Origin of the sequence: Mycobacterium sp. UNC410CL29Cvi84 (assembly GCF_000686745.1) — a bacterium.
Lineage (GTDB): Bacteria > Actinomycetota > Actinomycetes > Mycobacteriales > Mycobacteriaceae > Mycobacterium > Mycobacterium mucogenicum_B.
This window is the reverse complement of record NZ_JMLM01000016.1, coordinates 57672-115129: the sequence shown is the minus strand read 5'-3', so window position 1 is coordinate 115129 and position 57458 is coordinate 57672. Positions and strand designations below refer to the sequence as shown.

At 68.2% G+C, this 57458-nt stretch carries 49 protein-coding genes and 1 pseudogene (2 of these 50 cut by a window edge); 27 read left to right on the top strand and 23 right to left on the bottom strand.

The window, feature by feature from the left end:
* On the bottom strand, window positions 1-1046 hold the 5' portion of the coding sequence (locus BR47_RS0121925) for an acyltransferase family protein (RefSeq protein WP_225433816.1). The gene continues 64 nt to the left of window position 1, outside the view; only the first 1046 of its 1110 coding nucleotides appear in the window; the start codon lies at window positions 1044-1046; the stop codon falls past the left edge of the window.
* Window positions 1047-1265: 219 nt separating this feature from the next.
* On the opposite strand from BR47_RS0121925, the gene pgfA reads away from it, so the two are divergent.
* Together pgfA and BR47_RS0121915 are read left to right on the top strand one after the other, a co-directional pair.
* Window positions 1266-2462 (top strand): cell envelope lipid trafficking protein PgfA, encoded by a 1197-nt coding sequence (pgfA, locus tag BR47_RS0121920; protein ID WP_029105686.1) that lies wholly within the window; start codon window positions 1266-1268, stop codon window positions 2460-2462.
* 17 nt (window positions 2463-2479) lie between these two features.
* Window positions 2480-4135: an MmpA family trehalose lipid delivery protein gene (locus BR47_RS0121915; protein WP_177127418.1), complete on the top strand. Its 1656-nt coding sequence runs from the start codon at window positions 2480-2482 to the stop codon at window positions 4133-4135.
* Here the strand turns inward: BR47_RS0121915 and BR47_RS0121910 are convergent.
* Together BR47_RS0121910 and BR47_RS0121905 are read right to left on the bottom strand one after the other, a co-directional pair.
* Entirely contained in the window at window positions 4101-5570 is a 1470-nt protein-coding gene (locus BR47_RS0121910; RefSeq protein ID WP_231506750.1) for a sugar transferase, read from the bottom strand. The genes BR47_RS0121915 and BR47_RS0121910 overlap by 35 nt on opposite strands.
* A gap of 316 nt (window positions 5571-5886) precedes the next feature.
* On the bottom strand, window positions 5887-7074 hold the full coding sequence (locus BR47_RS0121905; protein ID WP_051634936.1) for a glycosyltransferase family 4 protein: 1188 nt from the start codon (window positions 7072-7074) through the stop codon (window positions 5887-5889).
* Window positions 7075-7107: 33 nt separating this feature from the next.
* Between BR47_RS0121905 and BR47_RS0121900 the strand changes: the two genes are divergently transcribed.
* The 3 genes from BR47_RS0121900 to BR47_RS0121890 all read left to right on the top strand — a co-directional run bounded on the left by BR47_RS0121900 (window position 7108) and on the right by BR47_RS0121890 (window position 9816).
* Window positions 7108-7890 (top strand): class I SAM-dependent methyltransferase, encoded by a 783-nt coding sequence (locus tag BR47_RS0121900; RefSeq protein ID WP_177127416.1) that lies wholly within the window; start codon window positions 7108-7110, stop codon window positions 7888-7890.
* Window positions 7891-7945: 55 nt separating this feature from the next.
* Entirely contained in the window at window positions 7946-9418 is a 1473-nt protein-coding gene (locus BR47_RS0121895; protein WP_029120776.1) for an aldehyde dehydrogenase, read from the top strand.
* A gap of 176 nt (window positions 9419-9594) precedes the next feature.
* Window positions 9595-9816 carry a hypothetical protein gene (locus tag BR47_RS0121890; protein ID WP_020103447.1) on the top strand — a complete coding sequence of 74 codons (222 nt, stop codon included), beginning with the start codon at window positions 9595-9597 and terminating at the stop codon, window positions 9814-9816.
* A 92-nt stretch (window positions 9817-9908) separates the two neighbouring features.
* On the opposite strand, the gene BR47_RS0121885 is transcribed toward BR47_RS0121890, so the two are convergent.
* A complete protein-coding gene (locus BR47_RS0121885; RefSeq protein ID WP_029120775.1) occupies window positions 9909-10898 on the bottom strand; it encodes an amidohydrolase family protein in 990 nt (329 codons plus the stop codon).
* A 456-nt stretch (window positions 10899-11354) separates the two neighbouring features.
* On the opposite strand from BR47_RS0121885, the gene BR47_RS34065 reads away from it, so the two are divergent.
* The gene (locus BR47_RS34065; protein WP_286154349.1) at window positions 11355-11489 is read left to right on the top strand and encodes a hypothetical protein; all 135 of its coding nucleotides are present in this window, start codon (window positions 11355-11357) and stop codon (window positions 11487-11489) included.
* A gap of 56 nt (window positions 11490-11545) precedes the next feature.
* Window positions 11546-12121: a TetR/AcrR family transcriptional regulator gene (locus BR47_RS0121875; protein ID WP_051128586.1), complete on the top strand. Its 576-nt coding sequence runs from the start codon at window positions 11546-11548 to the stop codon at window positions 12119-12121.
* Here the strand turns inward: BR47_RS0121875 and BR47_RS0121870 are convergent.
* Window positions 12118-12645 (bottom strand): dihydrofolate reductase family protein, encoded by a 528-nt coding sequence (locus tag BR47_RS0121870; RefSeq protein ID WP_029120774.1) that lies wholly within the window; start codon window positions 12643-12645, stop codon window positions 12118-12120. The genes BR47_RS0121875 and BR47_RS0121870 overlap by 4 nt on opposite strands.
* A 58-nt stretch (window positions 12646-12703) precedes the next feature.
* Between BR47_RS0121870 and BR47_RS33850 the strand changes: the two are divergent.
* The 4 genes and pseudogenes from BR47_RS33850 to BR47_RS0121855 form a co-directional block, all read left to right on the top strand.
* Window positions 12704-13822, top strand: a pseudogene (locus tag BR47_RS33850) (acyl-CoA dehydrogenase family protein); the annotation flags it as partial.
* Window positions 13823-14080: 258 nt separating this feature from the next.
* Window positions 14081-14836, top strand: a complete 756-nt coding sequence (locus BR47_RS33845) for an acyl-CoA dehydrogenase family protein (RefSeq protein ID WP_231506754.1) — start codon at window positions 14081-14083, stop codon at window positions 14834-14836.
* 89 nt (window positions 14837-14925) lie between these two features.
* Window positions 14926-15411 carry a hypothetical protein gene (locus BR47_RS32220; RefSeq protein WP_020103441.1) on the top strand — a complete coding sequence of 162 codons (486 nt, stop codon included), beginning with the start codon at window positions 14926-14928 and terminating at the stop codon, window positions 15409-15411.
* 42 nt (window positions 15412-15453) lie between these two features.
* Window positions 15454-15915, top strand: a complete 462-nt coding sequence (locus BR47_RS0121855) for a hypothetical protein (RefSeq protein WP_029120773.1) — start codon at window positions 15454-15456, stop codon at window positions 15913-15915.
* A gap of 30 nt (window positions 15916-15945) precedes the next feature.
* On the opposite strand, the gene BR47_RS0121850 is transcribed toward BR47_RS0121855, so the two are convergent.
* Window positions 15946-16731, bottom strand: coding sequence for a crotonase/enoyl-CoA hydratase family protein (locus BR47_RS0121850; protein WP_177127417.1), 786 nt, complete (start codon window positions 16729-16731; stop codon window positions 15946-15948).
* A gap of 147 nt (window positions 16732-16878) precedes the next feature.
* Here BR47_RS0121850 and BR47_RS0121845 point away from each other — a divergent pair, with 147 nt between their 5' ends.
* The 4 genes from BR47_RS0121845 (at window position 16879) to BR47_RS32750 (ending at window position 21072) form a co-directional block, all read left to right on the top strand.
* Window positions 16879-17622 (top strand): lysophospholipid acyltransferase family protein, encoded by a 744-nt coding sequence (locus tag BR47_RS0121845; RefSeq protein ID WP_225433814.1) that lies wholly within the window; start codon window positions 16879-16881, stop codon window positions 17620-17622.
* Window positions 17623-17676: 54 nt separating this feature from the next.
* Entirely contained in the window at window positions 17677-19248 is a 1572-nt protein-coding gene (fadD12, locus tag BR47_RS0121840; RefSeq protein WP_231506753.1) for an acyl-CoA ligase FadD12, read from the top strand.
* Window positions 19238-20470, top strand: coding sequence for an alpha/beta hydrolase (locus BR47_RS0121835; RefSeq protein ID WP_029120770.1), 1233 nt, complete (start codon window positions 19238-19240; stop codon window positions 20468-20470). Before fadD12 ends, BR47_RS0121835 begins: the two co-directional genes overlap by 11 nt.
* 236 nt (window positions 20471-20706) lie before the next feature.
* The gene (locus BR47_RS32750) at window positions 20707-21072 is read left to right on the top strand and encodes a helix-turn-helix domain-containing protein (RefSeq protein WP_081831359.1); all 366 of its coding nucleotides are present in this window, start codon (window positions 20707-20709) and stop codon (window positions 21070-21072) included.
* Between the two features lie 20 nt (window positions 21073-21092).
* Here BR47_RS32750 and BR47_RS0121825 read toward each other — a convergent pair whose 3' ends face one another.
* Complete coding sequence (locus BR47_RS0121825; protein ID WP_029120769.1) at window positions 21093-22511, bottom strand: WS/DGAT/MGAT family O-acyltransferase; 1419 nt, start codon at window positions 22509-22511, stop codon at window positions 21093-21095.
* Window positions 22512-22558: 47 nt separating this feature from the next.
* Window positions 22559-23782 (bottom strand): alpha/beta hydrolase, encoded by a 1224-nt coding sequence (locus tag BR47_RS0121820; protein ID WP_029120768.1) that lies wholly within the window; start codon window positions 23780-23782, stop codon window positions 22559-22561.
* Window positions 23783-23926: 144 nt separating this feature from the next.
* Between BR47_RS0121820 and BR47_RS0121815 the strand changes: the two genes are divergently transcribed.
* Complete coding sequence (locus tag BR47_RS0121815; protein ID WP_029120767.1) at window positions 23927-26086, top strand: acyl-CoA dehydrogenase family protein; 2160 nt, start codon at window positions 23927-23929, stop codon at window positions 26084-26086.
* An 89-nt stretch (window positions 26087-26175) separates the two neighbouring features.
* On the top strand, window positions 26176-27396 hold the full coding sequence (locus BR47_RS34060) for a septum formation family protein (RefSeq protein WP_051634935.1): 1221 nt from the start codon (window positions 26176-26178) through the stop codon (window positions 27394-27396).
* A gap of 99 nt (window positions 27397-27495) precedes the next feature.
* Here the strand turns inward: BR47_RS34060 and BR47_RS0121805 are convergent, their stop codons facing one another.
* Entirely contained in the window at window positions 27496-28854 is a 1359-nt protein-coding gene (locus BR47_RS0121805; protein ID WP_020103430.1) for a WS/DGAT/MGAT family O-acyltransferase, read from the bottom strand.
* Between the two features lie 44 nt (window positions 28855-28898).
* On the bottom strand, window positions 28899-30386 hold the full coding sequence (locus tag BR47_RS0121800; protein ID WP_020103429.1) for an amino acid permease: 1488 nt from the start codon (window positions 30384-30386) through the stop codon (window positions 28899-28901).
* A 109-nt stretch (window positions 30387-30495) separates the two neighbouring features.
* Here BR47_RS0121800 and BR47_RS0121795 point away from each other — a divergent pair, with 109 nt between their 5' ends.
* A complete protein-coding gene (locus tag BR47_RS0121795; RefSeq protein WP_029120766.1) occupies window positions 30496-31413 on the top strand; it encodes an alpha/beta hydrolase in 918 nt (305 codons plus the stop codon).
* 272 nt (window positions 31414-31685) lie between these two features.
* Entirely contained in the window at window positions 31686-31955 is a 270-nt protein-coding gene (locus tag BR47_RS0121790; protein ID WP_020103427.1) for a hypothetical protein, read from the top strand.
* A 67-nt stretch (window positions 31956-32022) separates the two neighbouring features.
* Here the strand turns inward: BR47_RS0121790 and BR47_RS0121785 are convergent, their stop codons facing one another.
* From BR47_RS0121785 to BR47_RS0121770, 4 genes are read right to left on the bottom strand one after another with little or no spacing between them, the layout of a single operon-like run.
* Window positions 32023-33168, bottom strand: a complete 1146-nt coding sequence (locus BR47_RS0121785) for a 3-ketosteroid-9-alpha-monooxygenase, oxygenase component (protein ID WP_020103426.1) — start codon at window positions 33166-33168, stop codon at window positions 32023-32025.
* A gap of 43 nt (window positions 33169-33211) precedes the next feature.
* The gene (locus BR47_RS0121780) at window positions 33212-34774 is read right to left on the bottom strand and encodes an FAD-binding protein (protein ID WP_036427649.1); all 1563 of its coding nucleotides are present in this window, start codon (window positions 34772-34774) and stop codon (window positions 33212-33214) included.
* Window positions 34775-34785: 11 nt separating this feature from the next.
* Complete coding sequence (casI, locus tag BR47_RS0121775; RefSeq protein ID WP_029120764.1) at window positions 34786-36468, bottom strand: steroid-22-oyl-CoA synthetase; 1683 nt, start codon at window positions 36466-36468, stop codon at window positions 34786-34788.
* Window positions 36461-37021: a nuclear transport factor 2 family protein gene (locus BR47_RS0121770; RefSeq protein ID WP_020103423.1), complete on the bottom strand. Its 561-nt coding sequence runs from the start codon at window positions 37019-37021 to the stop codon at window positions 36461-36463. Before BR47_RS0121770 ends, casI begins: the two co-directional genes overlap by 8 nt.
* Before the next feature lie 205 nt (window positions 37022-37226).
* Between BR47_RS0121770 and BR47_RS0121765 the strand changes: the two genes are divergently transcribed.
* A complete protein-coding gene (locus BR47_RS0121765; RefSeq protein ID WP_020103422.1) occupies window positions 37227-37655 on the top strand; it encodes a PaaI family thioesterase in 429 nt (142 codons plus the stop codon).
* 6 nt (window positions 37656-37661) lie between these two features.
* Here BR47_RS0121765 and BR47_RS0121760 read toward each other — a convergent pair whose 3' ends face one another.
* Genes BR47_RS0121760 through fadD4 form a run of 3 tightly spaced genes read right to left on the bottom strand, consistent with a single transcriptional unit; the run spans window position 37662 to window position 41215 of the window.
* On the bottom strand, window positions 37662-38693 hold the full coding sequence (locus BR47_RS0121760; protein WP_020103421.1) for a PucR family transcriptional regulator: 1032 nt from the start codon (window positions 38691-38693) through the stop codon (window positions 37662-37664).
* Window positions 38694-38712: 19 nt separating this feature from the next.
* On the bottom strand, window positions 38713-39696 hold the full coding sequence (locus BR47_RS0121755) for a MaoC family dehydratase (protein WP_353582954.1): 984 nt from the start codon (window positions 39694-39696) through the stop codon (window positions 38713-38715).
* 1 nt (window position 39697) lies between these two features.
* Window positions 39698-41215 carry a fatty-acid--CoA ligase FadD4 gene (gene fadD4 / locus BR47_RS0121750; RefSeq protein WP_029120763.1) on the bottom strand — a complete coding sequence of 506 codons (1518 nt, stop codon included), beginning with the start codon at window positions 41213-41215 and terminating at the stop codon, window positions 39698-39700.
* A 267-nt stretch (window positions 41216-41482) separates the two neighbouring features.
* Between fadD4 and BR47_RS0121745 the strand changes: the two genes are divergently transcribed.
* Complete coding sequence (locus BR47_RS0121745; protein ID WP_029120762.1) at window positions 41483-43192, top strand: GMC family oxidoreductase; 1710 nt, start codon at window positions 41483-41485, stop codon at window positions 43190-43192.
* Here BR47_RS0121745 and BR47_RS31120 read toward each other — a convergent pair.
* From BR47_RS31120 to BR47_RS32215, 3 genes are all read right to left on the bottom strand, one after another.
* Window positions 43093-44346, bottom strand: coding sequence for a calcium:cation antiporter family protein (locus BR47_RS31120; RefSeq protein ID WP_051634934.1), 1254 nt, complete (start codon window positions 44344-44346; stop codon window positions 43093-43095). The two genes, BR47_RS0121745 and BR47_RS31120, sit on opposite strands and share 100 nt — an antisense overlap.
* A 518-nt stretch (window positions 44347-44864) precedes the next feature.
* A complete protein-coding gene (locus BR47_RS0121735) occupies window positions 44865-46694 on the bottom strand; it encodes a phosphoenolpyruvate carboxykinase (GTP) (RefSeq protein ID WP_029120761.1) in 1830 nt (609 codons plus the stop codon).
* Window positions 46695-46910: 216 nt separating this feature from the next.
* A complete protein-coding gene (locus tag BR47_RS32215) occupies window positions 46911-47906 on the bottom strand; it encodes a hypothetical protein (RefSeq protein WP_141772284.1) in 996 nt (331 codons plus the stop codon).
* Between the two features lie 133 nt (window positions 47907-48039).
* Between BR47_RS32215 and trmB the strand changes: the two genes are divergently transcribed.
* The 3 genes from trmB to mmpL3 all read left to right on the top strand — a co-directional run bounded on the left by trmB (window position 48040) and on the right by mmpL3 (window position 52623).
* The gene (trmB, locus tag BR47_RS0121725; protein WP_029105677.1) at window positions 48040-48843 is read left to right on the top strand and encodes a tRNA (guanosine(46)-N7)-methyltransferase TrmB; all 804 of its coding nucleotides are present in this window, start codon (window positions 48040-48042) and stop codon (window positions 48841-48843) included.
* Between the two features lie 14 nt (window positions 48844-48857).
* Window positions 48858-49538, top strand: a complete 681-nt coding sequence (locus BR47_RS0121720; protein WP_225433812.1) for an NYN domain-containing protein — start codon at window positions 48858-48860, stop codon at window positions 49536-49538.
* 97 nt (window positions 49539-49635) lie between these two features.
* On the top strand, window positions 49636-52623 hold the full coding sequence (mmpL3, locus tag BR47_RS0121715) for a trehalose monomycolate exporter MmpL3 (protein WP_029120759.1): 2988 nt from the start codon (window positions 49636-49638) through the stop codon (window positions 52621-52623).
* Here the strand turns inward: mmpL3 and BR47_RS31110 are convergent.
* Complete coding sequence (locus tag BR47_RS31110; RefSeq protein ID WP_036421339.1) at window positions 52583-53755, bottom strand: AI-2E family transporter; 1173 nt, start codon at window positions 53753-53755, stop codon at window positions 52583-52585. The two genes, mmpL3 and BR47_RS31110, sit on opposite strands and share 41 nt — an antisense overlap.
* A gap of 95 nt (window positions 53756-53850) precedes the next feature.
* On the opposite strand from BR47_RS31110, the gene BR47_RS0121705 reads away from it, so the two are divergent.
* Genes BR47_RS0121705 through BR47_RS0121695 form a run of 3 tightly spaced genes read left to right on the top strand, consistent with a single transcriptional unit; the run spans window position 53851 to window position 56531 of the window.
* A complete protein-coding gene (locus BR47_RS0121705) occupies window positions 53851-54972 on the top strand; it encodes a lysylphosphatidylglycerol synthase transmembrane domain-containing protein (protein ID WP_020103410.1) in 1122 nt (373 codons plus the stop codon).
* Window positions 54959-56170, top strand: a complete 1212-nt coding sequence (locus BR47_RS0121700) for a M23 family metallopeptidase (protein WP_029120758.1) — start codon at window positions 54959-54961, stop codon at window positions 56168-56170. Before BR47_RS0121705 ends, BR47_RS0121700 begins: the two co-directional genes overlap by 14 nt.
* Entirely contained in the window at window positions 56160-56531 is a 372-nt protein-coding gene (locus BR47_RS0121695; RefSeq protein WP_020103408.1) for a DUF3054 domain-containing protein, read from the top strand. Before BR47_RS0121700 ends, BR47_RS0121695 begins: the two co-directional genes overlap by 11 nt.
* Window positions 56532-56583: 52 nt before the next feature.
* On the opposite strand, the gene BR47_RS0121690 is transcribed toward BR47_RS0121695, so the two are convergent.
* Complete coding sequence (locus BR47_RS0121690; RefSeq protein ID WP_020103407.1) at window positions 56584-56952, bottom strand: heme-binding protein; 369 nt, start codon at window positions 56950-56952, stop codon at window positions 56584-56586.
* 127 nt (window positions 56953-57079) lie between these two features.
* On the bottom strand, window positions 57080-57458 hold the 3' portion of the coding sequence (locus BR47_RS31105; protein ID WP_020103406.1) for a hemophore. It continues 155 nt past the right edge of the window; the window shows 379 of its 534 coding nt (coding positions 156-534); its start codon lies off the right edge, out of view; it ends in the stop codon at window positions 57080-57082.

Below are 57458 nucleotides of genomic sequence, written 5' to 3'. Positions count from 1 at the left end.
CGGGATTCCCAGCGGCGCAACAGCTCGCGGCAGGGCGACTCGATCAGGCCATAGCTCACGGCCGCGATCGCGAACCCGAAAACCCAGGTCAGGATCAGCACGATCGGCATGTGGCCGTTGAACGGGAACTCGCCGATCACCGGGAACACCATGGCCAGCGCCGCGAGATGCCAGATGAACAGGCCGTAGGACCAGCGGCCCAGCGTCACCATCGTGGTGCTGCCGAGGATCCGGTGCGGCGTTCCGGGGGCGTCCAGCACCAGCGGCGCCAGCAGCGCCCCGGCGACCACGGCGCCCATCGCCGTCTTGACCACGACCTGGCTGACGGCGCCCGGCGCGAGTCCGATGTTGCCGGCCAGCGGTGTCGCCGCGATGACGAACGCCACTCCGGCGATGGCCGCCATCACCCAGCGGCGCCGGGCCAGCTGATGCATGCGGCCGACGGGCATGACCGTCAGCTCGGCCAGCAGCATGCCGGCGGCGAACCACGAGAACAGCGCCGGCAGCCAGTTCATCTGGTTGACGCCGAACGGCAGATGCCACGGCAGCGCGGGCCACGCGAAGCTCGCCACCGCCAGCGCCGCGATCGCGGGCACCCGCCAGTCCACCGGCAGCCGGCGGGCCAACAGTGCCAGCAGCGGCAGGACCAGATAGAAGCTGACCTCGACGGCCAGGCTCCACATCTGCGTCAGTCCAGCGGTCAGCGTCAGGGGCACATAGACCTGGGTGAGCGTGAGGTTGGCGAGCCACACCGTCAGGTCGGCGTGCGCCTCGGGCAGCAGCGCCAGGATCACCACGACGGCCACCAGATAGCCCGGCATGATGCGGACGATGCGCGAGCGCAGGTAATGGCCCGTCGGCGGCCGGTGCCGCAGACCCCGCGCGGCGGCGGCGTGCCCGCGCCACAGCAGGAAGCCCGACAACGCGAAGAACACGGCGACCGCCAGGTCGAAACGGGTGAACAACCGGCCGTACCAGCCACTGCTGTTGGCCGTCTGGAACGCCACGTGTGTGAGGACGACGCCCATGGCGGCACAGGCCCGCATGCCCTCGACAGCGGGCAGGAAACTGCGGGTGCCGCTCACCTCAGCACTGTCCGCGGTGTCGTGTCCCTGGTCGCCCACGACCCCAGTGTGCCGGGTGCCCGGTGTCGGCGGCGAATCTCACGGCGGCCCGCACCCGACTCTGAGGGTCAGCCTTAGGGCGGGCTGTTAGGGTCAGTCGGGTTGCTGTGTGGCTTGAGCAGACAAAGTAAGGAGCACGGGTTGAACCGCGCTGTGGGGTTGCGAATCGCGGCATGCGTCTTGATGGGGCTCGGCGCCGCCCTGCTGATCGCTGCCCTGCTGTTGACTACTTATACGTCGGGCAAAATCTCCAAGATCCCGCTCGACATCGACACCACGCTGGTGAGCAACGGCACCGGGACCGCGCTGGACCCCGCGTCGCTGCTGGGCGAGAAGTTCGTCGTCAACAAGAACGTTCCGCTGGTGCTGCAGCGGCAGGTGAGCGTCGAGAACCCGGCGAACGCCGACGTGGTGACGCTGCAGGTCGGCAGCACCGTGCGCCGCACCGACAAGCAGCAGGACAACGGTCTGCTGCTGGCACTCGTCGACACCGTGACGCTCAACCGCACCACCGCCGCCGCGGTGACGGGTGCGGCCGGCTCGGTGCAGAAGCCGCGCACCATCGAAGACCCGAACCCGCCGACCAACGTCGCGCTGCCGCACACCGGACTGAGCTACCGCTTCCCGTTCAGCACGGAGAAGAAGACCTACCAGGTGTTCGACCCGATCGCGCAGAAGGCGTACGACGCCAACTACGAGGGCGAAGAAGACGTCAACGGGCTGTCGGTCTACAAGTTCACGCAGAACGTCGGCTTCGACGCCGACGGCAAGCTGGTCGAGCCGATCAAGTACTCGTCGCTGTACGACAAGGACGAGGACGGTTCCGTGACCGCGCGCGCCGAGCTGTGGGGCGTGCCGTCGGCCGAGCCGACCGACCCGATCACCATGCAGCGCTACTACGCCGCGGCGCGCACCTTCTGGGTGGACCCGGTCTCGGGCACCATCGTCAAGGAGAAGGACCGCGGCTTCCACTACTACTCGCGTGACGCCCTCAAGCCCGAGGTGACGTTCGCCGATTACACCGTCACCTCCAACGAGCAGACGGTCGAGTCGCAGGTCGCCGCCGCCCACGACGAGCGCGACAAGCTCGCCCTATGGGACCGCATCCTGCCCATCACCTTCGGTGGCCTGGGTCTGGTGTTCCTGGTCGGTGGCGTGCTGCTCGCCGGATACAGCCTGCGGTCGCAGGCCGCACTGATCGATCCGGGCCTCGACGCCGCCGGGCACGGCTTCTTCGGCAGGCGCGACACCGACTCCGGGCCGATGCCCGCGGCCGAGGCCATGACCGAGAAGCTGCCCACCCAGCGGCCGACCGATCTGCCACCGGACCGGATCTGACCGCTTTTCGTCGTGCCCTGCCGGCGCTGTACGCGCTGGGGCTGACGCTCGCTGTCACCGCGCCGCTGCTGGCGCCCGGTTATCTGCTGCTGCGTGACGCGGTCTCGACGCCGCGGTCGTACCTGTCCGACGCCGCCCTGGGTTTGTCCGAGGCCGCACCCCGGGCCCTGCCGCAGGACTTCTTCCTGGCTGTCCTCTCGCCCGTCGTCGACGGTGGGGTGCTGGTCAAGGCGCTGACGATCCTCGGCTTGTGGTTCGCCGGCTGGGGTGCGGCGAAGCTGGCCGCCGCGGTGCTGGACGCCGGTCTCGGCGGGCAGCTGGTGGCCGTCACCGTCGCGGTGTGGAACCCCTACGTCGCCGAGCGACTGCTGCAAGGGCACTGGAGCCTGCTCGTCGGCTACGGCTGCCTGCCCTGGGTCGCCCTCTCCAGTGATTTGTGCACGATTTTCCGCGGTGAGCGCGAACAATCGTGCACAAAACCCTGGGGCCTGGTCTTCTGGATCGCGCTGGCCGGGCTGACGCCGACAGGCTTGCTGCTGGCGCTGGTCGTGGCGCTGGTGTGTTCGCGAACCTGGCGCGGCGTGTGGGTGACGCTGGCGGCGTCGGTCGGAGCCGCCCTGCCGTGGTTGGTGGCGACGGTGGTCGCGCGCTCGGTGCTGCCGGTGGCGAGCGCCGGCGTGCCGGCATTCGCGGCGCGGGCGGAGCCGGGACTCGGGACACTGGGCAGCCTGGCCGGGCTCGGCGGAATCTGGAATGCCGGGGCGGTACCGGTGTCCCGCACGACGCTGTGGGCCCTCGTCGGGACCGTGGCGCTGCTGGCGGTGGTGGCCTGCGGCGCGCGGAAGGCGTGGTCCGTGGCCGCGGCGCGGCCGCTGCTGGTGCTCGCCGTCGTCGCGGTGGTGGTGCCCACGCTGCTTGCGACCGATCCCGGGTCGGCGTTCCTCGACTGGCTGATCCGGACCGTCCCGAGCACCGGCGTGCTGCGCGACGGGCAGAAGTGGGTGGCGCTCGCGATGCCGGGCTATGCCCTCGCCGGTGCCGCCGCGGTGGCGGTGCTGCGGCGCTGGCTGCCAACGGCTTTCGCTGCTGCGGGGTGCTGCGTCGTGGCGCTGGCGGCATTGCCCGACCTGGCGTGGGGTGTCGGCGGCCAGTTGCGGTCGGTGCAGTACCCTGCCGGCTGGTATTCGGTTGCGGCGCAGATCAACTCGGACCCGCGGCCCGTCGCGGTCCTGCCGCCCGACGTCATCCGGGAGTTCCCGTGGGCCGGCCCGAACGCGGTGCTCGATCCGCTGCCGCGCTGGGTTTCCGCCGACGTGCTGGCAACCGGAGACCTGATGATCGGGGGCCGAAACGTGCCCGGTGAGGGCGTGCGGGCGCGACGGGTGCAGGACCTCCTGCTGCGGGGCGCCGACGTGCATCAGTTGGCCGCGGCCGGGGTGGGCTGGGTCGTGGTGGAGGGTTCGGCTCCGCCACTGTCGCTGCCGGTTACCTACCGGGACAACGACATTGCGTTGTACCGAGTGGGTGGAACGACGCCCGCGGCATCGGGACGCGCGCTGCTGATCGCCGCACACGTGGTGTGGTTGGGCATGCCGATCGGGGCCATGACCGCGATGGTGATCCAGCGGTGGCGGGGCCTCAGTACGCCCCGTCGCCGCGAGCCACCACACTGACGGTCTTCAGGATGATGCCGACGTCGGTCAGCATCGACCAGTTGTCGACGTACGAAAGATCAAGGCGCACAGCCTTGTCCCACGTGAGGTTCGACCGGCCACTGATCTGCCACAGCCCCGTCACGCCCGGTTTGACGAGCAGCTTGCGCCTGATGTCACCGTTGTAGGTCTCGACCTCACGGCGTAGCGGTGGCCGCGGGCCGACGACGCTCATGTCCTGCTTGAGCACGTTGATGAACTGCGGCAGCTCGTCGATGCTGTAGCGGCGCAACACCTTTCCGACCAGCGTCACCCGCGGGTCGTCGCGCATCTTGAACATGACGCCGCCGGCCATCTCATTTGACGGCAGCAGGTCTTCGAGGCGCTCCTCCGCGTCGACCACCATGCTGCGGAACTTGATCATCGTGAACGGCTCACCGTCCAACCCGATGCGTTCGGACCGGTAGAACACCGGGCCGCGACTCGTCACCTTGATGGCGATGGCCGCGAGCACCAGCAGGGGCGCCGTTCCGATCAGCGCCGCCAGCGCGAATCCGAAGTCGAACGCCTTCTTCAGGAAGCTCTTGGCGCCGTGGTACTGCGGCTTCTCCACGTGCAGCAGCGGCATGCCGGCCACCGGCCGCATCGCGAGTCGCGCACCGGCGACGTCGAGCAGGCCGGGCGACACCACCAGGTCGACGTCGGAGGCCTCGAGACGCCAGGTGAGCCGCTGGATTCCGGCGACACCGAAGTGCTCGGCGTCGGTCAGCGCCACGGTGTCGGCGGCGCAGCGGTCGCCGAGCGCACCGAGGGCGTCGTTCTCGTCGCCGAAGATCGGGATCACTCGGTCACCGATTCTGATCACGTCGCCGCGCGCGTCGGGGTCTCCCGGGATGCCGGCGCCGACCACCACATAACCGTCGCCGGGGTCGTTCATGAGTTCGGTCGCCAGGACCGCGATGGCATCCCGATCACCAATGGCGAGAACGGATGTCAGGCATTCGCCCGCCTGCCGGCGCGCACGAACCCGGCGCCGCCACAGCTTGCGTCCGATGAGCAGCCCGATCGTGCCCAACGGGAACGCCAGGGCCAGGTAACCGCGCGCGATCTCGAGCCGCGCCAGCAGCGCCACGATCGCGATGACCCCGAACGTCCAGAAGGATGCGGCGACGACGCGGCGATACTCTTCGATGCCACAGCCGAGGATCGACGCGGAACGGGCGTGATGGAGCGTCAGGACGCCCAGCCACAGGCACGCCAGCGCCAGTGAATACCCGGTATAGAGCATGGATGCCGACGGGCCGTAGCCCGCTCCGCCGAATCGGACCCACTGCGCGAACAGCATCGCGAGGACGATGGTCGCGGCGTCGGTGATCAGCACGCGACGCGCGTAATGCGGCTGCCAGACGGTGCGTGAACTCGCCAGCCGCGTGAGCCCGAACGTCGAAAGCGTCATTGGCAACTCCACATGCTCAACTCCTCAGACCCGGTGGTACTTCGATGGAGCGGAATATCCAATTACATTGAATGAGAACGGAGTTCGAACGCACTGCAGCACCGGGCCCAGTTGCCTGGATCCGCAAAATTCGAGGGACACCCGAAAGCCGAAACCCGGAGGCGGCCCTCATTGCTATTAAATTTGACTTGTCCGTCAGTTTATGCGGCCCGGCGGTGTCCAACAGCAAAACGGCAGATTTGGATCGCTGTCACGAAGAATTTTCGGAAGGGGCGTCGACGCCCGGCGGCAGCACCGTCGTGGCCCGGACGAGGGGTCAGACGATTCCGTTGACGAACTTGCCGTCCCGGACGGCCTCCGCAACGGTCAGCATCGCGGAAGCGCTTTGCGGCCACGAGAATTCGGCAGCCCGCACCTGCGCCTTGGTACCCAGCTGATCGCGCAGGACGGCGTCGGTCAGCAGGGTCTCGAGCGCGGTGACCAGACCGCGGTGGTCGTCGACCAACAGGCCCGTGACGCCGTCGACGATCGAGTCGGTCAGGCCGCCCGAGGACCGGTAGCCGACCGTGGGCACGCCGTGCTGGGCGGCCTCGATGACGGCCAGCGCCCAGCCTTCCTTGCGCGACGGCAACGCATGGACCCAAGCCTGTTGCAGCACTTCGTGTTTGGTGGCCTCATCGACGTGGCCGTGGAACGTGACCGCCGCGCTGATGCCGAGCCGACGGGCGTGCGCAACCAGCCGCTCGTCCCACCAGCCGCCACCGACGACGTCCAGGCGCAGTCCCGGCACCACCGGCGCGAGCAGCGCGACGGCGTCGAGCACGTCCTCGATCTGCTTGTGCGGCACCAACCGCGACAGCACCACGATGCGCGGCTCCGCCGCCCGGGGCAGCGACAGCGACGCCGCCGGCGCGAGGTCGACCCCGTTGCGGACGACGGCGATCCGCGAAGCGTCGACACCCAGGTCCACCAGGTCCCGGGCCGACGGCAGCGACACCGTCACGTACTGGTTGCCCCGATGCAGTCGGGGCGAGAGCCGCGACTCCACGAACCAGCCGAACCTGCTCATCAACCGTCCAGCTACCGGCCACTGATCGCGGTGGCAGTGATGCACCAGCACCATCGCCCGTCGGCCGTACGCCAGGCGCGCCAGAAACGGGATGCCGTTCTGCGAATCGATCACCACATCTGGCCGGACGCCCCGCAGCGGACCCAGCCCGACACGCGCCAGGACCATGGCCAGCCCCGCCCAGATGTAGACCGACAACCGGCCGCCGCCGCGACTGATCCGGATGCCGTCGACGACCTCGGTGCGCGACGCCCCGCGATAGCGCGCGGTCCGGAGCGTCACCCGAACCCCGGATTCGGCCAGCTGCGCGCCGATGCGCTGCAGATACGTCTCGCTACCGCCGCCCTGGGGATGGCCGGTGTCGCGCCAGCAGAGCAGCAGCACCGACCGGATCTCGTCAGGAGATCCAGCGGGCTGCTGGGGGTGGTCTGGCATCGAATGAAGGGTACCGGTCAGTAGGGTTGCGGAGTGAATCGCTGGGCCGCCAAACGACTGGTCATCACGCGTGAGCGGGCCACCCTCGCCCGCTCGATCCGCCTGCTCAGCGAGTTCCGTTTCGAGCAGAGCGACCCCGCCCGCTTCTATGGCGGCCTCGCCCGGGACACCGTCGCCCTGGTGGACGGCCTGTGGCGCGACCTCAACGGAGCCGCACCCGACGGCGCCACGGTGCTCGACGTCGGCGGCGGTCCCGGCTACTTCGCCACCGAATTCTCCAGCGCCGGAATGACATACATCGGCGTCGAACCCGACCCTCGGGAGATGCATGCCGGCCCGGCCGCCCAACCCGATGGCGCCGGCACCTTCGTGCGCGCCTCGGGCATGGCCCTGCCGTTCGCCGACGCCAGCGTCGACGTCTGCCTGTCGTCGAACGTCGCCGAGCACGTCCGCGAACCGTGGCTGATGGGCCGGGAGATGTTGCGGGTCACCCGGCCGGGCGGGCTGGTGATCCTGTCCTACACGGTGTGGCTGGGCCCCTTCGGTGGCCACGAGATGGGGCTGACGCACTACCTCGGCGGCCGGCGGGCCGCCGAGATGTATACCCGCAAACACGGCCACCGGCCGAAGAACGACTACGGATCGTCGTTGTTCGCGGTGTCTGCCGCAGCTGGGCTGGAGTGGGCGCGCAGCACGGGGGCGCTGGTCGCCGCATTCCCCCGCTACCACCCGCGATGGGCCTGGCGTGCGACTTCTGTACCGGTGTTACAGGAGTTCTTGACGAGCAACCTGGTGTTGGTGCTCCAGCCCAGCTGAATGACCTAATTGGAACATGTTCTCGTTTGGCCGAAAACTCGGTAGTGTGACGGCCATGACACAGAGCACGGCATTCAAAACCGAGTGGGATCAGCTGTTCATCGGCGGTCAGTGGACCGCACCCGCGACGTCGGACGTCATCGAGGTGCACTCCCCGGCCACCGGCGAGCTCGTCGGCAAGGTGCCGCTGGCCTCCAAGTCCGACGTGGATGCCGCCTGTGCCGCCGCACGTAAGGCATTCGACGAGGGCCCGTGGCCCAAGATGTCCCCGGCCGAGCGCGCCGCGGTGATCGCCGAGGCGTCGCGCATCATGACCGAGCGCGCCGACGAGCTGAAGTTCCTGCTCTCCGCCGAGACCGGCCAGCCGCCGAGCATCGTCGACATGATGCAGTACGGCGCGGCCATGTCGTCGTTCAACTACTACGCCGGGGCCGCAGACAAGTTCCAGTGGAGCGATATCCGCGACGGCATCTACGGCCAGACGCTGGTGACCCGCGAGCCCATCGGCGTCGTCGCCGCCGTCGCCGCGTGGAACGTGCCGTTCTTCCTGGCCGCCAACAAGCTGGGCCCGGCGCTGCTCGCCGGCTGCACCGTCGTGCTCAAGCCCGCCGCCGAGACGCCGCTGTCGGTGTTCGCCATGGCCCAGGCCTTCGCCGAGGCCGGCCTGCCCGAGGGCGTCCTGTCCGTCGTGCCGGGTGGCCCCGAGACCGGCCGCGCGCTGACCGCCAACCCCGAGATCGACAAGTTCACCTTCACCGGCAGCTCGGCCGTCGGCAAGGAGATCGGCAAGGTCGCCGCCGAGCGGCTCAAGCCCTGCACCCTGGAACTCGGCGGCAAGTCCGCGGCGATCATCCTCGAAGACGCCGACCTGGACTCCACCCTGCCGATGCTGCTGTTCTCGGGCCTGATGAACACCGGCCAGGCCTGCGTCGGACAGACCCGCATCCTGGCCCCGCGCTCGCGCTACGACGAGGTCGTCGAGAAGGTGGCCGCCGGCGCGGCCGCCATGCAGGTCGGCCTGCCCGACAACCCGGCCGCCATGATCGGCCCGCTGATCAGCGAGAAGCAGCGCGAGCGCGTCGAGAGCTACATCAAGAAGGGCGTCGAGGAAGGCGCCCGCATCGCCACCGGCGGCGGCCGTCCCGAAGGCCTGGACTCCGGTTGGTTCGTGCAGCCGACGGTGTTCGCCGATGTCGACAACTCGATGACCATCGCCCAGGAGGAGATCTTCGGCCCGGTGCTGGCGATCATCCCCTTCGACACCGAAGAGGACGCCATCCGGATCGCCAACGACTCCGCCTACGGCCTGGCCGGCAGCGTCTACACCACCGATATCCCGCGGGCCATGAAGATCGCCTCGCAGATTCGCACCGGTACCTACGCGGTCAACATGTACGCCTTCGATCCGGGCGCTCCGTTCGGCGGCTACAAGAACTCGGGCATCGGCCGCGAGAACGGCCCCGAGGGCATCGAGGCCTACTGCCAGGCCAAGAGCGTGCTCATGCCGTTCGGCTACACCCCGGAGTAAGCAGTACGGCCTTCGTCCGAATGGCCATCCGCGCCTTGTCCTTCGCCCCTCGGGGGACTCGGCCGGGTGGCCATTCGGCTTTTCAGCAAAGGTTTTTTATCTCAGGCAAACCCCAGCAATCGCTGATACCGTCACGCCCGTTCGAAGGTCGTTGGCAACAATCTAGGAGGAAACGCATGGCTGTCTCTGTGGATCTCGAGAAGTCGCTCGACAAGGCATACGAGGAGAAGCCGCTCAAGGACATCCTCGACGCATCGCCCGCCGCGCTGGCCGGGGTCAGTGACTCCGACGCCGAGCACCTCGCCGCGGCGTTCAACATCAAGACCGTGCGCCAGCTCGGTTCCAACAAGTACTTCGCCGTCGCTGCCGCGCTCGTCGCGCTGGAGAACGCCGGCTGAGTCCGGCAACCGTGCGTCAACGGGCGCCGGGTCTGCAAAGACCCGGCGCCCGTTGACGTTTCAGAGATGTTGACGGTGCGCTGCCGGGCGCTTCACCGAAGTATCTGCGCACACAGCCGGTCCCAGGTACCCGACGCAATGTCGTGTCGAGTCTGCTCAGAAAGGTCGGCCTCGTCGAGAAATGCGCGCGCGACGCCGCCGTCGGTGGGGACGTATGGGTAGTCGGCGGCGAACATGATGCGGTCGCTGCCGACCACGTCGAGTGCCCAACCCAGATACCGCTGACTGAATACACCTCCCGGTGTGAGGAAGGCGTTGTTCGTGACGTACTCGGTGATGCTGCGCTGAAGCCCGGCTGTCGCGGCGATGTTGTCTACGCGATCCAGGAAGAACGGCAACATTTCACCCCAGTGCCCCAGGATCACCTGCAAATTGGGGAACCGGTCGAAGACACCGGCCAACACGAGTCGCAGGAATTGCAGGCCGGCGTCGTAATGCCAACCGATGCCGTAGGTGGACAGGGCGAGATCGACCGGGTTTCCGAAGCCGCTGTAGTACGCCTGGCGAACCGCGGCCGGCGGGCTCTGCGGATGCAGGTACAGCGGCGCCTGCAGCGCTTCAGCGGCTTCGAAGACCGGCCAGAATCGCTGGTGATCAATCGGTTCGTCACGCACTCGGCTGAACACCAGTGCTCCGTGGAATCCGAGATGCCGGACTGCGCGTTCGAGTTCCGCTGCAGCGTCTTCCGGCCGTTGCGGAGCCAGGGTTGCAAATCCCTGTAGACGCGCAGGGTTGCACTTCACCGCTTCGGCGACTTGATCGTTGACCGCGATCTGCAGTGCGGCCGCCTCGGCCGGTTCCAGGTCGAACAAGCCGGGTGTCGTGAGCGACAGCACCTGGACGTCGACGCCCGCGCCGTCCATGATCGCCAGGCGCTCCTCATCGAGGAATGCCAGCCGGCGACCGATCTCGGGCGTGGGGGCCAAGTCCGCCATCGGGTCTCGCCACCGGGCGTCGACCCGGTCCCATGCCGCGACAACTTCCGCGGTCACGTAGTGCTCCTCCAGCGCAACAATCTTCATCTTTCCCTCACTGTCAGCCGACATATAGAAACGACGCACTGCGAACCGCGTCGGGTGGCGTGTGCGCCAGGCGCACCGAATTTGATGTCAGCCGCACGGACCCAGCCAAGTCCCGCGGTTCGCCCCCTTCGACGACGTTAGAACCTCAACCGAGGTTGAAGTCAAGGGTCGCCCGCAGCACCTCGATCTGGGCGAAGCGGACATGGTGCGGTCGAAGGCGTCGCGCCTCTCAGGCCGGCCCAGGTCCATCACCACAACATGCCCGTTCGAGGGTGACGGTCTGCGGATCGAGTTCGGTCGTCATGCGAGCAGTGAACTCCTGGTCACGCAATTATGTATGAGAACATAGTTTTGTAGACATTCGGTCGCTGTGGCCGCCCAATAGTGACCTGGAATACATTCTTTTGCCCGATGTGTTCGACGTTTTATGCTGAGTCCCATATCGAGGAGGGCGCCATGTGGGTGGTCGAGGTCAACGTGAAGGGTCATCGCTTCACGCACACCGTCCTGGGTGCCACCGAGCGGCTGCGTGAAGCAGCGCGGGGCATGCAGGATCGGATGACACAGCTGCGGAACCGGGTCACGCATTGACGTCAGCTGAGCCCGTCACCAAGACGGTCAACAAGCGGGGCGCCACCCGGGAACGAATGGTGCGCAGCGCCGCCGCTGTGCTGCGTGAACGCGGCGCCGCAGGCCTGACCATCGACGAGGTGCTGGTCCGCAGCGGTGCCCCGCGCGGCTCGGTCTACCACCACTTTCCCGAGGGCCGCAGCCAGCTGCTGATCGAGGCCCTGCAGTTCGCCGGTGACGCGATCGCCGCGCACATCGACGGTTCCGCCGCGTACGGCGGCATCGCCCTCGTCCGCGGATTCGTCACCTTCTGGGATCGCATCCTCGCCGACAGCGATTTCACCGCCGGGTGTCCGGTGGTCGCCGCCGCGGTCGGGTCGGGCGACGAAGCGCCGACCCTGACCCCCATCGCCGCCGAAATCTTCGACCGGTGGCGCACCGCGCTCGGACACGCCTTCACCGCCGAAGGCTTCAGCGACACCGACGCGTCAACCCTGGCCGTCACCTGCCTGGCCGCGCTCGAGGGTGCCGTGATCCTGAGCCGCTCGTCGCGCAGTGTCGAGCCGTTGCACGACGTCGCCAGACAGCTCGAATTCCTCATCAAGGCAAAGGCTTTCGTCAAGAACAACGGACTGCCGACCGCCGGCGATTAGCCCTCCGCGCGAGCCCAGCGCGCGCACACGAAGTCCCGGTTGACGGCGGATTCCACCAGCCGCCATTCCGAGCGCACCGGCAGCACGGGCGCGCCCTCGCCCAACGAGCACGGCGCGTACGACACCACCAGTTCGTCGACCAGGCCGGCCGTCACGAACTGCGCCGCAACGTCCCCACCTCCGACGATCCACACGTCGCGCTCACCCGCCGCCTCGACCAGCGTCGGATGCAGTTGCGCCACAGCACCGCTCACCGCCTGCACCGGATGACCGTCGACGACGATGCCCGGCCGGGACGTGAGCACCCACGTCGGTTGGGGGTACGGCCAGTCACCCGGCTCGTTCTCGACGATCCACTGGTACGTCGTCGAGCCCATGACCAGGGCACCCACGGACTTCTCGAACGCCTTGTAGCCGAACGGGCCGTCGACGTCGATGTCCCGCGACAGCAGCCAGTCCAGACTGCCGACGGAATCGACGATGAAGCCGTCCAAGCTCGATGCGGTGTAGTAGATGGTCGCCATCGCACCGAGTATGCCGTGACCCACCGACAATCCGGGGTGCCGCGATTACTGTTGCCGGATGGACGATTTCGACGCGCTCCGCGCCGACGACGGTGACCTGGCGGAACTGCGCGACGACCTGCGCCGGTTCCTGGCCGCGGATGCGGCGCAGTTCGGCTGGCAACCCGGCGTCGACTGCTGGCTGTCGAAGTGGGACGCCGACTTCAGCACACGACTGGCGGCAGCCGGCTTCGTCGGACTCACCATCCCCGTCGAGTACGGCGGCCGCGGACGCAGCCACATGCAGCGGTACGTCGTCACCGAGGAACTCCTGGCCCACGGCGCCCCGGTGGCCGCGCACTGGATCGCCGACCGGCAGGTGGCGCCCGCCCTCCTCACCTACGGCAGCGAGGAGCAGCGGCGCCGGCTCCTGCCCCGAATCGCCTCCGGTACTTTGTATTCCGCCATCGGCATGAGCGAGCACGAGGCCGGCTCCGACCTGGCCGCCGTCACCACCAAAGCCACCCGCACCGACGGCGGCTGGCTGCTCAATGGCAGCAAGGTCTGGACCAGCGGCGCGCATCTGGCACACCAGATCGTGGTGCTGGCCCGCACCAGTCCTCTGGACCCGAAACATCGGCACGCGGGGTTCAGCCAGTTCATCGTGCCCACCGACGCCCCGGGCGTCACCATCGAGCCCATCGTCCAGATGAACGGCGAGCACCACTTCAACGAGGTGCTGTTCGACGACGTCGCGCTCACCGACGCCGACCTGCTCGGCACCGTCGGCACCGGCTGGCATCAGGTGACCTCGGAACTGGGCTTCGAGCGCAGCGGGCCGGAACGCTTCCTGTCCACGGCCACACTGCTTTTCGCGCTCATCGAGGCACTGCGGGATGACCCCCGCGCCGATGTCGGTGACCTGATGGCGCGAATGATCTCGCTGCGCCAGCTCTCGATATCGGTCGCTCGGGCGCTGACGGCCGGCCGGGACGCCGCGGTGTCCGCCGCGCTGGTGAAAGACCTCGGTACCCGATTCGAACAGGATTCCGTCGAGATCGCCGCGGAGCTGCTGGACCGGTACGACGGCCCCGACCGTCCGCGGCTGCAGACGATGCTGGACACCGCCCGCGTGCACGCCCCGCTGTTCACGCTGCGCGGCGGCACCAACGAGGTGCTGCGCGGCATCGTCGCCAAGAACTGGACCAAACAGGCTGCTGCCGAACAATATTCGAATGAATATGCCGAATTGCGTGAACTGGCCGAGCAGATCGGCCGGACCGGCGCGCCCGCTCGGACATTGCCGCTGACGTTCGACGAGGCGCTTTGGCACACCGCCGAGGGTTCGGGACTGACCCGGCTGAGCAGCGACGCCGACGCCGGACCCGCCGCCGCGGCCGTCGTGCTGGGCACCCTGGCCCGCCATGCCGCCGCGGTGCCGATCGCCGAAACCGATATGCTGGCAACCTGGTTGGCCGCCGAAGCCGGCCTGACGGCACCGGAATCGGGACCGCTCACAGTGGCGGTGGACGGCGTCGCCACCTGGCCGCAATGCGGGCCCGTTGTGGTGGCCACGCGTGGACCGGAGGCCCTGTACGTCGCGCTGCGCGACGCACCGACACTCGTCGACGGCGGACACAACCTCGCCGGCGAACCCCGAGCCGCCGTCGAATTCGACACCGCGGCAGCCGATGTGGTCCAGCTGCCCCTCGCGGTCGCCGATGAGCTGACCATTCGCGGCGCCTGGTGCCGCTGCGTGCAGATCGTCGGAGCCTTCGACTCGGCCGCACAACTGACCGTCGCGCACACGGAAACTCGCGTGCAGTTCGGTCGCCCGCTCGCCGCGTTCCAGGCCGTGCAGCACTCGCTGGCCACGATGCTCGGGGAGATCGAACGCGCCAGGGCGGCAACCACTCTGGCGGTCACCGCCGCCGCCCAATACGGCTTCGGTGACGACCGCACCGCCTACGCCACGACGGAGGCCAAGGTCGCCGTCGGCCGCGCCGTCGCCCCGGTGACGACCATCGCCCATCAGCTGCACGGCGCCATCGGCACCACGGCGGAACATCCGCTGTGGCGCGCGACCATGCGCGCACGCAGTTGGGCCGACGAGTTCGGGAGCACCAGCTGGCATGCCCGGCGGCTGGCCGGCCGCGCGGCGACGACGGGCGCGTGGGATGTGACGGTGGGCCGCACTGGAAACCCGTTGTGACCTAAGTCAATATCCGTGCGGAAAGTGCGTTCCGTCCGGTTGTGACGGCCACCACTGCGTTACCGGCGGTCTCGGTAAAAACTCGACACATGTCCAAATCGAGTGGCGCTTTCGCCGCGTTGGCTCTCTGTGCTGCCCTGCCCGCCGCGACCATCGTCGCCGCGCCCGCCCAGGCCGCCGGCACGCACCGTCAGACTCTGATGTCGCGCACCTACACCTGCGACCGGCAGCCGATCAACTACATGAAGTTCCGCTTCCCGGCGGTGCCGACGGCCGAGATCACCTCCGACGGCCGCACCGCCACCGCCCACATCGAGATGCTCGACGGTGCGCGCAACGCGCAGTACACCGTCCGGGTGATCCCCGCTCCGCACGCCACCCTCGGCTGCCTGCCCGGTGATCCGAGCATCGCCACCGGCGCGCTGAGCACCGACGGCTTCGGCAACGGCAACTCCACCGTCCAGCTTTCCGTCGCCCCCGGCACCACCGGCGTCTGGGTCGCGGTCGATCTGCCCCAGCCGAATTCGCAGAGCCCGGCCGAGTTCTACAGCAGCGACTTCGTCGCCTCGGTCTGACCCCACTGGCCGACGTCAGCCGTCTCCCGGTAGAACAAACACATGCGCTACCGGGAGAACATGACGTCGCGGCGACTCATCGGCGGTCCGACCGCCGTGCTGGCAGCCGCCCTGCTGCTGGCCGGATGTGACAAGCAGCCGGCGCAGCCGACCACCTCGACGTCGAGCGCTCCGGCACAGACGTCCGCTTCCGCCCCGAGCACGCCCGCTGCGGAAGCGCCGCCGTCGCCCACCAGTCGTCAACTCGACGGCGGGACCTGCCTACAACTCACCGGCGCGGTGGTGAACCTGATGTCAGGCGCGTCCCCCGAGGACTCGAAGGCAGCCGGGGACACCATCAACGGCTTCCACCCGCCGGCCGATGTGCAGGCCGCCGTGACGCACTTCGTCAAGACCAACGGCCTGCACTCCAGCGATCCCGACCGCAGCCAGTACAGCCGCACGCTCAACAACTGGGTTGAGCAGCAGTGCCCGGTGCAGCAGCCGGAAAAGAAGCCCAAGTAGCAGCATCGGCTGAGCCGATGGCCGGCAGCCTCAGCTACCGGTCCACTGCGGCGCGCGCTTCTCGGCGAAGGCCACCGCGCCCTCGCGCGCGTCCTTCGACATGAAGACCGGCCCCAGGATGGCGGCCTGCTTGTCCCACTTCTCGGCGTCGGACCAGTCGGCCGACTCGACGATGATCCGCTTGGTGGCGGCGACCGCCAGCGGGCCGTTCGCGGTGATCCGCGCAGCCAGCGCGAGGGCGGCGTCCAGTGCGCCACCGGGCTCGGTCAGCTCGTTGACCAGGCCCAACTCGTGCGCACGTGGAGCGGTCAGGTTGTCGCCGGTGAGGGCGAGCTCCATCGCGATGGCGTACGGGATGCGCTGTGGCAGCCGCAGCAGTCCGCCGCCGCCGGCAACCAGGCCGCGCTTGACCTCGGGAATGCCGAAAGCCGACGCGTTCGAGGCGACGATCAGGTCTGTCGACAGGGCCAGCTCGGTGCCGCCGGCGAGCGCGTAGCCCTCGACGGCAGCGATCACCGGCTTGGCCGGCGGACGCTGGGTGAAGCCCAGGCCGCGGTCCGAGAGGACGTTCTCACCCTTGGCGAACGCCTTCAGATCCATGCCCGCGCAGAACGTGCCGCCGGCTCCGGTCAGGACGCCGACGGACAGTCCCGGGTCTTCATCCAGGCGGTCCGCGGCGGCGGCCAGACCCTTGCTGACCGCTGAGTTGACAGCGTTCTTGGCTTGGGGCCGATTGATGGTGATGATCAGTATGCGGTCGCGCTGTTCGACGAGGACAGCATCTTCGCTGGCGGCTTCTTCGGTCACGACGGTGATGCTAGCCACAGGGGATTGGCGTCCGGCGGTCAACCAGTGAATAATCGAAAATTAGAACATGTTCTAGTTTTTGCCGCAGTCAGAGGAGAAACCGTGGCCAAGCTGCCCGAAATCACCAAATTCGATCCGGAGCTGACCGAGAAGGTCATGGGGATTCTCCGACCGCTGCTGAAGGTCTATCACCGGTCCGAGGTCCGCGGATTGGAGAACATTCCCCTCGGTGGCGCACTGGTGGTGAGCAACCACTCCGGCGGCATGCTGCCCATGGACGTGCCGATCTTCTCGTCGCACTTCTACGACAAGTACGGCTACGACCGTCCCGTCTACACCCTCAGCCACGCCATGCTGATGGTCGGCCCGACCGCGGACTTCTTCAAGAAGACCGGCTACATCCTGGCCAGCCACGAGAACGCCGACGAGGCACTGCGCTCCGGCGGCCTCGTCGTCGTGTTCCCCGGCGGTGACTACGACGTCTACCGGCCGTCGACCGACGCCAACAAGATCGACTTCGACGGCCGCAAGGGTTACGTGAAGGCCGCCATCAACGCCGGCGTCCCGATCGTGCCGATGGTCGGCATCGGCGGCCAGGAGACCCAGCTGTTCCTGACGCGCGGAGAGAAGATCGCCAAGGCCCTCGGCCCCATCGCCCGCGCCGCGCGCGCCAAGGTGGTGCCGCTGTCCATCGGCCTGCCTTTCGGGTTGTCCGCCGTGCTGCCGTTGAACGTGCCGCTGCCGTCGAAGATCGTCATGCAGGTGCTGCCGCCCATCGACGTCGAGGCCGAGTTCGGTGCCGAGCCCGACATCGACGCGGTCGACGCACGCGTGCGCAAAGTCATGCAGGACGCTCTCGACGAACTCGCCGAAGAGCGTCGCTTCCCGGTACTAGGCTGACCGGCCGTGGGAATCACCGACAAGCTGGCCGCGACAGCCGGCCTGGTCAACACCATGGTCCGGGCCGGTGTCATCGCCCCACTCCGCCCCGACAAGTACGTCCGCATCGCCGGCGCCATGGCGCGCGAAAACATGAGCGTCACTTCAGGTTTCGCGAGCTCCGCGCAGCGCTGCGGCAACCGTCCCGGCCTCATCGACGAGCTGGGCACCCTGACCTTCAGTGAGCTCGACAAGCGTGGCGACGCGTTCGCCGCCGCCCTGCAGACCCTGCCCTCGGCCAAGGTCGTCGGCATCATGGCCCGCAACCACCGCGGCTTCGTCGACTCCCTGATCGCGGCCAACCGCATCGGTGCAGATGTATTGCTGCTCAACACTTCCTTCGCCGGTCCAGCGATGGCCGAGGTCGTGGACCGCGAGAACGTCGACGTAATCATCTACGACGAAGAGTTCACGGCGACGGTCGATCGTGCGCTCGAGGGCCGGACCGGCACCACGCGAATCGTGGCGTGGACCGATACCGACGACCACCCGCTGACCGTCGAGTCGCTGATCATCGACCATCTGGGGCTGCAGCCGCGACGCACCGGCGAGAAAAGCCGAGTGATCCTGCTGACCTCCGGAACCACCGGAACTCCCAAGGGCGCCAAGCATTCCGGCGGCGGACTGGACGCACTGAAGGCCATCCTGGACCGCACGCCGTGGCGCACGGAGGAGACGACGGTCGTCGTCGCACCGATGTTCCACGCCTGGGGCTTCTCGCAACTGGTGTTCGCGGCATCGATGGCCTGCACCGTCGTCACGCGCCGCAAGTTCGACCCACAGGCCACGCTGGCACTGGTCGACAAGTACCAGGCGACCGGATTGTGCGTCGTCCCAGTGATGTTCGACCGCATCATGGAACTGCCCGACCACATCCGCAACCGCTACAGCGGCCGCTCGCTGCGGTTCGCCGCGGCGTCCGGCTCACGGATGCGCCCCGACGTCGTCACCTCGTTCATGGACCAGTTCGGTGACGTCATCTACAACAACTACAACGCCACCGAGGCCGGCATGATCGCCACCGCGACGCCGGCCGACCTGCGCGCCGCCCCCGACACCGCCGGCCGCCCGGCCGAGGGCACCGAGATCAAGATCCTGGACGCCGACTTCAACGAGTTGCCGACGGGCGAGGTGGGCACCATCTACGTGCGCAACTCGACGCAGTTCGACGGCTACACCTCCGGTGCCACAAAGGATTTCCACCAGGACTACATGTCCTCGGGTGACGTCGGCTATCTCGATGCCGCCGGCCGCCTGTTCGTGGTGGGTCGCGACGACGAGATGATCGTGTCGGGCGGCGAGAACGTCTACCCCATCGAGGTGGAGAAGACGCTGTCCACCCACCCGGACGTCGCCGAGGCCACCGTGCTCGGCGTCGACGACGAGCAGTACGGCCAACGCCTCGCCGCGTTCGTCGTGCTGACCGACGGGGCGGGCGCCACCGAGGACGTCCTCAAGCAGCACGTGCGGGACAACCTGGCCAATTACAAAGTGCCCCGGTCAATTACGGTGCTCGCCGAGTTGCCGCGGAACAGTACCGGCAAGATCGACCGCCGCGAACTGAAGGCGCTGGCCGATGGCGCGTAAAACGGTGACCCTGCTGCGGGCCGTCCTCGGCCTCGTCAACGCCACCAACGCGGCCAGCCCGCTGGCCCGCTCCGGGAACCCCGGCATCGTCGCGTTCGCCTACGGCTGGCCGTCCAGTGAAGCGGCCGGCTTCGTGCTCAGTTCCTCGGTGCTGTCCGCGATTCGCCGCGGCCGGCGCGGCGCCTTCTCGGGCACCAGCGGCCGAATCGCGTTGGGTATCACCGCGATCACGTGGGCCATCCTCGGGTACATCGTCACCCGCAGCCGGAGCTCGCGGCCGGCGTTCGAGGAGCCGCTGGATGACGTGATCGGTCCGCGCAACCCGGCCGATCCCGGCGTCCCGCGCCTGCCCGGCATCGGGCGCACCATGCTGTCGCGCCGCAAGTACAACAAGGACACCGTCAAGTACGGCCCGCACCGCTCCAACCTGGCCGATATCTGGCGCCGGCCGGACCTGCCGCCCGGAGGTAAAGCCCCTGTGCTGCTTCAGGTTCCGGGTGGCGGCTGGATGCTCGGTGATCGTCGGCCGCAGGCGTACCCGCTGATGGGCGCCCTGGCCGACCGGGGCTGGATCTGCGTGTCCATCGGCTACCGCGTCAGCCCGAAACATCAGTGGCCGGCGCACATCATCGACGTGAAGCAGGCCCTGGCGTGGGTCAAGGAACACATCGCCGAGTACGGCGGTGACCCCAACTTCGTCGCGATCAGCGGCGGCTCGGCGGGCGGGCACCTGTCCTCGCTCGCGGCCCTGACTTCCGGAGATCCCCAGTGGCAGCCCGGTTTCGAGGATGCCGACACTTCCGTGGTGGCCGCGGTCCCGGTGTACGGCCGGTACGACTGGTTCGGTTTCGAAGGCCCCGGGCGTCCGGAGATGATGCAGGCCCTCGAGCAGCTGATCATCAAGAAACGGTTCGCCAACGATTCGCAGGTGTTCCTGGACGCCTCGCCCATCAAGCGGATCGGTCCCGACGCCCCACCGTTCTTCGTACTGCACGGCACCAACGACACGTTGATCGACGTGCAGGAGGGACGGGATTTCGTCGCCGCCCTGCGGGAGCAGTCACCGGCACCGGTCGCGTACGCCGAGATCCCCAACGCGCAGCACGCATTCGACGTCTTCGGGTCGGCGCACGGCCGCTATACCGCCGAGGCGATCACGCGATTCCTGGAGTGGGTGCGGGCGGAGAAGGCGAAGGCCGTCGACTCCGAGAGTGTCGGCTAGCCGGCGGTCCAGCCGGCCGGCGCGGTACGTGACCGCGCCGCTCTCATGGACATGTCCGATCCGGACCTGTCACCTTGGGCTGACATCGTCACCTTGGGTTGACACTGTCAGCCCAAGGTGACGGCTCCCAGCCCGAACCCACTTGGAGACAGGTCGCATCGGTCTCGGTCACACGAAAACGTGTCGGTCCCTCGGCACATACTTTCCGCAGTGATCGACCCCGGAAGGTACACGCCATGACCTACCCAACCGAGCGGCTCTGGTGGGAACCACAACAACGCCGTCCGACGCGCGAAGAGATCGATGCCGCCGGCGATGCCTTCCGAAAGGCACATGGCCTTGACGCTGATGATGACGACGACGATTGGTCATTTGAGGACGAACCAGCAGAACCCGACCCAATAGCCGCGGACGTATTCGGCGGCATCAGCCGACGAGCGCTGGCTCAGGCACGCGACGACCTCGTCAGCGCCAAAACGCAATACGAGCAGGCCGTTCGCCAGGCCCGCGCCAACGGATGGACCTGGGCCGAGATCGGGCGAATCATGGGCGTGTCACGCCAGGTGCTCCACAGACGATTCCGCAACCATCCAGCGGACTGACGCGCCGCCGGGCGCAAACCCTACTGCGCCATGGCGGTCTCGACGACCGTGAGCTCCTCGGAAAGCCCTGCGGCCCTGCGGATCTGCTTGAAGTCCGCGACCATGCCGGCGGTCACCTCATGCGGGTCGTCGGTGGTGGCACCGTCGGCCAGCACCGAGATGTTGAGCTGGTCGACGTAGCTCCACACCGTGATGTTCAGGCCGCTGCCCGCGGTGAGGGGTCCGACCGAGTAGATCTCGGTGACGGTGGCGCCGCCCACCTTGCCGCGTTCCCGGGGCCCCGGCACGTTGGAGATGTTGAGGTTCAGCACCTTGTTCTGGCCGTCCTTGTTGGACAGCCGGCGGAACATCGACTCCATGGGTGCCGGCGGCATGTAGGCCGCCCAGCGGGCGACGAGCTCCGGGCCGACCAGCTGGTGACTCTCCTTGGCCAGCAAGGCGGCCTCGCGCGCCTGCTGTACGCGCTGTGCGGCGTCGTCGACGTCGACCGGCAGCGCGATCAGCACACCACTGAATCGGTTGCCGGAGATGCGATCCGGCGAGAAATCGTAGCTCATCGGCACCGACGCCAGCAGCGGGTGGTCGGCCTTGCCGTCGTACTTCAGCAGCAACTCGCGCAGCGCGCCCGACGACATGGCCAGCACCAGGTCGTTGATGGTGACGCCGAGCTTCTTACTGGTCTCCTTGACTTCCGCGAGCGCCAAAGTGGCTGTCGCGAAACGGCGCCCCGGCGTGATCACGTGGTTCATGAAGCTCGGGGGCGGCGTGAACGGCCGGGTCAGTTCCGGCGACAGCTTGCGGCTGCTCTTGCGTACCCGCGCCATGCCGTCGGCGGTGTACTTGACGACGCCGGGGAACCGCGCGATCTGCCGGAGATGGTCCGCGAACGCCGACCGGACGAGCTGAGCGCGCGACGGCGCCGGATCGGTCACGTACAGATCGTTGTCCCGCTGCGGGCTCTCGGTGATGTCCATACCGAGCGCCAGCAGGTTGGCCGAGGCGACGCCGTCCGCCAGCGCGTGGTGGATTTTGCCGACCACGGCGACCCGCCCGTTGGCCAGCCCTTCGACGAGGTACATCTCCCACAGCGGACGGCTGCGATCCAGTGGGGTACTGGCGATTTCGCCGATCGCCTCGTCCAGTTCGCGGCGCCCACCGGGCGCGGCCACCCGCCACGGCCGGACGTGATACTCGAGGTCGACCTCGGCATGCTCCCGCCACATCGGGTGGTGAAACTTGAACGGGATGTCGACGAGTTGATAGCCGAAAGGCTCCAGCTTGTGCAGCCGTTCGCGGAGCACGCGGCGGAATTCGTCGATTCCGAACGTGCGGTCGCCCAGGCCGGCGAGGTCGATGACGGCAATCTTGAGGGTGTGCATGTGCACGTTGGGCGTTTCAGAATACAGCAGGAACGCGTCCCACCCACTCAGTCGTTTCACTCGACCTCTCCTGCGCTTCGGGTCAGAACCTCGCCCAGTCGATCGGTCTAGACGACCTCTTCGACGCAGTGCTGATTCTGGTTCCGGCGAACCTCATCGAGGAACAACCCTATGGCAGTGGCCATCGACCCCGTGCGGGCACCGTCCGTCATGTCGAAACCGTGTCCGGCGCCGGGCAATTCGATGTAACTGACCGTCGACGCGGACACCGCGCGCAGCTCGTGCACGAAGTCCCGCGCCTGCGCCACCGGAATGACGCTGTCGCCGCTGCCGTGGATAACCAGGAACGGCGGCGCATCACGATGCACGCGTGCGATCGGCGACGCCTGCCGGTAGATCTCCGGGTGCTTGTCGATGCGGCGCCTGACCACGACGCGCTCCAGGAAGTCGACGAATTCCGCGCGCTCCTTGGTGGACCGGTCCTCCCAGTCGTAGCGGCCGTAGATGCCGACGACGGCGTCGACCGAGGTGTCGGCGCCCTCGGGCAGCTCGGTCTGCAGTTCGGGGTCGTTGGCGGTCAGGCCGGCCAGCGCGGCGAGGTGCCCACCGGCCGAGCCGCCGGAGATCGCGATGAAGTTGCGGTCGCCACCGAACTTGTCGACGTTGGCCCGGGCCCACGCGATCGCGGTCTTGACGTCGGTGATGTGTTGCGGCCAACGGTGATTCGGGGCCACGCGGTAGTCGATGGACACGCAGACCCAGCCCTGCTGGGCCAGGTGGCTCATCAGGGCGTAGCCCTGCAGCAGCCGGCTGCCGTGCACCCAGGCCCCGCCGGGCAGGTAGATCAGGACGGGAGCCGGCTCGGTGGGCAGGTCGTCGGCACGCCAGACGTCCAGCAGCTGCGACGGACTGTCGCCGTAGCGCACCGAGGTGCGGTGCACCTGGCGCCGGTGTTCGCGTGCCCGCCAGAACGGCGGCGTGCGCTCCGGCGCCGGCCATTCGATGTCGAGTTCGGCCGGGGGCACGACGCCCGTCAGCGCGGCCCGGACGACCTCGTTGGTGCAGTCCCGCTCGGCCCGGCGGATCTCGGCGACGCTGGGAGTGAACAGAGCCTTCGACGTCGACGCCCAGAAGCTGGGCACGTGCCGCATGCCCCAGAGGGTCATCGCGGTGGCGCCGCCGAGCGGCTCGAGGCTCTTGCCGATCACCGGCAGCGAGGCGGCGGCAGTGGCCATCGCCAACAGGTGATCAGAGGGCTTGGCGGCCATGAACCAGCGCAGCCGGGTGGCCAAGGAAGGGCTGTGAACATCATTGTTCGGTCGAGCCGTCATTTCGCGAGCGTACACCGGGCTGACCACGCGGTTTCGGGGCCACGGCACATTCCCGGTCACAGTTGGGCGACTGTTCGTTTGTGAAGTGCATCACAGCTGATCAGGGCCTATTCGAAGTCCTACCGTCGTGCTTACAGTCGAGCGATGGGTAGCTCAGCGCTGGCGATCACCGGCGACCACAACGACCTCGCGGACTCCGCGACGGGACTGCTGCACCGGCTCGGCAGCCGGGCCGCCGCCCGCGCCACGCTCGAGGGTGGACCGTCGCATCCCGCCGGCTTTTGGACGGCCGCGGCCGATCTCGGCTGGCAGGGTCTGGCCATCCCCGAGGAGTTCGGCGGGTCCGGTTTCGGGCTGCCGGAGCTGGCGGTCGTGCTCGAGGCACAGGGCCGTGAACTGTGTCCCGGGCCGTTCCTGCCGACCGTCGCCGCCGCCGTCGTCATCGACCGATGCGGAACCGACGAGCTACGCGCCGCGCTGCTGCCCGGGCTGGCCGACGGCAGCACCGTTGCCGCCCTCGGATTGTCGGGCCATGTTCACATCGCCGGCCACACCGTATTCGGCGAGAGCCCGACGGTACTCGGCGCCCCCGATGCCACGCTGCTGGTCCTGGTCGCCGGCGATGATGTGGTGGTCGTCGAAACGCAGGCCACCGGCGTCACCGTCACCCGGCTGGACGGCGCGGACACCACACGCAGCATCGGCGCGGTGACGCTGGACCAGGCCGAGGCGATCGCCGTCCTCCGCGGTGCGGCAACCAAGGCGCACACCGCTTTTCGTATTCTGGCCGCCGCCGAGGCCGTCGGGATCAGTTGGGCGGCACTGGAAATGGCCGTCGAATACGCCAAGGTGCGGGAGCAGTTCGGCCGCACCATCGGCACTTTCCAGGCCGTCAAGCACCATGCGGCCAACATGCTGGTGGCTGCCGAACTCACCACCGCCGCAGCATGGGACGCGGCGCGCGCCGACGATCTGGACGACTCCTGGTTCGGCGCGGCCGTGGCCGCCACGCAGGCGATCCACAGCCAGGTCTTCAACGCCGAGAACAACATTCAGCTGCACGGCGGTATCGGTTTCACCTGGGAGCACGATGCGCATCTGTATCTGCGCCGGGCCCGCACGCTGTCGGCGCTGACGGCAGACGGCGCCGACCCGTTGGCCGATGTGGTCGACGGACAGCGCACCGGCCGGGCCCACGGCGCGTCGTTCGCGCTCCCCGAGGAGGCGGCCGAATACCGCACCGCCGCCCGCGATGCCGTCGCCACGCTGCAGTCCCTTCCCGAGGGCGAACGGCGGGACTTCCTCGTCGATTCCGGCTATCTGGTGCCGCACTGGCCCAAGCCGTGGGGCCGGGACGCGGGTGTGCTCGAGCAGCTGGCCATCGAGGAGGAGTTCCGTGATGTGGAGCGACCCGACCTCGGCATCACAGGTTGGGTGACGCTGACCATCGCGCAGGCCGGCACCGACGACCAGCGTGAGCGCTGGGTGTACCCGGTGCTGCGCGGCGAGATCATGTGGTGCCAGCTGTTCTCCGAACCCGAGGCCGGCTCGGATGCGGCCGCGGTGCGCACGAGCGCCAAGAAGGTCGACGGCGGCTGGCTGGTGACGGGCCAGAAGGTGTGGACCAGCCTGGCCCAGTACTGCCAGTGGGGCCTGGCCACGGTGCGCACCGATCCCGACGCCCCCAAGCACGCCGGCGTCACGATGATGGCGATCGACATGAAGGCACCCGGCGTGACCGTCAACCCCCTCAAGGGGCTGACCGGCAACGCTCACTTCAACGAAGTGTTCTTCGACGAGGTCTTCGTCCCGGACGCCGACGTCATCGGTGACGTCAACAAGGGTTGGCTGGTGGCCCGAGCGACGCTGGGGAACGAGCGCCTGTCGATCGGCGGCGGCTCCGGCGCGCAATCCGGCTTCAGCGCGGACGACCTGATCGCCCTGTTGGACGCGGCCCCGCCGGAGCTGGCGGCCGGGCTGCGTGACCGCGCCGGCGCGGTGATCGCCGAGGGACACACCCTGCGGCTGCTGAATCTGCGGCGGATCAGCCGCGCGATCGCGGGCACCGGTCCGGGACCCGAGGGCAATGTCACCAAACTGGTGGTCGCCGAGCAGGGCCAGCGGCAAACGGAGCTGGGCATGAAGCTGGCGGGCCCCGCGGCCGTGACCGGGCAAACTCCCACGCTCACCCAGGCCTACCTGGGCTACCGCGCCATGACCATCGCCGGCGGTACCTCGGAGATCACCCGCAACACCATCGCCGAACGAATTCTCGGACTGCCCCGCGACCCTTTGCTCAAGTAATCCGCGACCCGTCACGAGTCGGTAGAGACTCGGTTGAGATCGATCCGCCAAGCTGCGTAGATCGGCCGAATATGTCACGCTAGGCACCGATGAGTGTGCTATCGGTCAAGTTCTGGGCGCCACGCCGCGCTTTGCTAGCGGCTTTGCTGTGCGCCCAGCTGATCGCCGGCGTGGTCACCGTGGCCGCTGTCGGCCCGGCCGCGGGCGGCGCGACCGAGGCCGACCACACCGATGCCGTCTTTCGCAGTGCGCATGCCGGCAGCTGCCTGACGTGGCAACCTGAGCCGCCACAGCGCCCCGCCTTCGTCCAGTGCAGCAGCCCGCACCTGTTCGAGGTCGTCAACGCGGTCCAGGGCGACGGCGACCAGGAATCGTGCGCGGTGTCGGGACGCCGGTACCTCGGACCGCGCTACGACCCCAACGGCCGGTTCGCATACGGCCTGCTGCGCTCGGTGGGCGCCGAGAGTTCCGGACCCCGCATCTCGCTGTGCGGATTGCAGCTGCCCGGCCCGAACGGCCAGCAACTCCCGTTCCGCGGGCAGGTCGCCGAACAGGACCAGTCGCGCGTGTGGCCGCCGGGCACCTGCCTGGGCGCCGACATGAAGGGCGGGCAGACAGGTCTGGTGCCCATCGACTGCGCCGAGCCGCACTCGGTCGAGGTCGTCGGCCCCATCGACCTCAGCGAGCACTTCCACGACGGACCGCCGCCCTCGGATGCCGAGCAGGAGGAGGTACTGCGGCCCGCCTGCGTCACGATGGCCGCCGCGTATCTGGCACCGAAGACCTTGGCCGCCAGCGCATTGACCCTGAGCCACCGGCCGATCGGACCGGCCAGCTGGTCCGCCGGCAGCCACCAGGTGCTCTGCACACTGGCACCGCGGACGCCCGGCCCGATGACGGGCAGCGTCAAGGCGCCCGGCGGCGCGACCGCAGTACCCGCTCCCGTCGCCGTCCACCCGGTGGCACCTCTGCCGCCCGCAACGACGGCGACCACCGTCGCGCCGACGAGCAACGCGCCGACCACCGCGGCGGCTCCGGCCGTGGCCCCGAGTACCGCGGCGGCCCCGGCACCGTCTTCGTCGTCGTCCTCGTCGGCGGCGACACAAACTGCCGAGACACCGGGCCCCGCGGTCACCGAGACGACCGTGCCGCCGGCGCCGCCGGCCTCGCCCGTCGACAACCCGGCTCACCCGCCGCTGGCGCCCCCGGCCGAGCCGGCAGCGCCCGCCGAGCCGGCACCGCCGTCACACGTCCTCGAGATCCCGGGCCTGGCCCCGATCACCCTGCCCTGGGCCCCGCCTCCGCTGTAAGCCCCGCGGCCGAGACTGACCACAGGGCAATTTCCGGGCGGGTTTTCCGCCACCCGGTCAGTTTCGCGAGGATGCGACGGCGGCCGCGGGCCAGGGCGGCTAGCGGACCGCAGCCTCCAGGTCCGTCAGAGAGTCTTCGAGGTGGCCGAGCAGCCGCTGCAGGTGCGGCACGCTGTGCCGGCAGCCGACCAACCCGAAGTCGAGGTTGTCGCCGTTGTTGACCAGCGTGATGTTGAGCGCCTGGCCATCCAGCGCGATCGACAGCGGGTAGTTCCCGTCGAGACGGGCGCCCTTCCAGTACATCGGCACCCGCGGCCCCGGCACGTTCGAGATGACGATGTTGAACGGCGGCGGGGTGGCGTCGACGAAACCCGGCACGGCGGACAGCGCGATCGGGGACAGCAGCAGCGCCGACAGGGCCATCGACTCCGTCTTCGACAGCCCCGAGAACACCTGCTTGTTGCCGCGCATCGAGTCGGCGATGGTCTGCAGCCGCGTCGCCGGGTCCTTGACGTCGGTGGCCAGGTTGCACAGGATCGCGCCGACCTGGTTGCCGCCGGCGTCGGCGTCGGCCTCGGCCCGCAGGCTCACCGGGACCATCGCGATCAGCGGTGCGTCGGGCAGGGCGTTCTGCTCGAGCAGGTAGCCCCGCAGCGCGCCGGCGCACATCGCCAGCACGACGTCGTTGACAGTGACGCCGCCGGCGGCCTGCTTGACGGCCTTGATGCGGGCGATCGGCCAGGACTGGGCCGCCACCCGTCGGGCGCCGCCGATCTTGACGTTGAACATCGTCTTCGGCGCACTGAAGGTCCGGGTCAGGTTCTGCTCCAGCAGCACCGCGCGCGCCACCCGGAAGGTCGACGGCGCGAGACCGGCCGCCGTGCCGACGGCGCCCACCGCCGAACCGATCAGGGACGGGCTCTGCTTCGGCGCGCGCTTGCGCGACGGCAGGTCCCACGGCACCCGCACTTCCTGCTCGGCCGGGTCGTCGGACAGCGTGCGCATCGCCATCCGCAGCGCGGAGACGCCGTCGAGCAGCGCGTGGTGGGCCTTCGAGTAGACGGCGAAGCGGCCGTCTTCCAGTCCTTCCACCAGGTACGTCTCCCACAGCGGCCGGTGCCGGTCCAGCAGGCTGGTGTGCAGCCGACCGCAGAGGTCGAGCAGCTCGCGAATTCGTCCCGGCCTGGGCAGCGCCGAACGGCGCAGGTGGTAGTCGATGTCGAGTTCGTCGTCGTACGCCCAAGCGAAGCTGGCGATGCCGCCCAAGAACCGTGCCGGCCGCTTGCGGTAGGTGGGGTTGAAGTTGGTGTGCGCCAACATGTCCCGGTGCAGTTCGTGGATGAATTCCGGCCCGGCGCCCTCCGGTGGACTGAAGAGCTGCAGGCCGCCGACGTGCATCGGGTGCTCCCTCGATTCGCCGAGCAGGAACATTGCATCGGTCGGCGACATGATCTCCACCAGCCAAGTAAACCCCCATTCGGCCGGCGGTAAACGTCAACGCGTCAAGGTTGACGTTCGCCCGGTGGCGGCGGGTTGGCGACCACCGGGAACTGGCCGGTGAAGCCCTCGCGCTGTTTGGCGATTTCCAGGACCCGGCCCCGCGCCGCGTACCAGCCCAGGATGAGCGCCGGGATGATGATCACCAGCGTCGCGACCGTCCAGGTGCCCACCGGCTTGTCGAACGCCATCAGCACCAGCACCGCGGCCAGGAAGGCCAAAGTGGCGTATCCGGTGTACGGCGCGCCCCACATCCGGAACGCCGGCCGGTCGATCTCACCGCGCTGCGACCAGCGGAACAGCTGCAACTGACAGATCACGATGGTGGCCCACGACGCGATGATGCCCAGCGCCGCCATGTTCAGCACGATCTCGAAGGCCTGCGCCGGCACGACGCCGTTGAGGACGACACCGAGCAGGCCGATGCTGGCCGTCAGGCAGATACCGCCATAGGGCACACCACGTTTCGACATGACGCCGGTGAACTTCGGGGCGCTGCCGTTCATCGCCATGGAGCGCAGGATGCGGCCCGTCGAGTACAGCCCGGCGTTCAGGCTGGAGAACGCCGCGGTGAGCACGACGACGTTCATCAGGGTGCCGGCGCCCTCGAAACCGATCTTCGAGAAGAACGTGACGAACGGGCTCTCCCCCGGCTTGTACGCGGAGTACGGCAGCAGCAGGCCGAGCAGCACCAGCGAGCCGACGTAGAAGAGCGCGATGCGGAAGATCACCGAGTTGATGGCGCGCGGCATGATCTTGTGCGGTTCGGCCGTCTCACCCGCCGCGGTGCCGACGAGTTCGACTGCGGCATAAGCGAAGACGACGCCCGAGGTCACCACCACCAGCGGTAGCAGGCCGGTCGGGAACAGGCCGCCGTGGTCCGCGATGACGCTGAAGCCGGTCGACTGACCGTCGACCTTGAAGCGGCCGGCGAGGAACACCGTGCCGACGACCAGGAACGTCACCAGCGCGACGACCTTGATCAGGGCCGCCCAGAACTCGAGTTCGCCGAACAGCGTCACCGAGATCAGGTTCATGCTGAGCACGATGGCGAGGGCGATCAGCGCGATCAGCCACTGCGGAATCGCGTCGAACGCCGACCAGTAGTGGAAGTAGGTGGCGATGGCGGTCGAGTCGACGATCGACGTCATGGCCCAGTTCAGGAAGTACATCCAGCCGGCGACGTAAGCCGCCTTCTCGCCGAGGAATTCACGCGCGTACGACACGAACGATCCCGACGACGGCCGGTGCAGCACCAGTTCCCCGAGGGCTCGCAGGATCAGGAAGACGAACCCGCCGCAGATCAGGTAGACGAGGAACAGCCCCGGGCCCGCGTTGTGCAGCCGGCCACCGGCGCCCAGGAACAGGCCGGTGCCGATGGCACCGCCGATGGCGATCATCTGCAGCTGACGCGGTTTGAGGGTGTGGTGGTAACCCGCGTCCTCGGCCGTCAGACCGGGTGGCTCGGCATGCTTATGAGGCGTTGAAGTCATAGCGTTTCAGTGAACACTGATGCTCAGTTTCGCGCAGGACAACGAGTTTCCTGTGTGTGAACTGGAGGCGTGTCCCGCCCTGACGCGCTTGGTCAGTAATGTCGGTTGGATGTCGGGCCCCTCCCAAGCAGTCGACTTCCACCCCGAGCTCGCGCGGGCCGCACGCTTCATGCCGCGCAGCCCCATCACGCCGTGGAACCTCCGCTTCATCCGCATGCTGTCCGACCTGCTGGAACGCCGCACTCCCGAGGACGTCGAGGTGCTGACGCTGCCGTCGGGCGTCGGGATCCGGCTGCACCGCCCGGCGACCGGCGCCGACCGTGGCGGCGCACTGCTGTGGATTCACGGCGGTGGCTACCTCATCGGCAGCCCGGCGCAGGACGACGTCTTGTGCCGCCGTTTCGCGGACGCCCTGGGCATCACCGTGGCCGCGGTCAAATACCGCCTGGCGCCCGACAATCCGTACCCGGCCGGGCTGGAGGACTGCTACACGGCGCTGCGCTGGCTGGTCGACCTGCCGGCCGTCGACCCGGAGCGCGTGGCGGTCGGCGGCTCGAGCGCCGGCGGCGGCATGAGCGCGGCGTTGGCCCAGCTCGCATATGACCGCGGTGAAATCCCCTTGGCGGCACAGCTTCTGGTGTATCCGATGATCGACGACCGGTCCGGCGGCCGGCCCGGACTGGACCATCCGGGGCACCGGCTGTGGACCCAGAAGTCGAACCGGTTCGGCTGGCGCGCGTACCTCGGTGGCGCCGATCCCGCGGTGGCCGTCCCCGCCCGGCGCTCCGATCTGTCCGGCCTGCCGCCGGCCTGGGTCGGAGTCGGAACCTTCGACGTCTTCCACGACGAGGACGTCGAGTACGCCGAGCGGCTGCGCGCGGCGGGCGTGCCGTGCGAACTGGAAGTGGTGCCGGGCGCGTATCACGGGTTCGACGGCGTCGCAGCCAAGACCCAGGTGGCCCAGGCGTTCTTTGCCAGCCAGGTGGAATTCCTGCGGCCGCTGCTGAACCCGGCCGTCGTCGGCTAGCCCCGTCGGCTAACTCATCGGGCGCCAACACCGCTCATCCGGCTGCCGCAACCCCGCTGCGGCACTGTCGATCCCGCACGCCCAGCGGCGCGCGAACGTGATCTTCGTTACTTAGATTATACTATCTAATTGATGTTTACGCAGGTCACAGCCTATTTTCGAAATATTAGCCGATCAAATAAACCCTTGCGGGGAAGCATTTCGGGGCGCATGGTTGTTGAACAGACCAACGACCACCTCGGTCGTGATCTTCACCGAGAAGAGGCACGGCAATGACCACCCTGACCCATCAGACGACCGAAAACATCGGCCCCCTGCGGCAGCTGTTCCGGCGTTCCACCGCTGTGGTGGTGCTGACGGCGGCAGGTCTGGGCGTGGCCGGCTACATGGCCCTCGGCATGCTGCAGGACAAGCCGGCCGACCCGGTGCTGCCGGCGTTCTCCGCGGTCCCGGTCCCGTCCGCCCCGGACATGGACAAGCTGCAGAACCTGGGCCAGCTCGCCGCCATCGTGCAGAGCCCGCAGGCGCACCCGGCCCGCTAGGTCCGACACCCCGAACCGACCACTGAGCCGCCCTCGGAAACGAGGGCGGCTCAGTGCTTTTCGACGACTACTGGACGGCGTGCGCCTTGCCGACCGGGGTGCGGTTGGCCAGATTCTTCGCGACCTCTTCGTGCCACAGGTCGTTGGCGTGCGTGGTGTCGACTTCCTGCTCGAAGCGGGCGACCATGTCGGGTTTGACGTCGGCGACGTCGACATAGAACTGCTCGTACCAGCGGCGATGCTGGTACACCGGACCGTCTTCCTCGGTCAGCAGCGGGTTCTCGATGCGCGTCTTGTTCTTCCAGATCTCGACGTCTTCCATGAAGCCGTCTCCGAAACTGCGGCTCAACGACGCCGCCAGCTTCTCGGTCTTGTCCGCCGGCAACGCCGGATTGTTCTGCACCGCCACTCCCCACTGCAGCACGAACGAATCATGCGTCACCGGGTAGTGGCAGTTGATCAGCGCGATCTCGACCGTGAAGTTCGGGGCCAGATCGTTGTGCAGCCAGTTGATCATGTACGCCGGCCCGAAATACGTCGCCTCCGAACGCAGATACGTGCCGTCCCACAGCTCGCGGGTCGCGTAGTCCGGCCGGGGCTTGGACTCCATGAACTGGCTGGCGGTGTGGCCCTCGATGACGTTCTTGAAGTACGTCGGGTAGGCGTGGTGGATGTAGAAGAAGTGCGCCATGTCGACGTTGTTGTCGACGATCTCGCGGCAGTGCGACCCCTCGATCAGCAGCGAGTTCCACTGCCACGGCGACCACTGGCCCTCCTCGTAACCCTCGATGGTCGGCGGGGTCAGCTCCGGGCCGGGCGTCGAGCCCTCGGGGTCGTGCCAGAGCAGCAGCTGCCCGTTGACCTCGGTGGTCTGCCAGGCCCGGGTGCGGGCCAGCCGCGGCGTGCGCTTGGCGTACGGAACCAGCTGGCACTTGCCATCGCCGCCCCAACGCCAGTCGTGGAACGGGCACGCCACCGCGTCGCCCTTGACCGTGCCCTGCGACAGGTCACCACCCATGTGGCGGCAGTACCCGTCGAGCACCTTGATGGCGCCGGTGGAGTCGGCGAACACCACGAGCTTGGTACCGAACGCCTGCACCGAGTGCGGCTTGCCGTCCCGGAACGACTCTGCCAGCCCGATGCAGTGCCAGCCGCGGGCGAACCGCGTCATCTCCACGCCGGCGTCGATATGACGGACCTCAGCCTCAGTCATCTTGTGCCCCTTTCGAATTCGCCGAGCCCCGGAACCGGGACCCTTACGAAGCCTCTCGTTTGACCATATCGAGCACCGCCAGGTGGGAGAACACCATGCTGGTGCCGATCGGGTTGCCGCCGCCCGGGTAGGCGTAGCCGCTCGGCGCGGCCATGGTGTTGCCCGCCGCGTACAGCCCGGGAATCGGGTTGCCGGCGGTGTCGAGCACCTGGCCGGTGGTGTCGGTCCGCAGGCCGCCCTTGGTGCCCAGGTCGGAGATGCCGAACTTGGCGGCGTGGAACGGCGCCTTGTCGATCCGGACCATCGGGCAGGCGCCGCCGGAGAAGGCGCGATCGTAGGCCTCGTCGCCGCGGCCGAAGTCGGGGTCGGAGCCGGCGTCGGCGTATTCGTTGAACTGCTTGACGGTCGCGGCGAGCTGTTCGGCCGGGACCCCGATCTTGGCGGCCAGCTCCTCCAGGGTGTCCGCGGTGTGCCACAGCCCGGCGTCGACGTACTTCTCGGTCTCGACCATGGACACGTTGGTGGCTTTTATTGGAGGAACAACGCCGGCGGCTCCGCCTTCGCCGTCGTCGTAGATCATCCAGAACGGCAACGTCATCTCGCCCTTGGCCAGCCGGTCCACGACGACACGGCCGATGCGGTCGTACGCCGCGGACTCGTTGACGAACCGCTTGCCGTCCTGGTCGACGAAAATGCCGCCGGTGAACCACAGCGCGAACGCGCTGCGACCGTCCGGATGGGTCAGGCCGGGCGACCACCACGCCTGCTCCATGAGATCGGTGTCGGCGCCCACGGCGATGCCCGCCTCATGCGCCTGACCCAGATTTCCCCAGGGCCCCATGGTGTCTCGCGCCTCGCCGGGCACGCCGTACTTGTGCCGCAGCTCGTCGTTGCCCTCGAAGCCGCCGGCCGCGAGCAGCACACCCTTGCGCGTCCTGATCGCCTTGCGGACCCCGTCGGTCTCGACAACGGCTCCGACGACGGCACCGTCCTCGGTGACCAGCTCGACCAGTGCGGTATTGAGTTGTGTTGTCGCCGAGGGGTATTGCTTCAGCGCCACCAGGAAGCGGGCGATCAGCGCCCGGCCGCCGATGAAGTAGTCGTCGGGCTGCGGGACGCCGAGCCGGTCGTTGTCGAGCGGGCCGCGCACCAATTCCTTGAATTCAGGCGCCTTTTCGATCTTCAGCGGACGGGCCGCGACGTGCCGCTGACCGTCCAGCCGGGCCTTGGGCATCTTCCCGAAGTAGTCCGGCCAGGGCAGCATGTCGAACTTGATGTTCGGATCGGCTTCCAGGTACTCCATGAGCGGCGCACCGCCCCGGACGTAGGTGTCCTGCAGCTCGCGCGGCGTCCGGTCGCCGACGACGGCGTGGTAGTACTCGAGCGCGTCCTCGATGGTGTCGTCGGTGCCGGCCCGCTGCAGCACAGGGTTGCATGGGAACCACACGCCGCCGCCCCCGGAGTAGGCAGTGGTGCCACCGAACTTGTCGGTGGCCTCGACCAGCAGCACCTCGAGTCCCTCACGCGCGGCGGTATAGGCACCGGTGACGCCACCGCCACCGGAGCCCGCCACCAGCACGTCAACCGTCGAGTCCCAGTCCGTCATGCCCAAACTCCCTATAGGTATCGCTGCCGTCCGTACTGCGTGAACTCATCGTCCAACGCGCGCTTGGCATCGTCGGACATCAGGCCGTAAACCGGTACGCCCCGACCCACCCAGCGGTACACCAGTTCGTCGGTGTGCCACTTGTCCGCCTGCAGCTCGCGCTTGAGCACCTTGTTGGAGCCGGTGACCGGCAACGAATCCGAGATCCGCAGGAACCGCGGCGTGCCCTTCTTACCCAGGTCGTCCTGGTCGTTCAGGTACTGCACGAACTTGTCGACGTCGAACAGGATGGGATCGGCGACCTCGATGGCCGCCATCACCTGATCACCCGAGCGGGGGTCCGGCACCGCGTACACGCCGGCGGCGATCACCTCGGGATGACGCCGCAGCACGCGCTCGATGGACAACGCCGACGTGTTCTCGCCGTCGACCCGGATCCAGTCACCGCGCCGGCCGGCGAAGTAGATGAAGCCGTTCTCGTCGAGGTAACCGAGGTCTCCGGTCCAGTACCAGCCATTGCGGATCCGGTCGGCGTCGGCGGCGTCGTTCTTGTAGTAGCCCTCGAACTTCTTGGTGCCGAGTTTGTCGATGATCTCGCCGACGGCGTCGTCCGGATTGAGGATGCGGCCGTGCCGGTCCAAAACCGCTGGGACACACTCGATCATCGTTTCCGGGTTGACGATCGCGACGCCCGGATGGGCGGGCCGGCCGAGCGCTCCCTCGGGCTGGTTCGGGTCGAGTACGACGGCGCCGCCGCCCTCGCTGGAGCCGTACCCCTCGAAGAGCTCCGCGCCGAACCGGCGCTTGAAGTAGGCCTGGTCCTCCGGCGAGGCCTCGGTGCCGAAACCGCGATTGAGCTGGTTGTCGGCGTCGTCGGGCTGTTCGGGTGTGGCCAGCAGGTAGCCGAGCGCCTTGCCGACGTAGGTAAAGAACGTCGCGCCGAAGTAGCGCACGTCGGGCAGGAACCCGGACGCCGAGAAGCTCGGGGTCAGGCAGACGGTCGCGCCGACGGCCAGCGCCGGCGCCCACAGCGCCATGATGGCGTTGCCGTGGAACAGCGGCATGCAGCAGTAGTCGACGTCCTCGCGGACGTGGTTGAACTTGTCCACCGCTGAGTAGGCGATCCACGCCAGGCGGCCCTGGCTGCACTTGACGGCCTTCGACGCGCCGGTGGTGCCGGAGGTGAAGAGCAGCAACAACAACGACTCGGCGCCGACGCCCGGTGCCGCCGTGATTTGTGCACGATTTTCCGCGCCTGCCGCGGATTTTCGTGCACAAATCGCTTCTTGGTAGGCGGGGTCGTCGATGACGAGGATGCGGTCGGGTGTCAGGCCGAGGTCGAGTCCCGAAAGCCGTTCCCGCCCCGCCGAATCCGTGACGATCAGCTGACAGTCCGCATGCCGGACCTCGCCGGCCAGCTCCGCGTTGCCGCGCGTCGGGTTGATGCCGACGATCGTCGCCCCGGACAGGGCGGCACCGCCCAGCCAGAAGAGGAAGTCGGGCACGTTGTCCAGCAGCACGCCGATGTGGAAGGGGCCGTCAGCCCGTAGCTCGGCGGCGTATGCGCCGCGGGCGGCGGACTCGCGGACCACCTCGTCCCAGGTCCAGTCCTGGTCCCGGGTACGCAGCCCCAGCCGCTCGTCGCCGAGGCGGTCGAGCAGCAGGGTTGCGATGTCCTCGCGACGTTCAGGCATTGGCGGCGGCGGCGTTCTTCTGGTCGATGTACGCCTGCGGCAGGTCTGCCACGCCAAGCTTGGTGACGCTGACCGGGCCGGTCTGGTAGGCATCCTCGCCGACGATCAGGCCGTCGGCATCGATCGGCCAGTTGATGAGCTGACGGAACACGAGCAGGTAGTCGCCGTTGGGGTCTTCGACGTCGACGCCGATCGCCTGCGCGGACGCGCCCGGGTAGATCATCTTCATCCAGCCTTCGGTCATCACCAGATCATCGTCGACGGCAAGGCGATCGATCTCGAAGACGAGGTGATTGGCACCGCTGGCGACGAACGCCTCGTAGTACGCGCGCACACCCTCGGTGGTCTTCGGGCCCATATCGGTGTTGGCGTACCAGAAGTGGTAGTCCGGGTTCGGGGACAACGTGGCCATCAGGCGATCCATGTCCGGCACGGCCTCCGCCTTCATGTGTTCGAGCACGATGCTCAACACCTGGCGGTGGCGTTCGTTCGTCGTGCGCGACAGGCGTTCCTCCACCAGTTCCCAGGTCTTGGTGGGGTCGATGATGGCCATGTGGATACTCCTTGGGTCTGCGACTGAGCATGGGCTGTTCAGCGTGGTGTGGCCATCATCACGAACCGGGCCGGGCCCGGTCATCCGACGTACGTCGGCTTTTGCGCGCAAATTTCCCGACGAACGTCGGATGTAGCTAATCAGTGTCAGCCGTTGCCGAGGGCGATAACATGCGGATCTCCCGCGCGACAGGAGGTGCCCGGCCATGGCGCACGCGTTCCGCGATCCGCTCGAAGCGACCGAAGATCTGCGGCGGTCCCCCGTTCACCGCCATTTGCGGCTCAGCGTGGTGTGGCAGGAGCAGGGCGTCGCGATCCTGTCGATGCCGCTCGCGCCAGACCTCGAAGGCGTCGCGCCCGGCGGCATCCACGGCGGGATGCTGGCGACGCTCGCAGACGCCGCGTCCGGCTTCTGCCTCGAAGGCCTCTTCGACCTCGGAGCAGAAATCCCCGTCACCACCGACATGCACGTCCGCTACTACCGGCAGCCGCACGGCGGGCCACTCGTCGCCGAAGCCCAGGTGGTGAATGTCGGTCGCCGACTGCTGAGCTGTGAATGCTCGATCGTCGATGCCGCCGAGCGGGTGTTGGCCCGGTCCACGGCCACGTTCATGATCGTTCCGCTGGCGGGCTGACCCGGCTCAGTCCGTCAGCTCCGCCGACGACAACGCGATCCGCCGGATCATCAAGACCAGGGTCGCGGAGAACCGGTCCAGCGGATCGTCCATGTCCCAACCCAATTGGGATTCGATGTGCGCCAGCCGCGCGGCCACCGTGCTGTGGTGCACGTGCAGCTCCTCGGCCGTCCGCCGCAGGGACCCGAACACGCAGAACGCCTCGGCCGTCTCGACTTGCAGCCGGCCGGTGGGCGTCGCGGCGATCTCGTTGATGCGGGTCAGCGCGTGGCTGCCGCGGGTGGCCTCGGGGGGCAGCTCGGCCAGCAGCTCGAGCGCGCTGAGCCGCTCGTAGGCGACGGCACGCCGGCCGAAGCCGGTCGACGACGCGAACCGCAGCGCCCGCAACGCCTGCGCCCACGAGGTCGGCGCGGCGAACACGCCACCGGCCGCCCCGAGGCCGACCCACGGCCCCCGGTCGGCGCCGACCGGTAGCGGCGCCGGGAACGCGGTGACGATCGCCTGGTCCAGCTCGTCGGACAGCGCCCGGGTGTTGGTGCGGCCCTGGCACACCACCGCCGTCGCGGTACCCAAGTCCGCGGTCCGCACCGACACCGCGGTCAGGGCCGACGTGATGACCCGCAGCGCTTCCGGCGACGACTGCGCCGACACCGCGAGCACCCGGACCTCGCGGGACTCGTCGAGCCCCAGCAGCCTGATCGCCCGCGCCCGGTCTTCGGGACGCTCCCGGCTCGACAGCACCACCTCGACCAGCGCGGGGTCGCCGAAGCTCGGCGGCACCCGGGCACCGATGTCACCCAGCGTGTGCCGCACCCGGTCGAGCAGGACGCCGTCCAATGGGTGGGCCGGGGCGTCGCGCTCCAGCCAGACCTCCGGCGCCGCGCCGTCCCAGCGCACGTGGACGGGACACCCGGCGACGACCTGCGCCGCTTCCAGCACCCCGTCGACACCGGAGGCGTCGAGGTCGTCGAAGAACCGGACGAGCCGCAGTACCGACTCCGGGTCACTGCCCAGCTCGGACAACCGCAACGTGCTCACGCCGCCATTGTGGCAATGGTCAGAACTGCAGGACGCTGAACCGCCAGTCCAGTACCTGCCGGTCGGGGCCGTCACCGTCGACGGCGAACACCACGGACCGCAGATCGAGTGTCCCGCCGCGGCCCGGCGCCTCGTGCGCGGCTTCGACGTGCAGCTCGCTGTAGAGGGTGTCGCCCTCGTGCACGGGGCCGGTGTGGTCGCACGACTCCCAGCCCAGGACACCGACGATGTTCGGCAGGAGCCGGGTGGCTTGCGCCAATGCCAGGCCGATGGTGTGCCCGCCGTACACCAGGCGGCTGCCGGCCACACGCGAATCATGATGCGTGGCAGCGATGTTGAGCGTCAGGCGGGCCAGTTCCGGGGCGCTGCTGACGACGTCGGCCGTGCTGGTGATCACCTGGCCGGCGAGCTCCGGGTCGAAATTGTGGCCGGGCACCGCGGAGCGCCAGGCGTCGGCATTCCATCCCGCGGCGGGGTCGGGCAGGCCGGGAGCGGTGGTGCCGATGATGCTGAGGTCGTCGGCGTGGCCGGTGTCGTCGGCGTCGTCGCGCAGCGGCAGCATGGCGCACCGGTGGAAGTCGAGCACCGTGCGGCCGTCCTGGTCGATGGTGATCATGCGCAGGGCGGCCAGACCCGTGCGCGGCCTGCCTGGTTTTGCTGAATTCTGCTTGAGGCCAACGACTTCGGTGCGGGTGGTGATGGTGTCGCCGATGTGCGGGAAGCGGTGGAACCGCAGCCCGCGGTAGAACAGATTCGCCTTGACCCGGCGGGTCACCAGGGTCGACTGACCGATCGCGACGTCGCACACGAGCGCCGGATGCGCCAATGCCCGCGGTGATCCGGTGACCGCGGCGGTCAACGCGGCATCGAGCGGCAGCCGCATCCGGTCGCCGAGGATGGCCTGGTGCACTGCCGCGGCGCCGTCGGTGAGCGTCATCCCGGGCGCCCAGTCGAAAACCTGACCTATGCTGAGGTCCTCGAAAAACGGTCCGCCAGTGGGCACGTCAGCCAGAGTACTTCTCGATCAGCGATTGCTTGTACAGCTTGCCCGTGTCGGTCCGCGGCAATTGTTCTTCGAACGAGATGGACCGCGGGCACTTGTAATGCGTCAGCCGGTCTCGCAACCAGCCCAGCAGCTCCACACCGAACTCCTCGGTGCCGTCGGCCGGATCCACGGTCTGCACAACCGCTTTCACGCTCTGGCCCATCTCGGCATCCGGAATGCCGAACACCGCGGCGTCCATCACCTTGGGATGCGTGACGAGGACGTTCTCCGCTTCCTGCGGGTAGATGTTCACCCCGCCACTGATGATCATGTGATGCCGTCGGTCGGTCAGGTAGAGGTAGCCCTCCTCGTCGAGGTAACCGATGTCGCCGACGGTCGCCCAGCCGTACGCATCCCTTGAGGCCGCGGTCTTTTCGGCATCGTCCAGGTACTCGAAGGTGTTCCCGCCCTCGAAGTAGATCTCGCCGGGCACGCCCTGCGGCTGCTCGTTGCCCTCCTCGTCGAGGATGTGCAGGACGCCCAGCATCGGCTTGCCGACCGACCCGGGGTGCGTCAGCCAGTCCTCGGCCGTGATCAGGGTGGAGCCGATGGCCTCGGAGGAGGCGTAGTACTCGTCGACGATCGGACCCCACCAGTCGATCATCTGCTTCTTGATCTCCACCGGGCACGGGGCGGCGGCGTGCATGACGCGCTTGAGCGACGACAGATCGTACGAATCCCGCACGGACTGCGGCAGTTTCAGCATCCGGGTGAACATCACGGGCACGAACTGGCCGTGCGTGACGCCGTAGCGTGCGATGGCGTCCAGACAGCCCTCGGCGTCGAACTTCTCCATCACGACCGTGGTGACGCCCTCGGCCTGAATCTGCATCGACCACACCGACGGCGCCGTGTGGTACAGCGGCGCCGGGCTCAGGTAGACGGCATCCTTGGGGAGCCAGAAGCTCATCAGCATCTTCATGAGCCCGGGCACCTCGGCCGGCGGCAGGTGCGTCAGCTCGCGCTTGATGCCCTTCGGGCGCCCCGTCGTGCCCGACGAGTACTGCAGCAGGTCGCCTTCGATCTCGTCGTCGATCGGCGTATCGGGATAAGCCGCAACGCATTCCGGGTAGCGGTCCCAGCCCGGCAACTCGCCGTCGGCGATCATGAGCAGCTTGGGCAGCCCGCCCGTGAGCTGCTCGGCCAGACCGGCACACGTGTCGCCGAGAGCCGCCGAGCCGATCACCGCGGCGGCTCCGCTGTTCTCGATGATGTAGGCGGCTTCGGCCGGCGTCAGGTGGATGTTGATCGGCACGTAGTACAGGCCGCTGCGCCGCGCACCCCACATCGCCGCGTGCATGTGCTCGTTGTTCTCCATCAGGATGGCAACGACGTCACCCTCGACGAGCCCGTTGGCCCGGAAATGATGAGCCAGCCGGTTGGCCCGGGCCTCCAGCTCGTCGAACGTCACCACCGTGCCGGACGGGTGCAAGATGACGGCCGGTTTCCCACTGCCCACGTGCTGGCGAATCTGCATGACGGCACTCTACGACAGGTGACTTGACACCTGTCAAGAAGGCGGACGGGCGGAATCCTGCGACTTCAACAACCACTCGGCGACGGCCGGCAACGCCCGGCAGACGGCCGATATTCTGCTATTCCTGCAACTTTGGCAAACTCTCAGCAAATCGCCAGAAGTAGCTGTAGTCGACATATTTTGCAGATCTATGCGACTATCTGTCGATGTCGTGAGCTTGCGACTGTGATTTTGGCAAAGTTTGAGTGACGCCGACCGGAGGTCGCGATGGCCACATTCGACTACCTCGTGGTGGGCGCCGGGACGGCAGGCTGCGTACTCGCCAATCGCCTGTCCGCCGATCCCCGCAACCGGGTACTCCTCATCGAAGCCGGTGGCCGGGCGCGTAGCCCGTATCTTCGCGTCCCCAAACTCGGCAGTCGGCTGTTCGGCGACCCGCGGTACATCTGGCAGCACCAGACCATCCCCCTCGGCCCCCACGGCACCACCGAATTCTGGCCGCGCGGCAAGGTTCTCGGCGGATCGAGCTCGGTCAACGGCATGGTCTACAACCGCGGCCAGAAAGCCGACTTCGACGAACTGGAAAAGCTGGGCAATCGCGGCTGGGGCTGGGACAACATCCTGGCCGCGTACCGAAGCTTCGAACACAACACCATCGGCCAGTCATCCACGCGCGGTTTCGGCGGTGAACTGGCGATCAGCGTCGTCCGCGACCCCGATCCGCTCGCGCTGACCACGATCGCCGCCGGTACCCGCCTGGGCATGCGCCCGCTCGGCGACCTGAACGAAACGGACGAACCGCGCATCGGGCTTTCGCCCGCGACCATCCACAACGGCAGGCGCGTCAGCGCCGCCACCGCATTCCTGGACCCGGTGCGCGCCCGCCCCAACCTGCAGGTGCTCACCGGCGCGACGGCAGAGCGACTGGAGTTCACCCGCGGCCGGGCCACGGGGGTGGTGATCCGGATCGACGGGCTGTCGACGGTGGTCCGGGCGAATCGCGAAGTGATCCTCACCCTCGGCGCCCTCGGATCACCAAAACTGTTGCAGCTCTCCGGAATCGGCCCCAGCGAGGTACTCGCGGACGCCGGCGTGCCGCGCTACCTGGCGCGCTCGAACGTCGGGCGGCGCATGCGGGATCACCGGACGCTCGTGAACACCTACCGGCTCAATCGGAACATCGGGCACAACCGGCACCTGGCGACCACCTGCGGCAAGGTTCGGTCCACGATCCGGTATGCCGCCGGCGGCCGCGGACCCCTGGCGGCACCGACCGGCGACGTGCTCGCGTTCTTCAAGACCGGACCCGACCAGCCGCGCGTCGACGGACAGATGCTCGTCACCGCGCTGACACTGGCCGGCGCCGGCGGCAGCGTCGAGCGTCTACCCGGCCTGTCCTGTATGGGCGAGATTCTCCGGCCGACGTCGGAAGGCGCCGTCTGGATCAGCTCACCCGATCCGGACCACCCCTTGATGATCGACCCCAACTATCTGGCCACCGCCCACGACCGGACCGCTGCCATCGGGGTGCTGCGCACCATGCGCGAGGTGTTCCAGCAGTCGCCCATCGCCGACCTCATCGCCACGGAGCTGACGCCCGGCCCCGATACCCAATCCGATGACGAGCTCCTGCACGCCGCGATGGCGCAGGGGCTGACCGGGTTCCACGCGATCGGCACCTGCGGCATGGGACCGGACGACGACGACATCGTCGATGACCAGTTGCGGGTCCGCGGCATCGACGGACTACGGGTGGCCGACCTGTCGATCATGCCGATCATGGTGTCCGGCAACACAAATGCGCCCGCCATGGCGATGGCGGCGCGAGCCGCGGACCTCATCCTGGACGCCCCGGTTCGCGCCGGTCACCACCGCGGTCACCGACCGGCGATCGACAGCTCCCGGCCGTCGAACCGCACGCCGTCGACGTCGTGGTCGCCGGCACTGAACGGTGCCCGCAGCGTCGCGACGATGTGACGGCGGTTGATGATCAAGCCCATCACCGTCAGCGCACCGTAAACGCCGCACAGCAGCAGGCGGCCGGTGGTCGACGTGATCGGGAACTGCACCACGAACAACGCCAACAGCAGCCACGCCGTCGCCCGGTGGAACCGCAGCGACAGGATCAGCGCGACGCCCATCATGGTCTGGGTGGCCGTCAGCAGCACCTCCTCGACCTGCCGACCGTCGAGAACCAGCTCGGTGCCGCCACCACCGGCGAGGTAGGCGATGGGCAGCGAGCCCATCAGCAGCGTCCACTGGTTGACCTTGGACGAGATGAGGGTCGCGATCGCCGCGGTGCTCTTGCCCCGCGAGGCGAAGATGGTCGCGATGATGAACTCCGGCGCCTCCGAGGCCAGCGGCGCGAGCCACTGCACCAGCAGGAAGCGGTCGACGCCCAGCTCGGTACCGGCGTTGATCAGGCTGTTCGCGAACGGCTCCGCGCACATCAGGATGACAGCGCCCGACACCGCGAACAACGTCACGACGGTGATGCGGCGGGCCCGGTCCGGCAGCGCGCCGATGGCCGCCGCGGTACCGACGAGCTCGGGCTCCTCCGGCTCGCCGCGGGTGAGTTTGTACAGGTAGAAGCCGAACCACGCCAGCAGTGCCACACCGAGCACGAGGTGGATGCGGCCGGTCGTCGGGATGATGAACGCGACGAGTCCGGCGATGAGCAGGAAACCCAGCTCGACGCGGTTGCCGGGTTCCAGCGCCAGCATCGATTTGCTGGTCTTATCGGCCGACATGCGCTGTGCGACATACAGGCCGACGATCACCACGACCGGCCAGCCGATACCCATGAGCAGCCGGTTGGAGCCGGTCATGTTGGCAGCGGCGTATTGCACGTACTCGGCGTTGTGGCCGGCGACGTAGGCGTAGTAGAGGTCGACGGCATATTCGGGCAGCACCGCGATCAGGGCCAGAACGGCGATGGCGAGGCCGCCGGACACGTCGACCTGCGCCGCTTCGGCCGCCCAGGCCAGCACGAAGCTGGCGGCGACGACAGCCGCGCCGTAGGCCAGCAGCGAGACGACGGGGTTCGGGTGCACGCCGGCGAGGCGCAGCGCCACCGCCGGGAGAACGAACGCAGCGGCCAGCAACAGGGATCGCACAAGCGGCCGACGCATGGTCGGTCGGGCTGATCGGGTGCTGGTCACGCCGCTGACGTTAGCCGCCCAAAACGACGGCAGCAACTTAGCGTTGCTACGAATTAGGTTCAGCTTGCAACGCTGAATTTGCTGGTCAGCGTTGTGAACCTTTTGAGTTCGGCTACCCTAACTTCATTGTGTGGCTAACCCTGTTCGAGGGCGCCGGGGAGCCGTCGAGCGAGGACAGGGCCGTCGACCGTCCTCGCTGACCCTGTGGCCAGGGTCCTCGCCACTCGCACTTTCCCGCCCCCAGCGCAGAGTCAACCGTCTGGCCACGTTCACCCTGCGCCCAGGGTCCTCGCCACTCTCACTTTCCCGCCCCCAGCGCAGAGTCAACCGTCTGGCCACGTTCACCCTGCGCCCAGGGTCCTCGCCACTCGCACTTTCCCGCCCCCACCGCAGGATCAACGAAGAGGCGCGGTGAAGTAGCCCCAAAAACACAACAACCCCCGATCTCCTGGGAGACCGGGGGTTGTGTGGTTGCGTGGGAGAGAGCCTTAGGCCTCTTCAGCCAAGCGGTGCTTGAGGGCGTCGAACTCGTCCTTGATGCCGGTCGGCAGCTTCTCGCCGACGAACTCGAACCACTCTTCGATCAGCGGCAGCTCGTTCTGCCACTCGTCGACACGCACGGCCAGCGCCTCGTCGACGTCGGCGGCCGACACGTCCAGACCCTCCAGGTCCAGGTCCGCGGCGGTGGGAACAATGCCGATCGGGGTGCTCTTACCCTCGGCCTGGTGCTCGATGCGCTCGATGGCCCACTTCAGCACGCGGCTGTTCTCGCCGAAGCCCGGCCACAGGAAGCGGCCGTCGTCGCCACGGCGGAACCAGTTGACGAAGAAGATCTTCGGCATCTTGGACTCGTCGGCGTTCTTGCCGATGTTGATCCAGTGCTGGAAGTAGTCACCGACGTGGTAACCGAGGAACGGCAGCATGGCCATCGGGTCGCGGCGCACGGTGCCGACCTTGCCCTCGGCGGCGGCGGTCTGCTCGGAGCCCAGGGTGGCGCCGATGAACACGCCGTGCTGCCAGTCGCGGGCCTGCGTGATCAGCGGCACGGTCGTCTTGCGGCGGCCACCGAACAGGATCGCCGAGATCGGCACGCCCTGCGGGTCGTCCCACTCGGGGGCGACCGACGGGCACTGCGAGATCGGGGTGCAGTAGCGCGAGTTCGGGTGCGCCGCTTTGGTTTCCGTCTCGCGCAGGATCCAGTCCTGGCCCTTCCAGTCGATGAGGTGCTCCGGCTCGCCTTCCAAGCCCTCCCACCAGACGTCACCGTCGTCGGTCTTGGCGACGTTGGTGAAGACGGTGTTGCCGGCGGCGATGGTCTTCATGGCGTTCGGGTTCGACGACCAGTTGGTGCCCGGCGCGACGCCGAAGAAGCCGAACTCGGGATTGACGGCGTACAGGCGGCCGTCCTTGCCGAAGCGCATCCAGGCGATGTCGTCACCGACGGTCTCGGCGCGCCAGCCCGCGATGGTGGGCTGCAGCATCGCGAGGTTGGTCTTGCCGCAGGCCGACGGGAACGCCGCAGCGATGTAGTACGCCTTGTTCTCCGGGGAGATGAGCTTGAGGATCAGCATGTGCTCGGCGAGCCAGCCCTCGTCGTGCGCCATGGCCGAGGCGATGCGCAGCGAGTAGCACTTCTTGCCCAGCAGCGCGTTGCCGCCGTAACCCGAGCCGTAGCTCATGATCTCGCGGGTCTCGGGGAAGTGGGTGATGTACTTGGTCTCGTTGCAGGGCCACGGCACGTCGGCCTGGCCCGGCTCCAGCGGCGCACCGAGCGAGTGCAGCGCCTTGACGAAGAAGCCGTCGTCACCGATCTTGGCCAGCGCCTTGGCGCCCATGCGGGTCATGGTGCGCATCGAGACGACGACGTACTCCGAGTCGGTGATCTCGACGCCGAGCTTGGGATCCTCGGCGTCCAGCGGGCCCATGCAGAAGGGCACGACCCACATGGTGCGGCCGCGCATGGAACCGCGGTAGAGGTCGGTCATGATGCCGCGCATCTCGGCCGGGTCCATCCAGTTGTTGGTGGGGCCGGCGTCCTCTTCGCGCTCCGAGCAGATGAAGGTGCGCGACTCGACACGGGCGACGTCAGACGGATCCGACAGTGCGAGATACGAATTCGGCTGCTTGTCTTCGTTCAGCTTCTGGAACGTGCCGGCGGCGACGAGGTGAGCGGCGAGGCGGTCATACTCCTCTTCCGAGCCGTCGGCGAACATCACCCGGTCGGGCTGAGTCAGCTCCGCAACTTCACGCACCCAGGCGAGCAGCCCGGCGTGATTGGTCGGAGCGGCGTCGAGACCGGGAATGGTCGCTGAGGTCATCAAATTCTCCTGCTCGCAAATCGCAGCTATACCTCTTTAGAGGTTAACGTGAGTGACATACAAGTGGACAATCGGGCCGCTGTCCGATCTCTCACAAGAACGATTCAGAAAGCCCAATCGGCGCTCCTGAACCCGCAGGTAATGCGTTTGAGGGCGCCGACGGGCGGTTACTCGTCAGTAGCGCGACGGCCTCGATGGGCACAATTCGTAAAGCGGTCAATTTTTCGTTTTGTGATGTGCGGACGCCAAGCCCGCCTGCGCCTCCAGTAATCGGTACGCCAGTTCCTCTTCACTCGCCTGCCGCGCCGCCGCGACGGCGGTCCCGACCCACCGGTCCAGCACCGCCCGCCGGTGCAGCCGGGCGCGGCCGCCGATGACCGCCACGGTCAGCGCCAGACCGAGCGCCAATCCCACGAGACCGCCGACGCCGTCGGGCACCCCGGCCAGCCCGGTCGCCATCCTGGCCAGCCCCAGTGCCGCGCCGAGACCGAAACCCGCGCCCAGTACGAGCCCCAGCCACATCTCGTCCGGGCGCTGGGCCGGCACCGGCCCGGGGACGACGGGCACCGGCCACCGGTCGGCAGGCCCGGGAGCGCCCAGCGCGAGGGCGGTGTCGTCGCGGAGCCGCTCGGCCACCTCGGCCAACCGCTCGCGGGCACCGGCTTCGAAACTCCCGGCCGCGGCCCGCCGGGACGGCGCCCGGGCGAGCAGATCGGCATGCAGGTCGCCGTATCGCCGACGGGAGTCGCGGACCAGCTCCAGCCGGATGCGCTGCAGTTCCAGCCGGGACGTCACCGGCCCCGCACCGGCGCGCGCGAGCAGCCGCAACGACCCCCGGCTGACGTCTGCGGCACAGCGACGGTGCAGGTCAGCGGGGGTACGACGGCCATAGCGTCGCCAGTGCAGCGCCCGCCGCAGGTGGGCGTCGGGGTCCATGGCGGCGTCGACCACCAAACCGTCGGCCACCAGCGCTGCCGTCGCCGCGGCGGTCCGCAGGGCCGCTATCGCGTCGGACGCCAACCACCGGTACACCCGATCGTCGTCCAATTCGCTTGCCGCCCAGGCAATCTCGCCCAAGACGGCACAGATCGACCGGTACCGGCCGGCGGCGTCGCCCACATCGGGGCCCACGACGACGTGCGCCAGCCCCGGCACCTCGTCCGTCAGCCCCCGCAGAGCAGCTGTGAACCGCCGCCAAAGATCCCCCGACACCACGTACCCCCGGTGTTCTTCCCACCACCCCACCCGAAGCCATCGTCGCACCTCCGCGCAGGTGTGACCGACGCCGTTTTCCAGGCAACTGTTGGGTATCAATCTGCACCACGATGCGGGCTCTCACAGCCGAATGAGAGACGATGGACGGATGTATGCCCAGCGCGAGGACGACGCTGCCTCGTCGGCCGGCGCCTCGGCGGCCGAAAACGAACCGGCCGCCGAAACCACCGCCGCGCCCACCCACCAGCACCGCCGCGTCACCAGCTTCCGGTCCCGCCGCTCGAGCCTGTCCACCAAGCAACAGAGCACCTGGGACCGACGGTGGCCTGAGCTGGGCAAAGTCGCCCGCTCGGACGACGGCGAGCCCGCCCCGCTGATCGACACCGCCGCCTGGTTCGGCCGCACCGCGCCCGTGGTGCTGGAGATCGGTAGCGGCACCGGCATCTCGACGCTGGCCATGGCACAGGAGGAACCACACCTCGACGTCATCGCGGTCGAGGTCTACCGCAAGGGCCTGGCCCAGCTGCTCGGCGGCGTCGACCGGGCCGGCCTGACGAATGTGAGATTCGTCCGCGGTGACGGCGTCGATGTGCTGGAACACATGATCGCCCCGGGCGCCCTCACGGCGGTGCGGGTGTTCTTCCCGGATCCGTGGCCCAAGGCCCGTCACCACAAGCGCCGGCTGCTGCAGGCCGAGACGGTGGCGCTCATCTCCAGCCGGCTCAGGCCCGGCGGCATCCTGCACGCGGCCACCGACCACGCCGACTACGCGGTGCAGATCGCCGAAGTGGGCGACGCCGAGCCGACACTGAAGCGCACGTCGGCCGACGCCGACCTGCCGATCTCCGTCCAGCGGCCCACGACCAAATATGAGGCGCGGGGCATGCGGATGGGCAGTCCCATCACCGAGCTCATCTGGGAGAAGCCCGAGTGACGATCACCGAGGCCATCCCACAGGTCAAGCCCTACCCGCCCACCCCGCCGCCGGGCCCCCGGCCGCACCGGGTGCTGCTGGTCTGGGACGCACCGAACCTCGACATGGGCCTCGGGTCGATCCTCGGCGGCCGTCCGACCGCCGCCCACCGGCCCCGCTTCGACGCGCTGGGCCGCTGGCTGCTGGCCCGCACCAGCGAGATCGCGAACGGCCGGCGTCCGGACCAGCCGCCGGTGTCCCTGGAGCCCGAGGCGACCGTCTTCACCAACATCGCCCCCGGTAGCGCCGACGTCGTGCGCCCCTGGGTGGAGGCCCTGCGTAACGTCGGTTTCGCGGTGTTCGCCAAGCCGAAGACCGACGAGGACAGCGACGTCGACAGCGACATGCTGGCGCACATCGCGCTGCGCCGCAGCGAGGGTCTGGCCGGCATCTATGTGGCCTCTGCCGACGGCCAGGCGTTCCGCCAACCGCTCGAGGACATCGCCCACGACGGCACTCCCGCGACCGTCGTCGGATTTCGCGAACATGCCAGTTGGGCGTTAGCGTCGGATACCTTGGACTTCGTCGACCTGGAAGACATCCCTGGTGTCTTCCGGGAGCCGCTGCCGCGAATCGGCCTGGATTCGCTGCCTGATCAGGGCGCCTGGCTGCAGCCCTTCCGGCCGTTGTCCGCGCTGCTGAGCTCGCGCGTTTAGGAAAAACTACAGATGACGTGTGCGGTGGCTGAAAATGGCAACCTCTTAGAGAGTGCCTTTGAGCAGGACTTTATGCAGATAATCGTGAGGAGCTGACGTGTTCGCCTGGTGGGGTCGAACGGTGTACCGATTCCGATACATAGTGATCGGTGTCATGGTCGCACTGTGCCTTGGTGGCGCCGTGTACGGGTCCAGTCTCGGCGAGCATGTCACGCAGAGTGGCTTCTACAACGAGGGCAGCGAGTCCGTCGCCGCGTCGGTGCTCGGTGACGAGGTCTACGGCCGCGACCGGACCAGCCTCGTGGTGGCCATCCTGACGCCGCCCGACGACAAGAAGATCACCGACCCGGCGTGGCAGAAGAAGGTCAGCGGCGAGCTGGACACCTTCGTCAACGACCACAAGGACAAGGTGGTCGCCTGGGTCGGCTGGCTGAAAGCGCCCAGCGACGGGCTGAAGAAGATGACGACGCAGGACCTGCGGCACACCTTCATCACCGTCCCGCTCAAGGGCGACAACGACGACGCAATCCTGAAGAACTACCAGGCCGTCGCCCCTGACCTGTACAAGGTCAACGGCGGCAACATCAAGCTGGCCGGTCTGGAGCCGCTCGCGAGCGAGCTGACCGGCACCATCGGCACCGACCAGAAGCGCGCCGAGCTGGCGATCGTGCCGCTCGTCGCGGTCGTGCTGTTCTTCGTGTTCGGTGGCGCCATCGCTGCCGCACTGCCCGCGATCATCGGTGGTCTGACCATCGGTGGCGCGCTCGGCATCCTGCGGTTCACCGCCGAATTCGGGCCGGTGCACTTCTTCGCCCAGCCCGTCGTCACCATGATGGGCTTCGGTATCGCCATCGACTACGGCCTGTTCATCGTGAGCCGGTTCCGAGAAGAACTGGCCGAGGGCTACGACGTCGAGGCCGCGGTCCGAAGATCCGTCATGACCTCGGGCCGGACCGTCGCGTTCTCCGCGGTGATCATCGTCGCGTCGTCGCTGCCGCTGCTGCTGATCCCGCTGGGCTTCCTGCGGTCCATCACCTACGCGATCATCGCGTCGGTGCTGCTGGCCGCGTTCCTGTCGAACACGGTGCTGCCCGCGGTGCTGGGCATCCTCGGCACCAACGTCGACGCCCTGGGCGTGCGCACCCTGCTGAAGGTGCCGTTCCTGGCCAACTGGCCGTTCTCGCGCAAGATCATCGACTGGTTCGCCGAGAAGACGCAGAAGACCAAGACCCGCGAAGAAGTCGAGAAGGGCTTCTGGGGCAAGTTGGTCAACGTCGTGATGAAACGGCCGCTGGCGTTCGCCGTACCGATCACCATCGGCATGATCCTGCTGGTCATCCCGCTGGGACAGCTGGCCCTCGCCGGTATGAGCGAGAAGTACCTGCCGCCGGACAACTCGGTCCGGACCGCGCAGGAGGAGTTCGACCAGCTCTTCCCCGGCTTCCGCACCAACGCCCTGACCCTCGTCATCAAGAGTGACAACGGCCAGCCCGTCACCGATCAGCAGATCGCCCAGGTGCGGGCCAATGCCGGCACCGTCAGCGGGTTCGTGACGCCGGACGGCAACGACAAGTCGAAGATGTGGGCCGAGCGGACCTACCAGGAGGGCGGCAGCAAGGACCCGTCCGTCCGGGTGCTGTCCAACGGCCTCATCAACAGCGGTGACGCCGGCGAGAAGATCAACGAACTGCGCGCCCTGCAGGAACCGCACGGTGTCCAGGTGATGGTCGGCGGCACCCCGGCGCTGGAGCAGGACAGCATCAGCACGCTGTTCGAGAAACTGCCGCTGATGGTCGCGATCCTGGTGATCACCACGACCGTCCTGATGTTCCTGGCGTTCGGCTCGCTGGTGCTGCCCATCAAGGCCGCCCTGATGAGCGCCCTCACCCTCGGCTCGACGATGGGCATCCTGACCTGGATGTTCGTCGAGAACGGGCACGGGTCGGGGTTGATGAACTACACCGCGCAGCCACTGATGGCGCCCATGATCGGCCTGATCATCGCGGTCATCTGGGGTCTGTCGACCGACTACGAGGTCTTCCTGGTGTCCCGCATGGTGGAGGCCCGCGAGCGCGGCATGTCCACCGCCGAGGCCATCCGGATCGGTACCGCCACCACGGGCCGCCTGATCACCGGTGCCGCGCTGGTGCTGGCCGTCGTCGTCGGCGCCTTCGCGTTCTCCGACCTGGTGATGATGAAGTACCTGGCATTCGGTCTGCTGATGGCGCTGCTGCTCGACGCCACCGTCATCCGCATGTTCCTGGTGCCGGCCGTCATGAAGCTGCTCGGCGACGACTGCTGGTGGGCGCCGCTGTGGATGAAGCGGGTCCAGCAGAAGCTGGGTCTCGGCGAGACCGAGCTGCCGGACGAGCGCAAGCGTCCCGCGGTCCGCGAACCCGAAGATCCGCGTGCCCTGGTCGGCTCCGGTGCTCCGGTCCGGCCGCCGCACGATCCGACGCATCCGGCCGCCGGCCAGCGCGCCGTGCCGACCCGGATCAACCCGGGCCAGCCGCAGCCGCCGAGTCAGGCACCGACCAACCGGATGCCGAGTGCTCCGCCGCAGCCGCCGGCTCCGCAGGCCCCGCCCGCGGTGCCGGAGGCTCCGTCCACCGAGCCCGCGACCACGCGGTTCAGCGCCGCCAAGGGCGCCTTCCGCAACGTGGTGTCGAATGTGACGCGCGCCGTCACCCCGCAGAACGGGGACCCGACGCCGCCGACCACCGCGATCGGCGACCCGGCGACCACCGCCTTCGGTCCGGCCTCCGAGCCCGCCACCACGGCGTTCCGCGCGCCGGGCGCGGCCCGTCCCGCCGAGCCGGGCCAGGGTCAGGGCGCCAGCGGCAACCGGGAAATCGAGTCGTGGCTCGGGCAGCTGCGCGGCAACATCAGCGCTTCCGGGCCGCAGATTCAGACGCCGTCAGACGCGCCCGGCGATCAGGGCAACGAGCCGACCACGGCGTTCCGCGCCCAGCCGGCCGACGCTCCCGACGCCACCGAGAAGATCGATACCGCTGAAACCCAGCGGCGCGGTACCGGCGGCGGGGTCAGCGCTGCGGATCTGCTGCGCCGGGAGGGCCGTCTGTAGCAGGCGGCGTGGCCCCTTGCGACACCGTCGCGGCGGCCACGGGCCCGGCTTCGGCGAGTAGTTCGGCTTGTTCGGCGTCCGGATCGCTGGCGACGAGCACGCGGATGGCGCTGTTGAGGAACGCGACGATCGGCACGGCGATCAGTGCGCCGATGATGCCGGCGGTGACCCCGCCACCGGCGATCGCCAGCACGACGGCGAGCGGGTGGACGGACACCGCGCGGCCCATCACGATGGGCTGCAGCACGTGGGCCTCCAGCTGCTGCACCGCGATGATCAGGCCGAGCGCGATCAACGCGTAGATCCAGCCCTTGGCGATCAGCGCCACCACCACTGCCACGAAACCGGTCAGCACGGCACCGACCAGCGGGACGAACGCGCCCAGGAACACCAGGGATGCCAGCGGCAGGGCCAGGGGCACTCCCATGATCGCCAACCCGGTGCCGATGCCGACGGCATCGACCAGAGCGACCACGAACGTCGCGCGGACATACCCGATCAGCGAGCCGAATCCGGCCCGGCCGGCATCCCGCACCCGGTCCCGGACCGTGGCCGGGAAGATCCTGGTGACAAAGGCGTAGATGTCGCGGCCGCCGTGCAGCAGGAAGATCAGGGTGAACAGGACCAGCAGCATCCCGGTGATGATCTCGGTGAGCGCGCCGGCGGTGGAGAAGACCCCGCTGGTCAGCTTGGCCTGATTGTTCTTCAGGGCGTCGATGGCGGTCTGCCCGACGCTGTTGATCTGATCGCTGCTCAGATGCAGGATCGGGCCTTCGGTCAACCATTTACGAGCGCCGTCGATGCTCTTGGCCACCTGCTCGACCAGCGCCGGGGCGCCGTCGATGAACTGGAAGACGACGAACGTCAGGATGCCGCCCATCACCACGATGGAGCTCAGCAGCATCACCGCGACGGCCGCACCGCGCGGCAGTCCGCGCCGGGTCAGCAGGTCGACCGCCGGCAGCAGGAACGCCGATGCCAGCGTCGCCAGCAGCACCGGGACCACGATCACCTCGAGCTTGACGACGACCCACAGCACGGCGAGCACCGCGCCGAAGATCGCCAACAACCGCCATGACCAGGCTGCGGCTTTACGTACCACTGGATCGACCGCTGCGTCGGCTTGTGACATGGGCGCCAGCGTAACGCCGCGGGATGACGCCGGGGGGTTGCGCAATGCGCCCGCACACGGCGCGCCGTACACGACACGCCGTTTACTCTGTATGCGTGTCACACGACGCGTCGACCGACCCTTGGACGGCCGCCCGGCCGCAGGGTCGGCCCCGCGGCAAGTACTGGTGGCTGCGCTGGGTTCTCATCGGCATCGCCGTCGTCGTGCTGACTGTCGAGGTCGTGATGGTTTGGGAACAGCTGGCCAAGGCGTGGCGCAGCCTGTTGTCGGCGACGTGGTGGTGGGTCGCCGCCGCGGCCGTCGCGGCCCTGGCCTCGATGCACAGCTTCGCGCAGATTCAGCGCACCCTGCTCCGGTCCGCCGGGGTCCAGGTCAAGCAGTTGCGGTCCGAGGCCGCGTTCTACGCCGGCAATGCGCTGTCCACGACGCTGCCGGGCGGCCCGGTGCTGTCGGCCACGTTCGTCTACCGCCAACAGCGGCTGTGGGGCGCCTCGCCGTTGGTGGCCTCGTGGCAGCTGGTGATGTCCGGGGCACTGCAAGTGGTCGGCCTGGCCCTGCTGGGCCTGGGCGGGGCATTCCTGCTCGGCGCGAGCAAGAACCCGCTGTCACTGATCTTCACGATCGGCGGTTTCGTGGCGCTCCTGCTGCTGGCCCAGACCGTCGCCGCCAATCCGCAGCAGATCGACGGCATCGGCGTGCGGCTGCTGTCGTGGTTCAACTCGCTGCGCGGTAAGCCCGCCGACACCGGCCTGGACGGCTGGCGCCGCACCCTGAATCAGCTGGAGTCCGTGAGCCTGAGCCGCCGGACCCTGACCGTCGCATTCAGCTGGTCGCTGTTCAACTGGATCGCCGACGTCGCGTGCCTGGCCTGCGCGGCGTACGCCACGGGCGGGCATCCGTCGCTGGCAGGTCTGACGGTCGCGTACGCCGCGGCGCGCGCCGTCGGGGCGATTCCCCTGATGCCGGGCGGGCTGCTCGTGGTCGAGGCGGTGCTGGTGCCCGGCCTGGTGTCCAGCGGCATGACGCTGGCGGCGGCCATCTCGACGATGCTGATCTATCGGCTGGTCAGCTGGATCTTCATCTCGGCGATCGGCTGGGTGGTGTTCTTCTTCCTGTTCCGCACAGAGAAGGACTTCGACCCGGACGCGCCCGAAACCCCGGCCCCCGCACCGGGTGCGCCGCCCGGCGGCCCCGAGACGTCGCATGATTCCGGGTAGCCGGCCGGCGGCGGCACTACTGCTCGCCGCCGCGCTGACGTCCTGTACGGCGGTACCGAAATCGGTCGAGTCTTCCTCTCCCCCAACGGCTTCCGCGGGCGCCGAGCCGATCGTCACGCCCGTCCTCGTCGACGTCGTGGCCGAGCCCGTCCCCGTCCCGGCGACCGACGGGAAAGTACATCTCGCGTACGAGCTGCTGCTCACCAACACCTCACCCGAGCCCGTGACGGTGGATTCGATCGCAGCCGTGGGACCCGCCGGGCCGCTGCTACAACTGTCCGGCGCCGGCCTCGCCTACTGGACGCGGACCATGGGCACCCGGGTCAGCACCAACGATCTCGGCCCCGGGCAGCGGTCGATCGTCTGGCTGGACGTCAAACTGGACGCGGGAAGTGCGGTACCCCAACACCTTTCGCACCGCGTGGTGGTCAAGGTGCCCAAGCCGATGCCGCCGCTCGTACCGCCGGTGGTCACCGAGAACGTCGCGCCCATGTCGGTGTCCGACCACAAGCCCGTCGTACTGGACCCGCCGTTGCGCGGCTCGGGCTGGCTCGACGCCAACGGCTGCTGCGACATGACGCCGCACCGAATGGCCCTCAACCCGATCGACGGAAAGCTCTGGGCCGCAGAACGATTCGCCATCGACTACGAGCAGCTACGGGCCGACGGGCAGCTGTTCAGCGGGGACCGCGCTAAGACCGACAGCTACCTGTACTTCGGCTCCGACGTGCACGCCGTCGCGGACGGCCCGGTGGTGGCGGTTCTCGACGGCCTGCCCGAGCAGGTGCCCGGCGTCGACCCGACCGGCCTCACGCTGGCGCAGTACGGCGGCAACCACGTCGTCCAGGACATCGGGAACGGCAACTTCGCCTTCTACGCGCACCTGAAGACCGGCACCGTCAAGGTCAAGCCGGGTGACCGACTGACCTCCGGGCAGGTGCTGGGCAACGTCGGCAACACCGGCAATTCCAGTGCGCCGCACCTGCATTTCCACGTGATGAGCGCATCCGATCCGCTGCGCGCGGACGGCCTGCCCTTCGTCTTCCGCTCGTTCAAGCTCACCGACCGACTGGCCAACATGGCCGCCGTCGACGCACTGGAGGCCGGCGGTCCCCCGCGGCTGGAACCCGGCTTCACCGCCCGAGCCGAAAACAATGTCAGCCCACTGAATCTGGACGTGATGACCTATGACAACTGAGCAGGCCACCGGAAATCGCAGCGCCGCACTGGCTTTCTTCACCGACGTGGTGTTGGTGGTGATCTTCTGCGCCATCGGCCGGCGCAGTCACGCCGAGGGCATCACCGTGGCCGGCGTGGCGCACACGAGCTGGCCGTTCCTCACCGGAACCGTGGCGGGCTGGGCGCTGTCGCGGGGCTGGCGCCGCCCCGCGGCGCTGAACCCGACCGGTTTGGTGGTCTGGGTCAGTACCGTCGTGATCGGCATGCTGCTGCGCAAGGCCTCGGCTCAGGGCGTCGCGGTGAGTTTCGTGATCGTCGCCTCGACCGTCACCGCCGTCTTCCTACTCGGCTGGCGCGGCCTGGCTCGCCTCCGCAAGTGATTTGTGCACGAAAATCCGCGCCTACCGCGGATTTTCGTGCACAAATCCCGGGTTAGCGGGCGGCGGGGCCGGGGATGCCGCAGCGGTCGCGGATGTCCTTCAGCGGCTGGCGGATGCCCTGCAGCTCCGCCTTGGTCTGCGGGTTGGCCGCCAGGTACTGCTTGACCTTGGCGTGCGCCTGGTCCTTCGACAGGCCCCGAAGGCTGGTGAAGAAGTCGTTCACGTCCGGGTGGGTGAACAGGTAGGCGGAGGTCGAGGCCTCGACGCCTGACTTGACGCCGGCGATGTCCGCAGAGGTGCAGTTGGGTGGCAGGTCGGCGAGGGCCGACGGCACGGCACCGAACAGCATGCTGCCGGCGACCGCGCCGGCGCCGATGAAACCGGCAACAACGCGTCGCTTGGCCAGAGCGGAGAGCATCATGTGGTCAAACCCCTTCGTCGAGAGCTTCGAAGTCGGCGACCAGTACCGATGCCGACACTGGAAGCTAATCAGAAAGTGCGACGACTTTCGCGGGGTGCCGCATCACGAACTCGTGGCGCGGCCGGAACTACCGCGCGGCGGGTGCCGACACAGCCTGAGCCGCGGGCACAGAGCCCGTCGCCGTCGTCACGCCGGGCAGGGTGGGCGTGAACGGCACGGCGCCGGGCACGCTCGGCATGGCCGGCAACGTGGCGGGCAGACCGCCCTGCTGCGCCTGCATCAGTCCCATCAGCTGCGGCAGCGTCAACGGCAGCTTGCACTGGGAGGACAACGTCACCAGCGGCGCCTGGAGGTTCTGCAGCGCGGCGCCTTCCTGCGGGTTGGCGTCGAAGTAGGCCTTGAGCGCCACCAACGACTGCGGACCGGGCTGCTGCTGCGAGATGTTCGTCAGCGTCTGGTTGGCGACCGGGTGCGCATCCAGGTAGGTGCCGGTCGAGGTGGCCACC

Excerpts from the sequence above, each read along its gene's own strand:
- BR47_RS0121885 (WP_029120775.1), bottom strand. The coding sequence starts at position 10,898 with ATGAAGATTGTTGCGCTGGAGGAGCACTACGTGACCGCGGAAGTTGTC.
- BR47_RS0121870 (WP_029120774.1), bottom strand. The coding sequence starts at position 12,645 with ATGGCGACCATCTACTACACCGCATCGAGCTTGGACGGCTTCATCGTC.
- BR47_RS31120 (WP_051634934.1), bottom strand. The coding sequence starts at position 44,346 with ATGCGTCGGCCGCTTGTGCGATCCCTGTTGCTGGCCGCTGCGTTCGTT.
- casI (WP_029120764.1), bottom strand. The coding sequence starts at position 36,468 with ATGCCTGAACGTCGCGAGGACATCGCAACCCTGCTGCTCGACCGCCTC.
- trmB (WP_029105677.1), top strand. The coding sequence starts at position 48,040 with ATGAGAGACGATGGACGGATGTATGCCCAGCGCGAGGACGACGCTGCC.
- BR47_RS32220 (WP_020103441.1), top strand. The coding sequence starts at position 14,926 with ATGTCCAAATCGAGTGGCGCTTTCGCCGCGTTGGCTCTCTGTGCTGCC.
- BR47_RS0121790 (WP_020103427.1), top strand. The coding sequence starts at position 31,686 with ATGACCACCCTGACCCATCAGACGACCGAAAACATCGGCCCCCTGCGG.
- BR47_RS0121765 (WP_020103422.1), top strand. The coding sequence starts at position 37,227 with ATGGCGCACGCGTTCCGCGATCCGCTCGAAGCGACCGAAGATCTGCGG.
- BR47_RS0121695 (WP_020103408.1), top strand. The coding sequence starts at position 56,160 with ATGACAACTGAGCAGGCCACCGGAAATCGCAGCGCCGCACTGGCTTTC.
- BR47_RS0121910 (WP_231506750.1), bottom strand. The coding sequence starts at position 5,570 with ATGACGCTTTCGACGTTCGGGCTCACGCGGCTGGCGAGTTCACGCACC.
- BR47_RS0121735 (WP_029120761.1), bottom strand. The coding sequence starts at position 46,694 with ATGACCTCAGCGACCATTCCCGGTCTCGACGCCGCTCCGACCAATCAC.
- BR47_RS31110 (WP_036421339.1), bottom strand. The coding sequence starts at position 53,755 with ATGTCACAAGCCGACGCAGCGGTCGATCCAGTGGTACGTAAAGCCGCA.
- BR47_RS0121905 (WP_051634936.1), bottom strand. The coding sequence starts at position 7,074 with ATGCCAGACCACCCCCAGCAGCCCGCTGGATCTCCTGACGAGATCCGG.
- BR47_RS0121770 (WP_020103423.1), bottom strand. The coding sequence starts at position 37,021 with ATGGCCATCATCGACCCCACCAAGACCTGGGAACTGGTGGAGGAACGC.
- BR47_RS0121785 (WP_020103426.1), bottom strand. The coding sequence starts at position 33,168 with ATGACTGAGGCTGAGGTCCGTCATATCGACGCCGGCGTGGAGATGACG.
- BR47_RS0121690 (WP_020103407.1), bottom strand. The coding sequence starts at position 56,952 with ATGATGCTCTCCGCTCTGGCCAAGCGACGCGTTGTTGCCGGTTTCATC.
- fadD4 (WP_029120763.1), bottom strand. The coding sequence starts at position 41,215 with ATGCAGATTCGCCAGCACGTGGGCAGTGGGAAACCGGCCGTCATCTTG.
- BR47_RS0121780 (WP_036427649.1), bottom strand. The coding sequence starts at position 34,774 with ATGACGGACTGGGACTCGACGGTTGACGTGCTGGTGGCGGGCTCCGGT.
- BR47_RS0121875 (WP_051128586.1), top strand. The coding sequence starts at position 11,546 with ATGGTGCGCAGCGCCGCCGCTGTGCTGCGTGAACGCGGCGCCGCAGGC.
- BR47_RS0121745 (WP_029120762.1), top strand. The coding sequence starts at position 41,483 with ATGGCCACATTCGACTACCTCGTGGTGGGCGCCGGGACGGCAGGCTGC.
- fadD12 (WP_231506753.1), top strand. The coding sequence starts at position 17,677 with ATGGTCCGGGCCGGTGTCATCGCCCCACTCCGCCCCGACAAGTACGTC.
- BR47_RS0121795 (WP_029120766.1), top strand. The coding sequence starts at position 30,496 with ATGTCGGGCCCCTCCCAAGCAGTCGACTTCCACCCCGAGCTCGCGCGG.
- BR47_RS32750 (WP_081831359.1), top strand. The coding sequence starts at position 20,707 with ATGACCTACCCAACCGAGCGGCTCTGGTGGGAACCACAACAACGCCGT.
- BR47_RS0121815 (WP_029120767.1), top strand. The coding sequence starts at position 23,927 with ATGGGTAGCTCAGCGCTGGCGATCACCGGCGACCACAACGACCTCGCG.
- BR47_RS34065 (WP_286154349.1), top strand. The coding sequence starts at position 11,355 with ATGTGGGTGGTCGAGGTCAACGTGAAGGGTCATCGCTTCACGCACACC.
- BR47_RS0121890 (WP_020103447.1), top strand. The coding sequence starts at position 9,595 with ATGGCTGTCTCTGTGGATCTCGAGAAGTCGCTCGACAAGGCATACGAG.
- BR47_RS0121700 (WP_029120758.1), top strand. The coding sequence starts at position 54,959 with ATGATTCCGGGTAGCCGGCCGGCGGCGGCACTACTGCTCGCCGCCGCG.
- BR47_RS33845 (WP_231506754.1), top strand. The coding sequence starts at position 14,081 with ATGCTGGCAACCTGGTTGGCCGCCGAAGCCGGCCTGACGGCACCGGAA.
- BR47_RS0121820 (WP_029120768.1), bottom strand. The coding sequence starts at position 23,782 with ATGACGGCTCGACCGAACAATGATGTTCACAGCCCTTCCTTGGCCACC.
- BR47_RS0121895 (WP_029120776.1), top strand. The coding sequence starts at position 7,946 with ATGACACAGAGCACGGCATTCAAAACCGAGTGGGATCAGCTGTTCATC.
- BR47_RS0121800 (WP_020103429.1), bottom strand. The coding sequence starts at position 30,386 with ATGACTTCAACGCCTCATAAGCATGCCGAGCCACCCGGTCTGACGGCC.
- BR47_RS0121835 (WP_029120770.1), top strand. The coding sequence starts at position 19,238 with ATGGCGCGTAAAACGGTGACCCTGCTGCGGGCCGTCCTCGGCCTCGTC.
- BR47_RS0121855 (WP_029120773.1), top strand. The coding sequence starts at position 15,454 with ATGCGCTACCGGGAGAACATGACGTCGCGGCGACTCATCGGCGGTCCG.
- BR47_RS34060 (WP_051634935.1), top strand. The coding sequence starts at position 26,176 with ATGAGTGTGCTATCGGTCAAGTTCTGGGCGCCACGCCGCGCTTTGCTA.
- BR47_RS0121845 (WP_225433814.1), top strand. The coding sequence starts at position 16,879 with ATGGGGATTCTCCGACCGCTGCTGAAGGTCTATCACCGGTCCGAGGTC.